Origin of the sequence: Clostridium sp. Marseille-P7770, from assembly GCF_902143525.1 — a bacterium.
In the GTDB taxonomy this organism is placed as follows: Bacteria; Bacillota; Clostridia; order Lachnospirales; family Lachnospiraceae; genus Pilosibacter.
The window spans coordinates 57672-109956 of sequence record NZ_CABFVC010000008.1 but is presented as its reverse complement, the minus strand read 5'-3'; the positions used below and the strand labels follow the sequence as shown (position 1 = coordinate 109956).

Genomic DNA, 52285 nt, shown 5'->3' with positions numbered 1-52285 from the left:
TCCGGGAAGCAAAGGCACATTGCTTCCGTGTCCTTGCCGATTATCTACACCTCTTACGGGTATGGAAAACCGACTATGCCCCGCACTCCCCGGAGGAAGCGTTTCATCCCCGGTTCGTGGAAGCCTTGCAGAAGCAAGCCCATGTGGAATATCTGCTGGATGTGCTGCTGTTCGGGGAGACAGAGGAAAAAGCGGTTTTGATTATGGACTACGGAAAGGATGTGATACAGCTTGAACAGCGAATGGCAGAGCTTGCAGCCGCAGACGCAGCAAGAACTAAAAAACACCATGAACGCCATGCAGCCGCCCCAGAGCGTTGAGGAAGTAAAGGCAACTCTGGAAACCACCGAGAAAGGCGGCGTCCGCCAGAGCATACGGAACTGCCTGACCGTATTCCAGCGTGACCCTGTGCTTGCCGGGGCAATCGCCTACAACATCCTGACCGACCGCAAGGACATCATAAAGCCCATCGGTTTTCACAGAGAAAGCACAGCCCTGACCGATACGGACATGAAGTATCTGCTTCTCTATCTGGAGGAAACCTACGGGCTTACCAGTGAGAAAAAGATTGAAACCGCCATCGGGATTGTGGCGAATGAGAATAAGTACCACCCCATCCGGGATTTTCTGAACAGCCTTGCATGGGACGGGACTGAGCGCATCCGCTTCTGTCTGCGGCACTTTCTGGGAGCTGATGTGGACGATTACACCTATGAAGCCTTGAAGCTGTTCATGCTGGGGGCGATTACAAGGGCATTTAAGCCCGGAAGCAAGTTTGAAATCATGCTGTGTCTGGTAGGCGGTCAGGGGGCTGGCAAATCCACCTTCTTCCGGCTGCTGGCAGTCCGGGACGAGTGGTTTTCCGATGATTTGCGGAAGCTGGACGATGATAACGTGTCCCGCAAGCGGCAAGGTCACTGGATAATTAAAATGTCGAAAATGATGGCAACCGCCAATGCCAAGAGCATTGAGGAAATCAAGTCCTTTCTAAGCCGCCAGAAAGAGGTTTACAAAATTCCCTATGAAACTCACCCGGCAGACCGCCCCCGTCAATGCGTGTTCGGCGGCACTTCCAACGCCCTTGACTTTCTCCCCCTTGACCGTTCCGGCAACCGCCGATTTATCCCGGTCATGGTGTACCCGGAGCAAGCCGAGGTTCACATTTTGGAGGACGAAGCCGCTTCCAGAGCCTATATCAGCCAGATGTGGGCGGAAGCAATGGAGATTTACCGAAGCGGCATGTTCAAGCTGTCATTCAGCCCAGCCATGCAGCGGTATCTCAAAGAACACCAGCGGGATTTTATGCCGGAGGACACCAAAGCCGGGATGATACAGGCTTACCTTGATAAGTACACCGGGGAAACGGTCTGCTCCAAGCAGCTCTACAAGGAAGCCTTAAACCACACCTTTGATGAGCCGAAGCAATGGGAAATCCGGGAAATCAACGAGATAATGAACCAGTGCATTACCGGGTGGAACTACTTTTCCAATCCGAGGATGTTTGCGGAATACGGCAGACAAAAGGGCTGGGAGCGTGAAATCCCGGCAACGGACACCGACAACCCGCCCGAAAAATCTATGGACGGTTTTGTGGAGGTCACAGAGCAGATGGAGCTTCCATTCTGAAAATGACAGCCCGTTGCCGACTTCGTTGCTATCCCGTTGCCGAGCCGGTTGCCGGGGAAAATCCCTTATTTCCGGGCTTTTTCCCTCTCTGACAACCAAAACAACAGAAAAATAAAAGAAAAGTATAAATAGTAATCAACGCCAGATTGAGATTGTTTGCAAGGTCTTTTGAAGCCCGTTGCCGGACTTCGTTGCCGACCGTTCTCTGTCTGGCTATTTTCATGTATGGAGGATAACTGCCTATGGCGAAAAATAAGACCAAGATTGAAGTGACAACCGTATTTGACGGGGAACTGGACGCCACCGATGTGTTCGTCAGCCTGATTTCCCAGAAATACGGCAAAACAAATACAAAAGAATATCTTGCTAAAAAGAAAGATTTGAAGTATAATGAAGATGAGGTTCAACAGAGCCAGATACCGTCTGGATTGTGTGGGTAAATGGCTATGATGAACGAAATGGAATACAGAACAATCGGTTCAGCACTTGCCGGGGGCTATCGTGCGGCGGTCTATTGCAGGCTGTCAAAGGACGATGACCTGCAAGGCGAAAGTGCCAGTATCGCAAACCAGCGTGATATGCTGGAAAAATACTGCGAAAAGCAGGGATGGGAGGTTGTGGCAGTCTATCAGGACGATGGCTTCACAGGTCTTAATATGGAGCGTCCTGATTTACAGAGAATGTTGAGAGCCATTGAGCGCAGGCAAATCAACCTTGTCATCACGAAAGACCTCAGCCGACTGGGGCGTAACTATTTGCAAACAGGGCATTTGATTGAGGACTTTTTCCCAAGAAACGGTGTCCGCTATATCGCCATGAATGACGGTATCGACACCCTGCGGGATAACAACGACATCGCCCCGTTCAAGAATATCCTGAACGAGATGTACAGCAAGGATATTTCCAAGAAAGTCCATTCCTCTTATCTTCTGAAAGCGCAGAAAGGACAGTTTACCGGGTGTCTTGCCCCGTTTGGGTATCGGAAAGACCCGGAGGACAAAAACCATCTGCTCATTGACGAGGAAACCGCCCCGATTGTGCGGCTGATTTTCGGATATGCCCTAAACGGTCATGGTCCGAACTATATCCGCAGACGGCTGGAGGAAGAAAAAATCCCCTGCCCCACATGGTGGAACCGGGAACGGGGGCTTCGCAATACCCGCACCAAATGGGAAAAGAAAGACCCGGAAAACGGGCGGTATATGTGGGACTTTTCCGTTATCAAAGACCTTTTGATGAATCCCGTTTACACTGGGGCGATTGCTTCCCAGAAAAAGGACTACCGTTTCAAAATCGGCACGATTGGGGAAAAGAAGCCGGAGGACTGGATTGTAGTGGAAGGACAGCATGAACCGCTGATTGACCGCATGAGCTTTGACATTGTGCAGAACAAGCTGAAATCCCGCCAGCGTCCGGGGCAGACCAATGAAATCAGCCTGTTTGCCGGACTGATAAAATGCGGCGAGTGTGGGAAGTCTCTGACGGTACGCTACACAAACGCAAAACATCCCCAGCAGATTTACTCCTGCAAGACCTACAATGCCTTTGGAAAGAACCACTGCACCCAGCACCGGATTGATTATGACACCCTTTACAGTCATGTGCTGCGGAAAATCCGGGAATGTGCCAGAGCTGCCCTGATGGACGGGAAAGCGGTTGCTGACCGCCTGACCAATACCTGTGAAGCCGAGCAGCGGGAACAGCGGGAAGCAATGGAACGCTCCCTTACAAGGGACGAGGAACGGATTGAGGTTCTGGACAAAATGGTAATGCGGCTTTATGAAGATATGATTGCAGGGCGTATCAGTGAGCAGAACTTCAACACCATGCTGGAAAAGACACAGACCGAGCAGACGGAACTTAAAACAAAAGTGTCCGAGGGCAGAAAGCGGCTGTCCGATGAAGTCCAGCTTTCCAATGACGCAAAACAATGGGTGGAAGCCATTCAGGAATATGCCAACATCACAGAGTTGGACGCAGCCACCCTCAACCGCTTAATCAAAGAAATCGTCGTGCATGAGCGCATTGACGAAGATAAAACAAGACACATTTCTATCGAAATTCATTTTAATCTCAAACCCATCCCGGAGGTGGAACAGGTCACTGCCTGACCTGTCCCGCCGGGACGGTTCTCTTAAAAACACCATATAGATTTTTTGTACGCCGCCGCCCGCCATCGAGCAGAGTTTTACACCTAATTGGGGATAAAACAGCTCATGGCTGGCGGCGGCATCATCGTCATTGGCACCACGTTGATTCCTCTGTTGTCCGGCCTGTTTTAAGGTAGGCGCTTATGGATTTTCTCACCGACTGGCTCACAAACTGGCTCAAAGAGCTTCTGATTGGCGGGATCATGGGGAACCTCGAAGGTCTTTTTGATACCGTCAATACCCAAGTCGGAGAGATTGCGGCACAGGTAGGGACTACCCCGGCGGCGTGGCACGCCGGGGTTTTCTCCCTGATCCGACAGCTTTCCGAAACGGTGATCCTGCCGATTGCCGGAATGGTGCTGACCTTTGTTGCCACTTATGAGCTCATACAGATGCTTTTGGAAAAGAACAATATGCACGAAGTTGACGTTGCGAACCTCTATAAATGGATGTTCAAAACGGCCTGTGCAATCTTAATCCTGTCAAATACATTCAATATCGTCATGGCCGTGTTCGATGTGTCACAGAGCGTTATCGCGCAGGCAGGCGGGCTGATTCAAGGCTCTACCGATGTTTCGGCGGATATGCTTGCCGAACTGGAAACCTCGCTGGAGGCGATGGACTTGGGGCCGCTTTTGGGGCTGTGGCTGCAGTCTGCGCTCATTGGCTTCACGATGAAGGCGTTGGGAATTATCATTTTCGTTTTGGTGTATGGCAGGATGCTGGAAATCTATCTGCTGACCAGTCTGGCCCCCATCCCCGTTGCTACGCTTTCCAACCGGGAGCTTGGCGGCACCGGGCAGAACTACATCAAGTCCCTGTTTGCCGTGGGCTTTCAAGGGCTGTTGATCCTTGTATGTGTTGCAATTTACGCAGTGCTCATTCAAGGCATCGCAACAAGCGGCGATCCCATCGGGGCGATTTGGGGAACTGTGGGCTACACGGTTTTGCTTTGCTTCATGCTCTTTAAGACCGGGAGCATTGCCCAGCGTATCTTTGGCGCTCATTAACAGGAGGTGGTGCTTATGCCGAGAAGATACGGGGCGGATGGAACGCGCTTATGGAATGGAAAAACGCCGGAGGAGTTTACCGAGGCGGACGCTTACCGCTTTATGGCGGAAACGGAGGCCGTCCTGCAAAGAAAAGAGCTGATGGACGATCCCGCCCAGCCTGCTCCGGCAAGCGGAAAGGAGAAATTTTATCTGAGTAAGAAGGACGATGTATTGCTGACCCCGGAGCAGATTGCTGCGGAGGAGCGGCGCTGGTTGTTTGATGCTCCCATCGCGGAGCTTGCAGAAGTCAAGGGCGTTAGCATTGATGAGGCAGTAAAAATGCGGACGGATGCTGTCTTGCAGGAGGCGGTTGTTCCGATCACGGTATCTGTTCGCCCGATTGAGCCGCAGGGAAAGCTGATCGGCTTCGCCAGCGTCAACTTTGGTGGTGTGGTCATCGACGATTTTAAGGTCGTGGACGGGAAAAACGGGATTTTCCTCGGTGCTCCCTCTAAACCCGATCCTGCCAGCCGGACGGGATACCGGGCTACGGTTCGGATTCCTGACCGCGCCACACAGGAACGGATCAATGCGGCTGGTGTGGAGGCGTATCATGCGGCGGTGGAACAGCTTGTTGCACGGGCCCAGGCGGTACGGCCTGCCCCGATCAAGGAGCAGATGGCCGAGGCCGCTAAACAGGCAGGAAAGGAAAACGCCGCCCGGCCTGCGCCTGCCAAGGCAAAGGAGGCCCGCAATGACCGATAGCCGCACTTTGGGACAAAGTGTCCCGAAGGAGGGCTTGTTTCTCATGGATGGCATTGAGGGCCTGCGCTCCCTGCCGAAGCATAGCGTGGATATGCTGCTGACCGATCCGCCCTACGGCACAACCCGGAATTATTGGGATGTGCCCCTGCCGCTCCCGGAACTGTGGGAGGCGGTGAAATGGGCGGTCAAGCCGAATGGCGCGGTGCTGTTTTTCGCGCAATGCCCCTTTGACAAGGTGCTGGGCGCATCCAACCTCGCCATGCTCCGCTATGAGTGGATTTGGTACAAGGAACGCGGAACAGGCTTTCTCAATGCAAATCGGGCTCCACTGAAAAAGTCCGAGAATATCTTGGTGTTTTACCAGAAGTCCCCGGTCTACAATCCACAGTTTACTTACGGCAAGCCATATACCCGCGTTCATTCCCGAAGCGGTACAAGCTCCAACTATGGGAAATTTGAACGGCAGGGCTCCGAGTCCAACGATGGCCGCCGCTATCCCGGAAATGTGCTATTTGTGCCTACGGTGTCCGGCGGTATCCATCCAACGCAGAAGCCCGTGGAGCTCTGCGAGTACCTGATCCGCACCTACACCCGCCCCGGAGAACTGGTCGCGGACATTTGCGCGGGCTCCGGCACAACCGCGATTGCAGTTATCAACACAGAACGCCGCTTTGTATGCTTTGAAACGGCCCCGGCCTTTTATGCCGCTGCCAGTGAGCGCATCCGTGTGGCGCAGGCAGTAAAAAGCTCTGGCGAGAAAGGAGTGTAATTATCGAGCAGTATTCTATCATTTACGCCGATCCCCCTTGGCGCTACTCGGCTAAGAACGTGCAGGGCGCGGCGGAAAATCATTATCCCACTATGAGCATTGAGGATTTATGTGCGTTGCCTGTGGCTGATCTTGCAGCCCCGGACAGCGCACTCTTTTTATGGGCCACTTTCCCGCAGCTCCCGGAGGCGCTCCGGCTGATCGAGGCTTGGGGCTTCACCTATAAATCCGTTGCTTTCGTTTGGCTGAAAAAGAACAAGAAGGCGGATAGCTGGTTTTACGGCCTTGGCTTCTGGACAAGGGGCAATGCAGAAATCTGCCTGCTGGCAACCAAGGGACACCCGAAGCGGCAGGCTGCCAACATCCATCAATTTATCATTTCCCCGATTGAGGCCCACAGCAAAAAGCCGGACGAGGCCCGCGACAAAATCATTTCCCTGATGGGAGATCTGCCCCGCGTGGAGCTCTTTGCCCGGCAGACCCCGCCCGGCTGGGCTGTATGGGGAAACGAAGTGACACCAACCATCCCGGACTTTGGGACACATTGTCCCGAAGTGCAGAAAGGAGTGTGATCTATGCCCTATGTAAACGTACCAAACGATTTATCCAAAATCAAAACAAAGATGGCTTTCAACCTCACCAAACGCCAGCTTGTCTGCTTCGGCAGCGCGGGCGTGGTGGGGGTTCCGGCCTATCTGCTGACCCGTGGCACCCTCGGCAATACCGGGGCGATGTTTCTCATGCTTGGAATTATGCTCCCGGCGTTCCTGTTGGCTATGTATGAAAAGGACGGCTTGCCCTTTGAAAAGGTGGTGCGGAATATCATCCGGGCCAAGTTTCTAAGGCCGGGGATCAGGGCCTACCGAACCGAAAACATTTATGCGCCCTTTGCCGGGCCGGGCGCTGGAAAGGAGGATGTGATTGAAAAACACAAAGAAGAAAAACGGAGCCGCCGCCAAGGGTAAAGGCCGGGCGGCCCTGTCCGCCCAGCAGACGATCCCGTATCTGTCCATGCACCCGGACGGTGTGTGCAAGCTCCCGGGCGGGCTCTATACAAAAACCGTGGAATATGAGGACATCAATTACTCTGTGGCATCCACCGAGGATCAGACCGCCATATTCAGCGGATGGAGCTCATTCCTCAACTATTTTGACAGTTCTCTGCCGTTCCAGCTTTCCTTTATCAACCGCCGTTCCCATTCCCGCAGCCGCTATCAGGTCAATATCCCGAAAGCGGATGACAACTATAACAGCGTCCGGGACGAGTTTACCGGGATGCTGAAAAATCAGATTGCCAAAAGCAACAACGGCATTGAACGCTCAAAATACATCACCTTTGGCATACCCGCTGAGGGGATTGCGGAGGCACGGCCCCGTCTGGAGCGTGTGGAGGCCGATGTCATGGGAAACTTTAAGCGGCTGGGCGTTCCCTCGGAGCCGATGGACGGGCGGGCCCGCCTTGCGCTGCTTCATAGCCAGATGCATCCGGGGAGCCGCGAGCCGTTCCGCTTTTCGTGGAAAGACATCCCGCAGACCGGGCTTGGCACAAAAGACTTTATTGCCCCGGACAGTCTCGACTTCCGCCAGTCCCGCACATTCCGTATCGGCCAGTATTTGGGCGCGGTGTCCTACTTGCAGATTATGGCATCGGAGCTTTCGGATAAGCTGCTGGCGGAAATCTTGGAGCTGGATGCGGAAATGACTGTGACCATGCACATTCAGACCGTGGATCAGCTCAAGGCAATCAAGACCATCAAGGGGAAAATCTCGGACATCGGAAAAATGAAAGTGGAGGAACAGAGAAAGGCTGTGCGCTCCGGCTATGACCCGGATATTCTTCCCCCTGACCTGATCACATTCAGCAAGGACGCAGCGGAGCTTTTGGCTGATTTGCAATCCCGCAATGAGCGAATGTTTCTGCTGACCTTTACGGTGGTAAACCTTGCCCCTACTCGCCAGCGGCTGGAAAACGATGTGTTTACCGTGGGCGGCATCGCGCAGAAATACAACTGCGCTCTGCGCCGTCTGGACTGGCAACAGGAACAGGGATTTGTTTCTTCGCTGGCCCTTGGTTACAACGAGGTAGAAATCCAGCGCGGTATGACAACCAGCTCCACAGCCATCTTTATCCCCTTTATGACAAGGGAACTCCGCATGGCGGGGCAGGCCCTCTACTATGGCATGAACGCACTTTCTCACAATGTCATCATGGCTGACCGCAAAAAGCTGAAGTCGGCAAACGGGATGTATTTGGGTTCTACGGGCTCCGGCAAGAGCTTTGCTGCAAAGCGCGAGCTCTTGAATGTGTTTCTTACCATTCCGCAGGATCGCATTATCGTGGTTGACCCGATGGGCGAATATGCGCCGCTGGTGCGAAGGCTGGGCGGCCAGGTGATCGAGATTGCCCCGGACAGCCCGCACCACCTCAATCCGATGGATGTGGAGCTTAATATGGCTGCCGGAGAAAGCCCGCTTTCCATGAAGGCGGATTTTCTTTTGTCCCTGTGCGAGCTGGTGGTCGGCGGCAAGGAAGGCTTGCAGCCCATTGAAAAGACGGTCATTGACCGCTGCGTGCGTTTGGTGTACCGGGAACAGGCGCTCGGACTGGAAACTGCAAAAACACCACTGTTGCAGGATTTGTACGAAGAGCTCTTACGCCAGCCGGAGCCCGAAGCCCGGCGCGCGGCAACTGCCTTAGAGCTTTATTGCACAGGCTCCCTCAATCTCTTTAACCATCCTACCAACGTCAAGACGGACAGCCGTGTGGTGTGCATCGTTCTGAAAAACATGGGCGAAAACCTTAGAAAGATTGCAATGCACATCACAAATGAGTTTGTTTCGCAGGCGGTGGATCAGAACTTCCACGAGGGCGCGGCGACTTGGTGCTACTTTGACGAGTTTCATATTCTGCTCCGCGATCCGCTGACGGCCAGCTACTTTGTAGCGGTCTGGAAAATGCTGCGTAAAAAAGGATGTGTGCCGTCTGCTTTAACGCAGAACGTCAAAGACCTTTTGGCCAGCCGGGAAATCGAGAACATTCTGGATAACACGGATTTTATGATCCTGCTTTCGCAGGCGCAGAGTGACCGTACCATTCTGGCAAAACAGCTCGGTATTTCCGAGCACCAGCTTTCCTATATCACACACAGCAATTCCGGCGAGGGCCTGTTGTTCTATGGAAATGTGACCATCCCGTTTGTGGATCGGTTCCCTCGCGGAGAAATCTATGACCTGCTGACTACCCGCCCGGAGGATATGAAGAATGAAACGAAAAACGAATAAGGCCAAGGAGGAGGCTTGGTCGCAGACCGCCCACGCCCCTAACGGGGAGCAGCCCGGGCCGGAGGCTTCCGGCACTTCGGGACAAAGTGTCCCGAAGTCCAAGTTCCGCAAAAAGAGCCAGCAGGAACAGGCTGCGGCGGCAAAGCTCCGCATGGAGTCCCAAGGCGAAAAGCTGGAACAGGCCCGGGAGAAGTTGGCGAAGCAAAAGCCGCCGAAAAAGCCCGGCCCGGTAAAACGCATAGGCCGTGTTGCCAGCGGTTCCGTTCACAGCTTCGTGCATGGCAAGATTTTTGAAGTGGAACAGGAAAATGTCGGCACGGAAGGCGCACACCGTTCTGAGCTTGTGGGAGAAACCGCGCTGCGGCATGGCTCCCGCTTTGTGCGCCGTAAAGTCCGGGAACATCCGGCAAAAGTGGTACGCAAGGCCGAGGCCCGCTATACCAAGTACACGGCGGACTACCATTTTCACACCGCCGCACAGGAGCACCCGGAGCTGACGAAAAATGCGCTTACCCGCTACTGGCAGAAGCAACGGCTCCGCAGGCAATACCGCAAGCAGGCAAAGGAGGCTGCAAAGCATGGCGCGGCTGCGGCTGGGAAAACTGCCACAGCCACAGAACGCCTGACCGCCCGGGCAGTGGAATTTGTCAAAAGTCATCCCGCAGGTGCCGTGGTCGCGGTGCTCTGTGTGTTGCTCCTGTTTGCTATGCAGTCCTGTTCCTCTACCATGCTTATGCTGGGAAACGCCGGGGCCGGTGTATTAGGGGCCAGCACCTATCCTTGTGAGGATCGGGATATGCTGGCCGCCGAAGCTGCCTACTGTGCGCTGGAAGATGATTTGCAGCATTATCTGGACACCTATGAAAGCACCCATGACTATGACGAATACCACTTCGATCTGGACGAAATCGAACATGACCCCTATGTGCTGCTTTCTCTTTTGTGTGCGCTCCATGAGGGACAATGGACAATAGACGAGGTACAGGGAACGCTGCAAATGTTGTTTGATCGCCAGTACATTCTCACGGAGGATGTGGTGGTGGAAACCCGGTATCGCACAGAAACCGACACATGGACTGACGAGGACGGCAACTCCCATACAGACACCTATCAGGTGCCTTACGACTATTACATCTGTACGGTCACGCTGGAGAACTTTGATTTATCCCATGTACCCGTGTATGTCATGGGCGAGGATCAGCTTTCCCGGTATGCCATCTATATGGCAACGCTGGGAAACCGCCCCGATCTGTTCCCGGATTCTCCCTATGTGAACAAGTACATTACCGGGAAACCCGGTGGCTACGAAGTGCCCGGAGAATATCTGGATGATGAAACCTTTGCCGCGATGCTTGCTGAAGCGCAGAAATACATCGGCTATCCCTATGTGTGGGGCGGCAGTTCTCCCGCCACTTCCTTTGATTGCTCGGGGTACGTTTCGTGGGTCATCAATCACTCCGGCTGGAATGTGGGCAGGCTGGGAGCCCAGGGGCTCTATAACATCTGTACGCCGATCAGCTCTCCCAAACCCGGTGATCTGGTGTTCTTCAAAGGCACCTATGACACGCCGGGCGTGAGCCATTGCGGGATTTATGTCGGTGACGGAAAAATGCTGCATTGCGGAGATCCCATCGGCTACGCAAATCTGAATACAAGCTACTGGCAATCTCATTTTTACGCCTACGGGCGTTTACCGTGACAGGAGGTTTTGAAATGGCAACTACCAAAAGCATGAAAATTCAGGCCGAGATTGATAAGGTCAAGGCCAAAATCAGTGAACAGCAGGCCCGGCTCAAGGAGCTGGAGCAGAAAAAGCTGGAGGCGGAAAACAGCGAGATCGTGGACATTGTGCGCGGCATGAGCATTTCCCTTACGGAGCTCCCGCTGCTGTTTGAAAAGCTGAAGGACGGTGGAACTTTGGGACAAAGTGTCCCGAAGTCCGAAGAAGAAAAGAAGGAGGAAAACTGAATATGAAACACTTTCGTATGTTGGCGGCGGGGCTTTGCTCCGCCGTTCTTTTATGCGGCTTTGCAATCCCGGCCTATGCCTATTCGGACAGTGGGAATGAGGAACCGCCTGTTGTGGAAGAAACTCCGGTCCCGGAGCCTGCACCTACCATTACCCCAGGCGAGGGCTTTTCGGAGGATGGAAACCTTGTGACCCGCGATCTACTCTATGATGCTGCAACCAACAAACAGTTCATCACGGTGGAAACCAGCGGCGGCAACACCTTTTACATTGTCATTGATTATGACAAGCCTGTGGACGAGGACGGCGAACAGTATCACACCTACTTTCTGAACATGGTGGATGAAGCCGATCTGCTGGCGGCACTGGAGGCCGCTGGCGGAGAGCTTCCGGCCTGCTCCTGCACAGAAAAATGTGCGCCCGGAGCCATCCATACGGATTGCGAGGTCTGCGCGGTCAACATGACCGAGTGTGCTGGCACAGCTCCCGAACCCGCCCCGGTGACGGAACCTGCGGAGGAGCCGGAACCCGAGCCCCAGCAGAAAAGCAATCCTGGGACGCTTCTGCTGATTTTGGCTGTGGCTGTTCTGGGTGGCGGTGCAGGCTGGTACTTCAAAATCTACCGCCCGAAGCATGAAAAAGCTGCTGTACCCGAAGAGGATTACAGCGAGGAACTGGCCGATTATGACGATCCCGAGGACGATGGGCCGCCTTGGGACGAGGACGATACCGAAAGCGAGGATAATGAATGAGATTTACAAATAACCCCTATGAGGGATTTATGAAAGAAAAAAGCTACTTCAAGGGTGTGCCGCCCAGCCTGCCGCCGAAGGGCTCCCGCTGTGACGGCTGCCCTTACTGGCGCGGGATTGGCTGCGTGTTCTGCTACCGGGAGCAGCTCAAACCACCGGGCAACGGGAGGTGATGCTGTGGGCCGAGAACTGACCCGGACAGAAAAAGCGGCAATCCGCAGGCTGGTGTCAAAATGGTGTGCCAACTATGACCGGGACTGCGGCTGCCTGCCGCTGGATTGCGAGTGCTATATGTTTGGGAAATGCTGGACGGGGGCTTATTGCCGCTACTTCCGCGAAGCAGTTTTGCCCCTTGATCCGGCGCTGGAGGCTGCGCTGCTGACAGAGGGGCTAAGGCCGGATTTCAAGGCTTGCCCGGTATGCGGCAGAGCCGTGGCTCCTGATGGACGGCAAACCTATTGTTCGGCGGCCTGTGCAAAGGCGGCACACCGCAGACAGCAGCGGGAATATATGCGAAAAAAACGGGGCTGATGTGTTGACAATTAGGCCCCAAAAAACCCGCTTGTAGCAAGGCTTTTTAAGGCCCCTTTTCTGCGGGTAGCGTATGTTTCTACGTCCGGCCCTGTTTCCGTGAGATGCTGTCAACATTTTAGCTGCCGGGGCTTTGGGACAATTTGTCCCAAAGTTCCGGCTTTTGTGGAAGGAGGTACTATGCCGAAATATTATCCGATCAATGAAGAAGCCGCAAAGCGGGCAAAAGATATGAACAGCTTTTCCGACTATCAGCCGGGCTCCGCTACGGCGGGCTACCGGGCAATGGTCGATGAAGCGTATGCAGCGGCGGAACGCCAGAAAGCCCGTGTCGATCCCATGTACCACGATAAGATTGACGCGCTGGTGGATCGTTATGCCCGGAAACTTGCGGAAAATCTGAATGAACGCAATGTGATTGATGCCCGGGCGCCCTCTATTCTGATCTCCGGGGGCGGCAATTTCCCTGTGACAAAAAAGCACAAGCAGAACGCCGCCCGGGATCGCAACTATGGAGAGTATGCGGAGATTTCAAAGCTGCTTGATAAAATCCGCTCTGTTGGAATGGGTGGGATCAGCGCGGATGACGATCTGGCCGTGGAAAAGCTGACAAAAAAGCTGGAGGGGCTGGAGTCCCTGCAGGCCACCATGAAGGCGGTCAATGCGTATTTTCGGAAACACAAAACGCTGGACGGCTGCCCGGAGCTTACGCCGGAGCAGGCCGAAAAGCTCAAAGCAGATATGGCGCAGTCATGGCACTTGGACAAAAGCAAGCCATACCCCGCCTATCTGCTTTCCAACAACAACGCCAACATCCGCCGTGTGCGCCAGCGCATTGAGGAACTGAGCAGCCGCTCCGAGTTTGCAGGCTGGACATTCCCCGGAGGCGAGGCAAAAATCAACGAGGCTGAAAACCGTTTGCAGCTCATTTTCGAGGAAAAGCCCGATGCCGATCAGCGGCAGGAACTGAAAAGCAACGGCTTCAAGTGGGCTCCCAGCCAAGGGGCATGGCAGCGTCAGCTCAACCAGAACGCTATCCGCACTGCGGCCCGGATAGACTTTCTGCGGCCCGAGGACGGTACAAGCCCCTATCAGCTCCAGCCGTTTGTGAAAAGAGAAAACAAAGAAATGTCTCGATGATGGGAGGTGTACTATGGACAAAAATCAAGGCTATTCGATTTTGAAAGCTGTTATGCTGGAAAATGGACGGGGATTTGCATTGGGCGAACATCCCACCGCGCCATCCCGCTATGTCACATGGGCCTGCTATGATGACAAGGACGGCCAGCGGCAGTACGAATGGGGTCACTATGGAAATGACCGCACCGCGATGGAACAGGATTTTGCAGACCGGGTGCAGGACTATCAGCGTATTTATAACGTGGGGATCAGGCAGACCGAGGCTCCCGGCCTTTACAAGTATTATTCTACCCAGCGGCCTGTGGACATCGGGACATTCCCGAAGCCGCCTTATAACAAGCCGGATGAAATCTTCAATTACGATCAGCGCATCCCGGTGGAAAATGGCTCGTTCTTGGCTTGGGGCTATCTTACCTACACCCGCCCGCTGACGGAAAAACAGGCATCCGACTATGAGCTGCGTCCTGCGCCTGATAATCCCGACAGGCCCCGTCCGATTGCCGAGCAGATGAAAAATGCGGCAAAGTTGGCGGAGGCAGATCGCGGCTCGGAGGCTCCGGCTCCCCAGCGGAGGCAGCCTGACCGTGGCGATAGATAAGGAGGTGCGTATATGGAAAAGAAACGTGAACAGGAATTGTCTGTACTGGAGGTGCTGCGCCTGCACCGTGAATTTCATTTGCCGCGCCCTGTTCCGGCAGACGAACAGGAAAAGCCGCTGGATAAGGTAAAGGAGCCGCCCCGCGCCTGCCGCAGCCGGGAGCGTGAGGAGCGATGACAAAGAAGCGCCGCCGTCCGATCCATCTTCATGTGATGGTGTCGGAGGCGGAGCAGGCCCTGATTCAAGAACGTATGGCGGAGGCTGGCATCCGTAATATGGGAGCCTATATGCGGAAAATGGCCCTGAGTGGGTATGTGCTCCATGTTGACCTTTCGCCTGTTCGTGAGCTGGTTTCGCTCCAGCGGCGCTGCTCCAACAATCTGAACCAAGTGGCAATTCAAGCCAACACCTACGGCGCGATTTATCCCGAAGAACTCGCGGCCTTGCAGCGGGACTATGCCGCTTTGTGGGGGCCGCTGTCTGATCTCTTGAAACAGCTCTCCGCGCTGGTAGAGCTCTGACCCATCCGGGGAGTGGTTGATACCGCTCCCCGGCTTTTTCTACTTCGGGACAAAGTGTCCCAAAGTAAAAATACTGTTTGCCGGAAGGAGGGATTTTTACGGCGACCACCTACATCCGCCCTTATAAAACAGCGGCGGGAAAAAGTGCAATTCAAACGATGGAGGATCGTTTCACCTATGGCCTGAACCCGGAAAAGCTGGGAGCCGTATCTTCCTATCTCTGCGATCCGAACACGGCTCCCGCCGAGTTTCTTCTGGTAAAAAGTCAATACCTTGCAGAGACAGGCCGGGCCGTATCTCGCGGGGCACTGTTCTTTCAGATCCGGCAGGCGTTTCTGCCCGGGGAGGTTACGGCGGAAGAAGCAAACCGTATCGGCTATGAAACGGCGATGCGCTGGACAAAGGGAAAGTATCAATTCTTCGTCTGTACGCATACCGATAAGGCACATATTCACAATCACATTTATTTCAATGCGACGGCCTTTGACCGCTCCCGGAAATTTCATAATTTCATTGGTTCGTCCTTTGCCCTACGGCGGCTCTCTGACCGCGTGTGCATCGAACATGAACTGTCTGTTATCCAAAATCCGCGCCAGCACAGCAAGGGCCGTTTTCTTCACTATGGACAGTGGATCGGAGAAAAGCCACCCTCTGCCAAGCAGCGGGTGCGGCTGGCTGTTCTCGCCGCTTTGGAGAAAAAGCCCACGGACTTTGCCGACTTTCTTCGTCTCATGGAGGAGTCCGGCTTTGCGGTGAAACATGGGCGGGGCGGTGTCATCTCATTCCTTGCACCCGGGCAGGAAAAACCGACCCGGCTCCGGGCTTCTACACTTGGAGTTGGATTTGACCCGGAGGACATCAAGGCGGTAATTGCCGGGGAACGTCCGCTCCCTGAGCTGCCCGAGGAGCCCACGGTTCCGCCACGGCGAGTTAATCTCATCATCGACATTCAAGAGCGTATGGCCCAGGGCAAAGGCCCGGCCTATGAACGATGGGCCAAGGTCTACAACTTAAAGCAGATGGCGGCTGCGCTCCAGTATTTGCAGGAGCATCATCTGACAGACTATGCGGCGCTGACGGCCCGCACCGAGGCGGCGGTGGATCACTTTCACAAGCTGTCTGACAAGCTCCGCACAACGGAGGAGGATCTTTCCAAAACCTCGGAGCTGATGGCTGCCACGGTGGACTATGCCAAGACCCGCCCGGTGTTCGACGGGTACAAGGCTGCGCGGTACAGCAAAAAGTATCTGGCCCAGCATGAAGTGGAGCTTGCCACTTACCGGGCGGCAAAGGATACCATGAACACCATACTGAACGGCGCAAAGCTCCCTAAGATTGAAGCACTAAAAAAATCCCGCCGTGAGCTGGCGGGACAAAAGAAAGAGCTTTATGCAGAATACCGGGATGCCCAGCGGCAAATGCGGGAGGCCGTGGCAATAAAAGCGAACATTGATCATCTGCTCGGCATAACGGACGAGCGTGAGAATAAGGCACAGGAACGATAGTGACGGGCCGCAGACTACGGTGCAGCGCACCGGGACTTTGGGACAATTTGTCCCGAAGTACAGCGGGTTTGGGGAACTCCCCAACAAGCATTTTTGCGGGCCCTGCGCCCCGCAAAAATTTCGGAGTGTGGCCACACCCGAATTGCTTGCCAAAACGCGAAACCCGCAACATGGCGCAAAAAACGGAGGTTACGCTTTCTTTTACGTTTCCTCCGTTTCTTTCGATGCTTTCATCGCTTGGATTGTAGCTTCAACGATTTTCAATTCTCTTTCGTCCAAGGCGTTCAACATGGCATCAATCCGCTTTCTGCACTCGCTCCCGCTGTTTTGGGACGGGTAAAAGTATTGATCCACCGATATATCAAACATTGTGACCATCTGATAAAAGGTGTTGAGACTTGGATGCTGGCCGTCATTTTCGTTATACATAATGGTACGCGGAGCGCGGTCAACAATATAGGCCAGTTGCTCCTGCGTCATGCCGCTGGCTTCTCTTGCCCGCTTGATGGCAAGCCCTATATCGTGAAAATCAAAGCGTCTTTCATCTCGTTCTATCTTCATAACATCACCTGATATGATTTTACATTTCATGTGATATTATTTGAACGACTGTGTATTTCATACTACTGACTATTTAATTTCACATTCGCATCATTGATGGATGCTGTAAACGGATATATAATGTACATCGAGGATAAAAAAATCTGTTCTAAGGAAAATCTTAATAATTTCTCATGCAATCCATTGTGAATATAGTGGTTATATTTGTTATACTTAATCGGATATGAGAAAAAGGAGTTGAAAATATGTCTGAAAAGATATTGATTATAGATGACGAGCAAGATATAGCGGATCTGTTGGAGGTCTACTTGAAAAACGAAAATTACGTCGTTCATAAATTTTACTGCGCAACGGATGCCATGTCGTGTATTGAAAGCGGCGACATTGATCTTGCCATTCTGGATATTATGCTCCCGGATATGAACGGCTTTTCACTTTGCCAGCTTATCCGAAAGAAATACACTTATCCAATCATAATGCTAACGGCTAAAATTGAGGAAACGGATAAAATAACGGGGCTGACATTGGGAGCGGATGATTATGTGACAAAACCTTTTCGCCCACTTGAAGTAGTTGCCAGAGTGAAAGCACAGTTAAGACGTTACAAGAAATATTCGCCCGGTATCATCACAGAGAAAGTTCCATCGGAACTTTCCTATAACAAGTTGTGCGTGAATGTTCAGACCCATGAATGTCTGTTAGACGGTGAGCCTGTTTCTCTGACACCGACAGAATTTTCTATCCTCCAGGTTCTTTTGGAAAGTGCCGGGAATGTTGTAAGTATTGAGGAACTGTTTCATGCGGTTTGGAAAGATGAATACTACTCTAAAAACAGCAGCACAATTACTGTGCATATCCGGCATCTGCGTGAGAAACTGAAAGACACTTCCGATACTCCACAGTATATTAAAACGATTTGGGGTGTTGGCTACAAAATTTAAGCGAAAGGAGTACGCTATGAAAAGAAAATCAAATTGCTTCGTAACTATTTTATTCTTAATTTATCTGGCACTTCTGGTTTGGATCATACTGTTCAAACTACAGTTTTCAATCAGTGATCTGGATAAAGTAAGGAGTATAAACCTTATTCCTTTTCACTATGACACAGAAGTTGGCGCAGCATTTCACTTAACAGAGGTACTTGAAAATTTCTTAATTTTTGTTCCTATGGGCATTTATCTTCAAATGCTTCTGCCAAGAACAAAATTATATGTAAAATTCATGCTGATTGCTGGAACAAGTTTTTTATTGGAAACTATGCAGTATATCTTAGCAGTCGGACGGTCTGATATTACCGATGTACTCACAAATACGGCAGGCGGTCTTTTGGGACTTGCTGTATATTCGATAGCAGCCCGGTTAATCGGAAATAGAATAAAAGCAAACAGACTGTTTTCCATTCTGGCAGGCATAGTAAGTGTTGTCGTGATTGGCCTGCTTGGCTTTCTTCTGTTTGCTAATCGGTAGGGGGTGTATTCATGTCGAATAAAGAAATGGCAACAGAAAAGCGCCTTAAAGTGCGCCTATACCTATCATTGCTGGTTTATACCGTTGTTGGATATGGTTTGACCCTTATCTTGGACTACATCTTTTCAAAATTTAACAACGGTATTTTTGCATGGCTCTACTGTCGGCTTGATCTGCTTTTTATTTTGTATCTGATGATCGGCTTTGTATGTATCTTCAATTACTATTGGAAAAAGCCGTGGGGCTATCTGGATGAAGTAATTGATGCGACCCAAACGGTCTATGAGCAGAACAATCATACCGTATCATTGTCTGACCCACTGAAAGAATTGGAGGCACAACTCAATCAAATCAAAATGTCTGTTCTGTTGAGCAAACAGGCTGCAAAGCAGGCAGAAGAAAAGAAAAATGAAATTGTCATGTACCTGGCACATGATATACGCACACCTTTAACAACAGTGATCGGCTATTTGAGCCTACTCCATGAAGCCCCTGACATGCCTGAACAGCAAAAGGAAAAGTATGTAAAAGTTGCGTTGAATAAGGCAGAGCGCCTTGAAAAGCTTATCAATGAACTTTTTGAAATTACTAAATACAATGCACATACGGTTATTATCAAAAAAGAAACTGTGGATTTACATTGTTTGATTGCGCAGGTAATAGATGAAATATACCCGACACTCTCCGCAAATGGCAATACAGCGGTATTTACTGCGGAGGATAACTTATCCGTGAACGCTGACCCTGAAAAACTGGCGAGAGTTTTCAGTAACCTTTTGCGGAACGCCGCGTCATACAGCTACCCACAGACAGAGATTACTATATCGGCCAAACGGTTAGAACATGATATTCAGATCACTTTTGAAAATCGTGGGGAAACAATCCCGGAGGAACAGCTTAACAGTATATTTGAGAAATTCAATCGGTTGGATGAAGCCCGGCTTTCCAATACAGGCGGCGCGGGACTTGGTCTTTCTATTTCGGAAGAAATTATACATTTACACGGTGGAACGATTACTGCATCCAGTCAAAACGAAACCATAGATTTTGTGATTACATTACCCATCTCTGCTTAGGAAAATAAGAGTGCGGTCTTAGGAATACCTTAGGAATTTAAGCGTTTGATTTTTGAGATTGAAAAGCCCTTGTTCGGTACAATGATTATCGAACAAGGGCTTTTCATTGTTCAGCCGAAGCAAAAGAAAGGAGTGTAGGCATGGAACTGAAAATAGAACATTTAAGCAAGCAGTTCAAAGACAAAACCGCAGTAAATGATGTCAGCCTGACATTGACTCCCGGTGTTTGGGGGCTTTTGGGTGCGAACGGTGCAGGAAAAACCACGCTAATGCGCATGATCGCTGATATTATGACACCAACCAACGGAGCGGTTTACTATGACGGAAAAGACATTCGAGAGTTAGGTGAAGTCTACCGAAGCAAGTTTGGCTTTCTACCGCAGGATTTTGGGTATCACCGGGATTTTACGGTCAAAGATTATTTGGAGTATATGGCTGCGCTGAAAGATATTCCTACAAGGGCAACTACCAAAAAGATCAATTATTTGTTGGACATTCTTTCGCTCTCCGATGTGAAAAAGAAAAAAATCTCCAATCTGTCAGGCGGCATGAAGCGTCGTGTTGGTATTGCGCAGGCTATGTTGAACGACCCGGAGATACTTGTCATGGACGAACCGACAGCAGGACTTGATCCCGGAGAGCGCGTGCGTCTGCGGAATTTCATTTCCGAGTTTTCGCATGATCGAATCGTGTTGATTTCCACCCATATCGTATCTGACATAGAATATATTTCTACGCGCAACGCAATTATGAAAGCCGGAGAAATTGTTGATGTCGGAACTACCGCAGAACTTGTCAAGCGGATTGAGGGAAAGGTTTGGAATTGCATAATTCCGACCTCAAAGCTGCCGGAATGTGAAATGCGGCTGCGCATTATCAATCAGCGAGGCGAAGATCACAATCAGGTTTCTATTCGTTATCTGTCCGAACATTCGGAAATTGATGGGTCTGTTACAACGGAGCCACGATTGGAAGATCTGTATCTGTGGTTGTTCCCGCAGACAGACTTGGAAAAGGAGGACAGATAATATGTGGCTCTTTAGACTTGAACTAAAACGTATTTTGAAGTCACGGCGCACCCTGATTTTACTTGCAATCGCACTTTTGCTTTCCGTAGCCATGGCATACCTGCCTATTTCATTTGAGGGCATTAACCGTCCAAACGAAGATGGCACGGTTACAGAATTAAACGGCTTGGCAGCGATCAAATACAAACAAGATTTATATAAAACATCCGCTGGTGAAGTGACCCCGGATAGGATCAAATCGGCTTTGGAAACTTATCAAAGCTGTGTTCGAGAATATGGGCCAGTCGAGGAAGAGGGCTTTCCTCTGGCTGTATATATTGAAAAAATCGTCCCGTTCCGTCACTTGCTGATGGGTCTGCCCGAAGCGTTTGCTGATCCATTAACAGGCATTGGTGCCGATTTAATGGATATTGACCCGAATGACATTGACGGAGCCTATTATGAAAAGTGCGCAGAACATTTACAGGATGTCATGCGGAATGAACAAAGAGAAAACGAAACCGCACAACAGAAAGCTCTTGAAAAATATTCAGAACTTGATACGCCATTTTATCTTCATTCTGGAATTTCTAAAGATGCATTTGATTATATTGAGCTTTATATTTTGTTCCTTGCTATTTTGTGCGTGGCAATCGCAGCTCCTACTTTTGCCGGAGAATATCAAACGGGCGGTGACAGCATCCTGCGAACCACCAAATACGGGCGTAAACAATTAGCAATTACCAAAATTCTGGCGGCATTTACACTTTTCGTTGTTACTTTCCTTGTCGGGATCACGGTACACATTCTGATTTTAGATGCAGCGTTCGGGACGGATTGCTTAAAAACATCGTTTCAGATGCGATACTCTATCATTAACCTGCCAAACATCAATCTGGGGCAGTTGCAGATAATTCTCGCAGCAGCGGGCTTGCTTTCTGTATTAGCAACGGTCAGCTGTACGTTGTTCCTGTCTGCAAAATGCAAAGACACATTGACAGTTTTGCTGATCTCTATTGTAGTTCTTCTCATGCCGCTTTTTGCTTATGCGGCGATGGGAGCAACATGGCTCTCTACCATACTTCCATCTGCCGGAATTGGTATGCAGAACAATTTCCTTTATCAGCTTGCAGATTTCAATTATCTGAATATCGGTGGAATGAGTTTCTGGACACCGCATGTTATTTTGATTTCGGCAGGAATTGAATTATTTGTGTTTACATTCTTAGCGATTCATTCCTATTGCAGACATCAGGTAGCATAAAAGAAGTTCAAAATAGAATGAATTGGTTATCTGCCGCGCGACGGCAAAAGAAAAAAGCCGCCGCAGAGCAGACACATTTTCACGCGCCTATGAAACGGCGGCTTTGATTTTCAGAGCCGCCGTTTCTTTGCGTCTACACAAACCAATGACGACTTGCAGGGACACGGTAGCCGATTGGAGGTTATTTTGCCGTGTCCTTTTCTCTTTTTCGCAGTATCCATGATCTGCACCAGCTAAAAAAAGCGTAGCCCCTCCATCGGAGCAGTCCGGCTTTGAATGTGAAATTAAACAGTACATAACCGATAATATATTTTCGTGCGCTTGTGCGGCCTTGTGTCGCGCAGGCGCATTTTGCTTTCCAGACTTCGAGACAAAGTGTCCTGAGGTGCGGTGCCGCTCTCCGCCGTTACTCCATTTCGTTTCCGACCAACCCCGAACAAACTGAAATGGAGGATTTTACGATGACTACTATCAATCTGAAAGATTTTTATTATTGGTACACGCAGGATCAGCTTATCGAAGTTTCTGACGAGGTGGCCGAGGTATTCAAGGCCGATGCCCGTTATGAAATGGCCTACCAGCGGCGGCTCTCCCGGCACAAGGCGCAGTATTCTCTGGACTGCAATGACGGGATTGAGTATTCCGCTTGCCTGCATGAGCCGACCCCGCAGGAGCTCCTTGAACGGATGGAAACCTTTCTTCGTCTGTGGAACGCTCTCAATTCTCTGCCGGAGATTCAGGGCCGCAGAATTGACGCACATATCATTCTTGGCAAGTCGATTAAGGAAATTGCCGAGGCCGAGGGCGTACATGAGGAGTCTATTCGCCAGTCGATCAAGCGTGGCCTTGAACGCATGAAAAAAACTTTTTGATTTTTTCATCTTAACCCACTTGGAATTGATGAAAAAATGTCTCGGTTTATGAGAGGAGTTTTTCTTCCTAACGCAAGGGAATAACGGCAACCCTGAGTAAGTACAGGGAGCCAGACGGTGGGTGCGCGGTGACATTTCCCAAAAGAGATTGAGCGAACAACACCAACATCGTAAATGGGCCTGGCCATCCCAAGGCCACGATCCGGCGCTGAACAGGTTGGCTGCCTGTTCCTCCGGGCTTGTCGCTTCACTTGCGTGGAGAGCGCCGCACAGAAAATAACGATTGTCTTTGGACAGGCCAAGTAAATATGTGCGGCGCTCTCTAATATTCAAAAGCTATAATAAGCCTCGAGACAAAGTGTCCCAAGGTGGAGTAAGGCAACAGGCCAGCATCCCGGTGGTGCTGGCCTGTTACGTTTCCCCATCAAACAGCGGGAGGCGTTCTATCAATCTGCGAAGGAGGTTTACCGTGAAATTAACTACACAGGAACTTGAACAAATGAGAAGCGTTGACATTGGCGCGGTGGCTGCCGAGTCCCTGCCTGATGTGAGCGGTATGACCTTTGACAATGCGCTTTCCCGAAAGGAGCGCATCACTCGATTTTTGCAGACTGTCAAAAATCCATACTGCTTTTGCATCGGTGGTGTTGGCGTGAAAATTGAATTTGCTGAAAGCGGGCCATCTCTCCAAGATAAGCTGACGGATTTCCTGCTGCGGCAAAGAAGCGGGCTGTAACTTCGGTTACAGCTCGTTTTGCTTCTTCGAGACAAAGTGTCCCGAAGCGGAGGCATCCTTGTTGTCCTCCCCGGACAGAGTTATAATATAAGTGTAATGTGATAGGGAAGGAGGAACAATGGCACGAGCAAAAAACAGAGGGTATCAGCAGAGTTTCTCTCCCTCTTACACAATCCGCCGCTGGCGGCTGGGCATCTATATCCGGCTTTCAAAGGAAGATTTGAAAAAAGGAAAAGACGATAGCAACAGCGTAAAAAACCAGCGTGACCTACTGAACGATTTTTACCGACGCAACATTGACGAGTTTGAAAGCATCACGGAATATGTGGATGATGGTCATACTGGAACGGACGCCAACCGTGAAGATTTTCAACGGCTCTTGGCGGATGTCATGAGTGGTAAAATCAACTGCGTTATAGTAAAAGACCTGTCCCGCTTCGCACGAAATTATAGCGATGCCGGAAGTTTGATCGATAACCTGTTTGTTCAAATGGGTGTTCGCTTTATCAGCCTTGCTGAGAATGTGGACAGCTACAAGAACCCCGACAGCGTTTCAAATATCATCGTTCCCATTACAAACGTGATGAACGATAATTACTGCTATCAGACTTCCAAAAAGATCCGGCAGGTATTTGATTACAAACGGCGCAACGGCCAGTATATCGGAGCATTTGCTCCTTACGGCTATGTAAAGCACCCAAAGGACAAGCACAGGCTGATTGTTGATCCCGATGCTGCTGAAAATGTCAAACTCATTTTCACAATGCTTATTCAAGGGTCATCAAAACGTGCTATCGCGTTGTACCTGAACGAACACGGCGTACCGAGCCCCTCGGCTTACAAGGTACAAAAGGGCTTGCCTGTTTCGACAAGAGGGTATGACGATCCTATGTGGGGAGCCCGCATGATCCACTCCATTCTTACCAATCCGACCTACACCGGGGATTTAGCCCAAGGCCGGAGCCGGGTGAAAAGCTACAAGGTACACCAGATTGAAGCTGTTCCCCGTGAGGAATGGGTGGAAGTGGCTGGAACGCATGAGGCCATTATCGACTATGAAACTTTCGACAAGGTACAGGCTCTCTTACAGCGTGATACCCGTACTTCCCCGAAAGGCCGTGAGGTACATTTATTCAGCGGCTTTCTGAAATGTGCCGATTGCGGGCGGGCCATTACCCGATGCGTTGGCAAGAACAACAATGTATATTATTCTTGCTCAACCTACAAGAACCGTTCCCGGACAGCCTGCACCATGCACTCAATCAAGCATGAACGGCTGGAGGCTGCTGTTTTGTTCGCTGTACAGCATCAGGTACATTTGGCTGTTTCCTACTCGGAAATCGTCACGCAGATCAATTCCGCTCCAATCAAAAAAAGCCAGTCTTACCGACTGGACGATCTGATAGCTGCAAAAGAGCGGGAACTGACAAAGATAACACGCTACAAGCAATCTCTTTATCAGGACTGGAAAGACGGTGAAATCACCCAGCAGGAATACCGGGATATGAAGGCTGACTATGAACGGCAGACTTCTGATATTTCCGCGGTGCTTACCCGGCTGAACGCTGAACGCGCAGAACTGGCAAACGGTGTGGACAATGAGCATCCCGCACTGGTAGCCTTTATGAAGTATCAAAACATTGAAGCCCTCAATCGGGAAATCTTGGTTGAGCTTGTGGACTATATCAAGGTCTATGAAAACGGCAATATCAGCGTGAAATTCAAATTTGCTGACGAGCTTCACAAGATTGCAGAGTACATTGAAATCAACACTACGGAAGATACCGCAGTAGCGGGCTAACCCCCGCTACAAACCCCTTTGACAGTGTGTTTTCCTAATAGGCGCTAATCATATGATAAGTACATCAAATAATTTAATGAGGAGGTAACAAGATGAAGAAAGGTTTAAAAATTTTATGCGCGGCGTTATCGCTTACAGCAATCATGTCCTTTTCTGCGTTTGCGGCTGAGACAAAAAAAGAATATAGGGCGGAAGCGGAACCGATCCGTGCGGAGATGAAAGTGATGGAGGAGCAGATGGATGCTCTCAGGGAATCCAATAAAAATTCCATGGAACATTTTAAGAATATTTATCTGAATAAAAAGGAGACAGGAGAGCTTCCGGTCGATAAGAGTGTGTGGAAAGAGGCAAAAACACTTCATGGAAAAATAAAAATGATCCGCGAGGAAAACGGGGATTCCCCGGTAAAGAATCTTCGCGCAGAAGCGAAGGCGGCTGCCGAGAACAAAGATTTTGACACAGCAATCCTAAAATTAAAAGAAGCAGAAAAAGAAAAGGTAAAACGTTTGGAAATGCAGAAAGAGATCAATAGCATTTGGAAACAGATTGATGATCTTCTTTCTTCCGGGCAATAAGTGGAGGAAACGAGATTGAAAAGAATTTATTTAGGCCTGGCAGCTTCTGTATTCCTGGCGGTCAGCAGTTTCCCCTCATATGCTGGACAGTGGAAGCAGGACACAACAGGATGGAAATATGAGAGCGATGATCATACATTTCTTCAGGATCAGTGGTTTCAGGACAATGACGGTAAATGGTACTACTTTGAATCGGATGGTTACATGAGCGCAAACTGCATGACGCCGGATGGATATGTCACGGGCGCAGATGGTGCCTGGATCGAAGGACTCGGGCAGAGCAAAGATCAGGCGGTACTTCCGTGGCAGTACCAGACTCTTTTGGGAAGTCAGATGGTCAGAATTTCAGAAGCAGACCGGGACATACAGCATTAAGCAGGTACAGGAATTTAAGAAAGCCGGAGTCAGCCATGTCAGAATCAGGGTAAAGGATGATATCAGCACCGAGCTTCTGGCATTGCTGGATATGCAGGTCACTGATTGCCTAAAAAACGGAATTATTCCTGTTATTGCATATCAGGCGCATGAGTTTAAAATAGATCCAACAAAGGAAAATATGGATCATGTGACGGAATGGTGGAGCCAGATCGCAGAGCATTTTAAAGATGCTTCACATCTATTGGCGTTTGATCTGATGATTGAATCTTCGGATGCGATCAATAAATTACCGGATACGTTGAATGAAATGTATGAACAGACGGTTGCGGCAATCAGAAAAACAAATCCAGACAGAATCATTATGATCTCTCCACGCCTGCGGTCAGATCCTAATTATTTGTCAGAGCTGAAAATTCCAAGTTCACACAATGGATATCTTATGGCAGAATGGCACTTTTACGTATCCGGGCCGGATAAGACAAATGAAAAGAAGCTGTGGACTACGGGAACGGATGCTGAGAAAAAGCTGATTACAGATAAGATCCAGACGGCGCTTGCATGGCAGCAGCAGACGGGGATTCCGACATGGGTTGGAGCCTGGATGCCGGGAAATTATAATAAAGGAAATACATACAGTGTAGAAGAGCAGACAGTATTTGCAGGATTTATGACGAAAGCATTGAGTGATGCAGAAATTCCGTTTGCGGTAAATGCAGATATAAAGTATTATAATGCGGCAGAGAATACATGGATCTCATCCATGCAGCCGGTTTTTAAAACAATATTCCAATAAAGGAAGCAACTGTTACGAGCAGCGGAATGCGATCCGCTGCTCGTAGTAAATTATCTGAACAAAACCGCCTTTTTTTAGCGGAATCTTAACCTCTCAAAACATACTTTTCTCACGATTCCCATGTTATACTAAACATAATTCGCCGGTTATAGGATCGTGGCACTGCAAGCCCACAGATCCTGTAACGGCATCCCCTGTTCGTGAAATACCTGGCGGAGAGAACACGAATGTGGAAAGAAACCAAGTAACAGGGCGGATTTTGAGAGAATGGGAATGTCCGCCTCAAAAAGACAGGAGAGTGGAATATTGGGAATGACAAAAAAACTGCGGGAGAAGTGGAATGAGGCGCTGCAGGCGGTACTGCCGATCATCGCGATCGTGCTGGTGCTCTGCTTTGTGATCGCGCCCATCTCCTCCAGCATCCTGCTCTGTTTCCTTTTGGGAGCAGTCCTTTTGCTTGCGGGAATGATGCTTTTTACACTTGGCGCAGAGCTTGCCATGTCACCGATGGGCGAGCGAGTGGGAACGTGCCTGACGAAGAGCCGGAAGCTTCCGGTGGTGATCGGGCTGTCCTTTCTCTTAGGCTTCATCATTACGATCTCGGAGCCGGATCTTCAGGTTCTGGCGAATCAGGTTCCGGCTGTGCCGAATATGACGCTGATCTTGTCCGTTGCATGCGGAGTCGGCGCATTTCTTGTCGTGGCACTGCTGCGAATGTTGTTCTCCGTGGCACTTCCGCCGTTGCTGCTTGCCTTTTACGGCGTGGTGTTTGCACTGGCGATGTTCGTGCCGAAGGATTTTTTAAGCGTGGCCTTTGACTCCGGCGGCGTTACGACGGGACCGATGACGGTGCCGTTTATCATGGCACTCGGTGTCGGAATCTCTGCAACGCGAAGCGACCGCCACGCGGCGGACGACAGCTTTGGTCTCGTGGCGCTCTGCTCCATCGGACCGATCCTCGCAGTCATGATCTTAAGTATGATCTTCAAGGCGGACAGCAGCGCCTACACACCGCCGGTGATCCCGGAGATCGGTGATTCAAAAGAACTGTTCCTGCTCTTTGCGAGGGAACTTCCAGCCTACATGAAGGAGATCGCGGTCTCCTTACTGCCTATTATCTTATTTTTCATGATTTTCCAGATTTTCATGTTAAAATTAACAACAAGAAAATTAAAGAAGATCGCGATCGGTCTCGCCTATACATACGCGGGGCTGGTACTTTTTCTTACGGGAGTGAACGTGGGCTTCATGCCGGCGGGAAATTATCTCGGACAGGTGCTTGCGAAGTCCGCCCACCCGCTGTTCCTTGTTCCCATCGCAATGATCATGGGATACTTCATCGTAAAGGCAGAGCCGGCCGTGTACGTTCTCAACAAACAGGTTGAGGAGATCACGGACGGAGCGATCTCCTCGAAGGCCATGGGAATGGGACTTTCCCTGGGGGTTGCGGTTTCTCTCGGACTTGCGATGGTGCGGGTACTCACAGGAATCTCGATCCTGTGGTTTCTCATTCCGGGATACGCGATCGCGTTGGGAATCTCGTTTTTTGTGCCGAAGATCTACACCGCGATTGCCTTCGACTCCGGCGGCGTGGCATCGGGACCGATGACGGCAGCATTTCTGCTTCCGATGGCACAGGGAGCCTGCTCCGCTCTTGGAGGAAACATCGTCACAGATGCCTTCGGTGTGGTCGCGATGGTTGCCATGACACCGCTTATCACGATCCAGGTCATGGGGCTGGCTTCGAGAATAAGAGCGAAGCGCGGAGTGCAGGAAGGAATGTCCGCAGCTCATGGACAGTCCGGGGCATACGCGGCGTTTGAGCTGCTGGATGATGACGCGATTATTGAATTGTAGGAGGTTTTATGAGCGAATTATACTTGATGGCGACGATCAGCGACCGGAACCAGAGCCGGAGATTCCTCGCCTTCTATAAAGAATATGGGATTTCCGTCACATTCCTGACGTTAGGCCGGGGAACCGCGGCATCGGAGGTGTTGGACGCCTTCGGGTTAGAGGCATCGGAAAAGGCCGTACAGTTTGCGGTAGTGACGGCGGCGGAATGGAAAAAGGTAAAAAAGGGCCTGGAACAGGAGATCAAGATCGACATTCCGGGAACGGGGATCGCCTTTGTGACTCCCCTGAGCAGCATCGGCGGAAAGCGGCAGCTTCGCTTTTTGACTGAGGACCGTGGATTTGAGAAAGAGGAGGAAAGCAGCTTGAAAGGAACAGACTACGAGCTTCTTGTAGTGATCGCAAATCAGGGCTATACGGATGTGATCATGGACGCGGCGCGAAAGGCCAACGCTACCGGCGGAACCGTGATCCATGCGAAGGGAACGGGAATGGAGAAGGCGGAAAAGTTTTTAGGCGTTTCCCTTGCTCAGGAGAAAGAGATGATCTTTATGGTCACGAAGACAAAGGATAAAAACGGCATCATGCAGAGCATCATGAAGGAAGCCGGGATCGGAAGCAAGGCGGGGGCGATCGTCTTCTCTCTGCCGGTGACAGAGACGGCGGGGATGCGTCTGATCGAGAAGAATGAGGATGATTAAGCTCTGTCGCACTGACCGCAAAGGAAAAAACACCGTGGAAACGCCCCGAAACCATTGACACTGCATATAGAGTATTGTACAATCATTCGTAAATCTTCGACCGGTCCGGACACAGAGCGGAGCGTGCGGGGAGACAAATCATGGACGAAGCCCCGGAAGAAACCGGGCGGCGTCAAATTTATAAAGATTTAGGAGTTGATTTTTTTGGATTCAGGGCAAGCCCTGCAGGGACTGATCGTAATTGGACTTCTGGCGTTATCCGCGTTTTTCTCATCGGCGGAGACGGCAATGATGACGGTAAATAAGATCCGTGTGCGGAATCTCGCGGAGGCGGGACTCAGCCATGCCGTTGTGCTGGAGAAGATCTTAAGCAATCAGCCCAAAATGCTCAGTGCAATTTTAATAGGAAACAATATTGTAAATATTTCAGCGTCTTCTCTGATGACTGTGCTGGTCACAGACGTGCTTGGAAATAAATATGTCGGTATCGGAACCGGCGTTTTGACGCTGTTAGTCCTGATCTTTGGTGAGATCACACCGAAGACTTCCGCGACGATCTATTCCGAGACCCTGTCACTCAAGTTCGCGAAACCGATCTATTTGATCATGCAGGTCCTGACCCCACTGATCGTGGTCGTTGATGCCCTCTCCAAGGGCGTTTTAAAGATGATCCATGTGGATCCGAACAAGAAACAGGACGCGATCACAGAGGATGAGCTCCGCACGATCGTGGAGGTCAGCCACGAAGAGGGTGTGATCGAGTCGGACGAAAAGAAGATGATCTACAACGTGTTCGATTTTGGGGATTCTGTCGCGAAGGATATTATGGTTCCGCGTATCGATATGACATTCCTCGATGTGAATGCCAGCTATCAGGAGATCATGGATATTTTCCGACAGGAGAAGTATACGAGATATCCGGTCTATGAGGAGACGACGGACAATGTCATTGGCATCGTGAATATCAAGGACCTGTTCCTGATCCCGAAAGACAAGGAATTTAAGCTGCGGGATTACCTGCGTGAGCCGTATTACACCTACGAGTTTAAAAAGACGACGGAGCTTATGGTGGAACTTCGAAAGACCATGAACAGTGTCGCCATCGTCCTTGATGAGTACGGCGCGACGGCCGGGCTTATCACATTGGAGGATATGCTTGAGGAGATCGTCGGAGAGATCCGCGACGAGTACGATGCGGATGAGGAAGACAGCATCAGGAAGATCAATCCGAAGGAATATGTGATCGAGGGCGCCATGAAACTTGATGATCTCGACGACCAGCTTGGCCTGGATCTCAAGTCAGAAGATTACGATTCTGTCGGCGGCTATATTATCGGCCTTTTAGACCATCTCCCGCAGGCGGGGGAGGAAGTCACAAGCGGAAATCTCCGGTTTGTGGTAGATACGGTGGAGAGAAACCGGATTGACAAGGTACATCTGTATATTCTGGATGCGCCGCAGAAGAGCGAAGAAAGTGAGCAGGAGAGCAAACCCGAACGGTGAAATTACTGAACCGCGACAAAATTAGCGAAAAATGTACAGCTTTCGGTCTTGACAATTTTTTTCAAACCAATTAATATGAAACTATCCAAAAGGGGAGTAGTTGAAATGCACTGTCAACAATCGCGGCGGAAACGTCTGGTGGTGCATACCGGTAAAATGGTAACGAGACTTTTTGCAGAGAGAAATTTCTGCAGAAAGTCTTTTTTTGTTGCTCTGAGGATCCGGGAGCGATCCGATATGGCGGCAAAAAAAGACGGTCTGTAAAATTTCATGGAATCCATTGGCAGGGAAAGAGAAAAACCTGCGCATACTATTTTCAAGGAGGAGTTTTTATGGACTTTTTATGGAGTGGATTACTATCGATCACCTGGCAGCAGGTCGTCATGTATGTGGTAGGGCTTTTACTGATCTACCTGGCAATTGAGAAAAATTATGAGCCGGCCCTTCTTCTGCCGATGGGCTTCGGTGCGATCCTTGTGAATCTCCCGGCCAGCGGTGTATTAAACCAGTTTATGGAGGGCGCCGGTGAGACTCATGGAATCATCCAGTGGCTCTTTGAATCCGGCATTGAGGCATCGGAGGCTTTCCCACTGCTGCTCTTTATCGGTATCGGAGCTATGATTGACTTTGGACCGCTGCTTTCGAACCCGAAGATGTTCCTCTTTGGTGCAGCGTCCCAGTTCGGCATCTTTTTTACGATCTTTATGGCATCACTTCTCGGCTTTGATATCAAGGACGCTGCCTCTATCGGAATCATCGGAGCGGCAGATGGTCCGACTTCGATTCTGGTATCCCAGGTGTTAAAGTCAAACTACATCGGAGCGATCGCGGTGGCGGCATATTCCTATATGGCACTTGTGCCGATCATCCAGCCGATGGCGATCAAAGCGGTTACGACAAAGAAAGAACGCATGATCCGCATGCCGTATGAGCCGGGAAAAGTAAGCCGGTTCACAAGAATCGCTTTTCCGATCATTGTAACATTTGTCGCAGGACTTGTCGCTCCGGCGTCTGTTGCTCTTGTAGGATTCCTGATGTTCGGAAATCTGATCCGTGAATGCGGCTGCTTAAACAGTCTTTCCGAAACAGCGCAGACGACACTCGCGAACCTGATCACACTTGTTCTCGGAATCACGATTTCTTTCTCCATGAAAGCGGATCAGTTCGTAAGCTTACAGACACTGATGATCATGGGACTTGGACTTTTCGCTTTTATTTTTGACTCCATCGGCGGCGTCGTGTTTGCGAAATTCTTAAATCTGTTCAGCAAGAACAAAGTGAACCCGATGGTCGGAGCAGCAGGAATCTCCGCATTCCCGATGTCTGCCCGTGTCATTGAGAAGATGGGAATTGCGGAGGACAAAACAAACCATCTTCTGATGCATGCTATCGGAGCGAACGTATCCGGTCAGGTCGCATCTGCAGTTGCCGGCGGAATCATCCTTGGATTCTTTATGTAGGAGGTCTGGACTATGAATGTAAATATAATGCTTGCTTTAGGGATCATGTGGAAGGGAATGCTTGGAATCTTCGTTGTGATGGGGATTCTGGCGCTTGTTGTTTATTTCCTCACGAAGGTGGGAGACCGTTAGCTCACCATCCCGCCCGCCATCCCGCTTACCGTGCACATGGCGAGGACAGAGAGAAGCCTTTTCGTGTCTTCCGTGACACCGTCCTTCTGGGCGAGGGACATGAGATATAAAAACAGAAAATATAAGCTTCCGAGGACCAGGCCCCAGAAAAAGCGCCTGGTCCTCATTGTTTTTCCGGCGATAATACCGCCGAAAAAGCAGGAGAGGATATAGACTGCGCAGACGGCGAGATTGACCTGATTTTCCGGGAGACGGAACTTAAAGAGGGCGAAGGAAAGCACCGCCAGAAGAATGCCGGAGAGGATATAAGTTGCGATCAGGGCGCGTACCATGCGCCATACCGGGTTTGTCTGCATGAGAAAACTCCTTTCTTGAAGGATGTACTCCGGGAGTCTTTCCGGAACTCATAAAATCGGGAACAGAAAGATTCTGAGAGGACATCATGGTGTGGGCGTTTGCTTTATACAGGATATGTGAGGAAAGGCCATGCATATGCATCGCGCGGCTGATCTTGTAACTGATGAGCCGATTTGGCTGAAAAAAGCCCCCGGATATTTTTCCTTTGTGGCTGCCGGACACGATCAGGAAGCTGCCTGCGGCATGTTATGCGGATAAAAAGTGGATATCCGTACCGGATTTTCCTGCATCACGGCAATAAAATCCGTTGCATAATAGAAAATCGTATGGTATAATTTCATTTAAATTCGGGGTATTATGCCCACGATAAGAGAACAGGAGGAAATGATACCATGAAGCATGTAAAAACTTTAAGTTCCAACACTTTAAAGAACAGCATGAAGAAGGGCGGCTGCGGCGAATGCCAGACATCCTGCCAGTCTGCATGCAAGACATCCTGCACAGTAGGAAACCAGAGCTGTGAAAACAGCAACCGCTAATGCGGGGCTTCGAATAAACGGAAGTTTTTAAAGAGACCCCTACGGTCGTATGATTGTAGGGGCTATTTCTTGTCTGATCAAAGAATCTGCCGGTGACGGGTTTCCCGGACAGCGATGCCGGGAAAGCCGCCACTGACAGACCGTAAAGGGCAGGTAAGAAAGAAGTCAGGAGACCACCAGATCGTGACTGTAACCGGGAAGAGACGGAACAGTCACCTGAAAATTAAGACAGTAGGAGAAAGTTAGCTTTGATACATCAGTATATAAATAATGGATACCATATTGTTTTGGACGTAAACAGTGGATCGGTTCATTCCGTGGATGCGCTGCTCTACGATGCCGTGGAGGTTCTCGCGAAGATCGTCCCGGATATGGAAAAACCGATGCCTCTCACGGATGACCAGAAAAAAGCAGTGAGAGAAGCATTGGTCTGTAAGTACTCTGCAGAAGATATTGAGGACGCGCTTTCCGATATTCAGGAGCTCATCGACGCGGAGGAGCTGTTCGCTGCGGATATTTACAAAGATTATGTGATCGATTTCAAGAAACGTCAGACGGTCGTGAAGGCACTCTGCCTTCATATTGCCCATGACTGCAACCTTGCCTGCAAGTACTGCTTCGCAGAGGAAGGCGAGTACCATGGACGCCGCGCCCTCATGAGCTTTGAGGTCGGAAAGAAGGCACTGGATTTCCTGATCGCAAACTCCGGAAACCGCATCAACCTTGAGGTTGATTTCTTCGGCGGCGAGCCGCTTATGAACTGGAACGTGGTAAAACAGCTTGTGGAATACGGACGTTCCCAGGAGAAGGAGCACAATAAGAAATTCCGTTTCACGCTGACAACAAACGGCGTACTCTTAAACGATGAGATCATGGAGTTCTGCAATAAAGAAATGAGCAACGTGGTCTTAAGCCTTGACGGACGTCCGGAGGTCAATGACCGGATGCGTCCGTTCAGAAACGGTAAGGGAAGCTATGAACTTATTGTTCCGAAATTCCAGAAATTCGCGAAATCACGCGGCGAGAAGGATTATTTCGTCCGCGGAACCTTCACAAGAAACAACCTGGATTTCGGAAACGATGTCCTCCACTATGCGGACCTCGGATTTGAGAAGCTTTCCATGGAGCCGGTAGTTGCAGCTCCGGAAGAGCCGTACTCCATCCGTGAGGAAGATCTTCCGCAGATTATGGATGAGTATGACAGACTCGCAAAAGAGTTTGTAAAGCGTCAGAAAGAGGGAAGAGGATTCAAATTCTTCCACTTCATGCTTGATTTAAGTCAGGGACCGTGTGTTGCGAAACGTCTGTCCGGCTGCGGTTCAGGAACCGAGTATCTTGCAGTGACTCCGTGGGGAGACTTATATCCGTGCCATCAGTTCGTTGGAAATGAAGAGTTCCTGCTTGGAAACGTGGATACCGGCGTGGTCAACACGAAGGTGCGTGATGAATTCAAACTCTGCAACGTATACGCGAAAGAGAAATGCAAAAACTGTTTTGCGAGATTCTACTGCAGCGGCGGATGCGCGGCAAATTCCTTCAACTTCCACGGCAGCATTACGGATGCCTACGATATCGGCTGCGAGATGCAGAAAAAACGTATCGAGTGCGCGATCATGATCCGCGCTGCTTTAGCAGAGGACGAGGAAAACAACTAAATCGATCATAGCGGTCAGGTGCAGAAAGCCCCGGACTGTTATTGTAAGGATGACGGAGGCGGTGATTACGGCAATTACGGCAGACTCCGGAATCAAGAGGGACAAAAAGCCTTTTGAACCTCGAAATCATATCAAAAAGGAGATTTTATCATGAAGAGCAACAAAGGAAAGGGACTGCTCGGCCTCCTGGGACTGCTCGTTGTGCTCGGTATCTTCGGATTTTTCGGCTATGATACTCTTCAGAAGAGTAAGCTGGTCACCGATGAGAACGGAGTAACTTCCCAGAATGGCGGAATCAAGCTCGGTCTGGATCTGGCAGGCGGCGTCAGCATTACCTACCAGGCGAAGGAAGAAAATCCGAGCGCCGAGGATATGTCCGATACCCAGTACAAGCTGCAGCAGAGAGTACAGAACTACAGCTCTGAGGCAGAGGTTTATCAGGAAGGCGGAAACCGTATCAATGTTGATATTCCGGGTGTCACAGACGCGAACAAGATCCTGGAAGAGCTCGGTAAGCCGGGATCCTTACAGTTCTATGATGAGAACTGGAATGTTGTACTGGAAGGAACCGATGTAGCTTCTGCGAAAGCTGTGATCTATAAAGACCAGCAGACAGGAAACAATAACTATGAAGTAGCGCTTACATTTACGGATGAAGGTACTAAGAAATTCGCAGATGTGACAGCAGCGAACGTCGGCAAGAAGATCGCGATCGTTTACGATAACGTGATGTACTCCAACCCGACCGTACAGCAGGCGATCACAGGCGGACAGGCCTCTATCTCCGGCATGACTTCCTATGAAGAGGCTGAGAATCTTGCGTCCACGATCCGTATCGGTTCCCTTTCCCTGGAACTGGAGGAACTCCGTTCCAACGTGGTAGGCGCGAAACTTGGTCAGGAAGCGATCACGACAAGCTTAAAGGCCGGCGCGATCGGTTTCGGAATCGTATGCGTATTCATGATCGTAGTTTACCTCATCCCGGGTCTTGCGGCATCCCTTGCACTCTGCCTCTATGTGACACTGATGCTGATCCTGCTCGCGGCCTTTGAGGTTACATTAACACTTCCGGGTATTGCCGGTATCATCCTTTCCATCGGTATGGCGGTTGATGCGAACGTCATCATCTTCACCCGTATCAAGGAGGAGATCGGTCTCGGAAAGACAGTTCATTCCGCGATCAAGACAGGTTTTGCGAAAGCGTTATCCGCCATCGTCGATGGTAACGTGACAACACTGATCGCAGCGGCTGTTCTTTACTGGAGAGGCTCCGGTACAGTTAAAGGATTCGCTACAACACTTGCCCTTGGTATCGTTCTTTCCATGTTCACAGCACTTTTCGTTACAAAGTTCACACTGAACACCCTGTATAACCTTGGCTTCCAGGATCAGAAGTTCTACGGCATCAGAAAAGAGAAGAAGGCGATCAACTTCCTCGGAAAGAGAAATATCTGCTTTATCATCTCAGCTGTCATGATCCTCGCAGGTGTTGCAGGAATGGTAATGAACAAGTCCTCCATCGGAAACGCGTTCAATTACTCCCTTGACTTCCAGGGCGGTACCTCCACAAGCGTGACCTTCAATGAGGACATGTCTCTGGAGAGAATCTCAAGCGAGGTCGTTCCGGTAGTCGAATCCATCACTAACAGTGCGGATACGCAGACACAGAAGGTTGCAGGAACAAACGAAGTGATCATCAAGACAAGAACCTTAAGCGTGGAAGAGCGTCAGGCATTAGACGAGGCACTTGTTGAGAACTTCGGCGTTGATGAGTCCAAGATCACTGCAGAGAGCATCTCCGGTGCGGTAAGTGCTGAGATGAAGCGCGACGCGGTTATGGCTACAGCGATCGCTACTGTATTTATGCTTCTCTATATCTGGGTACGATTCAAGGATATCCGCTTCGCTGCAAGCGCTGTTTTAGCTCTGGTCCATGACGTATTGGTTGTAGTTGCATGCTACGCCCTCGCAAAGTGGTCCGTTGGTTCCACAGCGATCGCCTGCCTGCTTACCATCGTCGGATACTCCATCAACGCGACGATCGTTATCTTCGACCGTATCCGTGAGAACATCAAGCTCATGGGACCGAAGGCATCCACCGTTGATATCGTAAATACAAGTATCACCCAGACCTTCACACGAAGCATCAATACATCCCTGACGACCTTTGTCATGGTATTTGTTCTGTTCATCATGGGCGTATCCTCCATCCGTGAGTTCGCACTCCCGTTAATGGCAGGTATCATCTGTGGTACCTACTCTTCCGTATGCCTGACAGGCGCTATGTGGTATGTAATGACCACAAAGAAGCAGAAGAAGGATGCGGTTGAAAAACAGGCAAAGAAGGATGCTGAGAAAGCAGCAAAGGAAGCGAAGAAATCCGGAAAATAATTTTCGGGACTAATTTATAAGGCAAGAAAAATATGAAATATAAGATTCTGGCAAAAGACGGACGTGCCAAACGGGCTGACGTAGAGACAGTCCACGGCACGATCCACACGCCGGTATTCATGAATGTAGGAACTGTCGCCGCGATCAAGGGCGCTGTGTCCACCGATGACCTTCGCGGGATCGGGACACAGGTGGAGCTTTCCAACACCTATCATCTTCATGTCCGGACCGGCGACAAGCTGATCAAAGAGCTCGGCGGGCTCCACAGGTTTATGAACTGGGATCGTCCGATCCTCACCGATTCCGGCGGATTCCAGGTATTTTCCCTCGCCGGACTCAGAAAGATCAAGGAAGAAGGCGTCTACTTCAACTCCCATATCGATGGTCATAAGATCTTCATGGGACCGGAGGAGAGCATGCAGATCCAGTCAAACCTTGGCTCCACCATCGCGATGGCATTCGATGAGTGCGCTCCGCATCCGTGTACCAGAGAATACATGGAGAATTCTGTCGCGAGAACGACAAGATGGCTGGCGAGATGCCAGGCGGAGATGGCGAGATTAAACTCCCTGCCGGATACCGTCAATAAGGAACAGCTTCTGTTCGGCATCAATCAGGGCGGAACCTTCGAGGATATCCGTATCGCGCATGCAGATACGATCTCGAAGATGAACTGCGACGGCTACGCGGTCGGCGGACTTGCGGTCGGTGAGAGCCACGAGGAGATGTACCGCATCCTCGATGCGGTGGTTCCGCATCTCCCGGAAGAGAAACCGACTTACCTGATGGGCGTCGGAACCCCGGCGAACATCCTTGAGGCGGTGGACCGCGGCGTCGATTTCTTCGACTGCGTTTACCCGACAAGAAATGGCCGTCATGGTCATGTATATACAAACCACGGAAAGATCAACCTGTTTAATGAGCAGTTTTCAAAGGATATGCGCCCCATCGAAGAGGGATGCCAGTGTCCGGCCTGCCGCTCATACAGCAGGGCCTATATCCGCCATCTTCTGAAGGCAAAAGAGATGCTCGGAATGCGCTTATGCGTGCTCCACAATCTTTACTTCTATAACACGATGATGACGGAGATCAGGGAAGCTATTGAGAACCACTGCTACGCCGAGTACAAAGAGAAAAAGTTGGAGGGCGTGACAGGGAACTATAAAGACAAGGTATAAGAAAAGGAGGTGCAACGGATATGACTAACAGCCCGGCATTTTGGATTGGATATATTGTTTTAATCTTTGCTTTCATGTACTTCATTGCGATCAGACCGCAGCAGAAGGAAAAGAAAAAAATGCAGGAATTGATGGCAAGCATCGCAGTCGGTGACAGCGTGCTGACATCCAGCGGATTCTACGGAGTGATCATTGATATGACAGACGATACTGTTATCGTTGAGTTTGGCAACAATAAGAACTGCCGTATCCCGATGCAGAAACAGGCGATCGTTCAGGTTGAAAAACCGGAGGCGTAAGACCTGAAAAACAGAAAAAAGAGGTTCATTTCCGATTATCTGGAGATGAACCTCTTTTTTATGCGCGGAAGAAATTTCCGTTTTCTACTGTGGCGTTGCGTTTCTTCCTTCGGCCTCAAAGTATTTCTTTAATTCTTCAAATTCCCGTGCATATTTCGTGGAAACAGCGGTTGGGTTGGAACGGATTCTTTCTTTGCGGAAACGGCGGCGTTCCTTTCGGAGTGCAGCGAGGCGGGACTCACGTTCCTTTAACATTTCGGCAAGCTGTTCCGCAGATTTCCCGCGGAGCGCTTCCAGATGGATTCCGGTAAGGTCCTTCAGACTGTCGAGCTTTCCTCCGGCCTTTGCCTTTAATTCCTCAAGGCTGACATTGGAGAGATCGCGGATGGAATCTGCGGCAGCTCCGGCTTTTTCCTGGATCAGGGACATACCGGCAGCCGGTTTTTCCTTGATGGATTTGAACTTTGTACCGGCTTTTTCCCGGAATTCTTCCATACTCATTCCGGTGAGAGCGGCAGCCTGAACTCTCTTTGCCTCGATCTGATCCAGCAGTTCTTCTTTGGCGGCCTGCAAGCGGTCTTCGGTATTCATCCTGAGAAGTGCGCGCTGTACCTGAAGATTGTCAAGCTCCGCACGGAGCTTCTGCATAGCTTCCAGGGACTTTCCAAAGGCAAGAGCTTCCTTTGTGCAGATGATGGAATCGTAAACAAAGAGCACCGTCACAAAAAACACAAAAAACAGATCCCAGTAGAGCGGCATCGCGAGGACAGCCCGCTCGATGGGCTTGTGGATCAGGTGCGTCATAAAAATCGTCAGGAATCCCCAGGCGATGGAGGAGCTGAGGCAGATATATCCGTGGACATTAAAGGGCTGGTTGCTGTAATCCCAGTAGCGGATCTTGAAGAGCCGTTCCATCACATATCCAGTCACGTACTCCAGAGCCGTGGCACCGATAACGCCGGAGATATAGGTGAGGATCAGGCTGTCCTGAAACGGGAGAGATACCCATAACATCATGACTGCGCCGCTTCCGTATAACGGCAGCATCGGCAGCCGCAGAAAGCCGCGGTTCACGAAGCGCTTCTGTTTTAAGGAAACATAGGTGGACTCGAAGATCCATCCAAAGAAACAGTACAGATAAAAAAATGTAAACCATTGATACCAGGTGTAAGTGTACATAGATCTCCTCTCGGTTGTAAATTCAGATTATCCATATCATACGACAGAAACGGGGAAATAACAAGGTGCAACGGGAGAACGGATATGGAAAAAGCAAACAGATGTGAAAACAGCCGCCCTGGATATGACCGGGACGGCTGTTTTGTCAATTGATTTATTGTAAAAGTATCTGGCTGTCTGCTGTATCTTTAATACGGACGGTTGAGCAATGGGGAAATTACTGAAGATTTTTATATACCTCAAAACTTGGCTTCTTATTTCCGTTCACATCGATGAGGCCGAACGCATAATGGGCACCCAGAAGTCCCTGCTCATCCTTCATACGGTTCAACAGGAAGGCTTCCACATACGGATTTGCCTTTGCGGTCTCATAAGCTTCCTTAATGCACTGGACCTGGAGATCGAGGCACTGACCGCCGTGGACCGGGGAATCGGAAGTGAACCCCTGCTCGGAGAGGATCAGGTGGCGGACCTTTCCGGACGGGGAAAGCATGTCGGCCTGCTGCATATAATCGGTCAGAATATGAAGATTCTTCAGGTTGATGATATAAGTATCTGCTTTTTCCAGTGTATATTTGTCATCGGAGAAGACCGGATCCTCGAAGGTCTCTGGATATGCGTGCCATGCGATACCGTAGTCGGTATCTTTCAGGCGGCTGTTTAACCGCGGGATCATGTCCATAGCGCCGTACTTGAAGCCCTCGACCTGTCCGCAGTTCCAGCGGAAGTCAAACGGAATATAGACGTTTGCCAGCTTGTTGGAACCTTTGATGGTGTCGTACCAGGTGCGGAATCCGGTCGCGTAGTTGGAACAGTAGGTGTCAATATCCATCTGTCCGATATAGTTCCACGCCTGTCCATCATTGACTTCGTTGCCGATGACCCAGTTGGAGACACAATCCCTGAATGCCTCTGTGACGCGCTTCGCGGCCTCTCTTGTGGCCTGGACGCCGGCATCGTTTAAGGTGTTGAACGCGTAGTAGCTTGCGCCGGTTGGCTGGGATACCGGAAGAAGAGACGGGCTGTAGCTCGCTGCTGCCCAGTCGTTTAAGACGATCAGCGTCACAGTGACGCCTGCCTGGTCAAGCTTTGTGTAGAGATCCTGGCAGACAGACAACTGGCTGCTGAATGCCCAGGACATCGGAAAGTTTAAAACGACCTGAGAAGCACCGACTTCGAGAACGTCCGGGATCTGGGCGTGTTCATTGATCAGAACGCCCTTGATGGACTTTGGAGTCTGGTAGTGGTCGGCGTAGGCCGGAACAGTCATGGAAAAACAGAGTGCAGCAGATAATGCGGCTGCAGCGATACGTTTAAGCGATTTCATAATAATTCCCCCCTCGTGTAATGAACCGCAGTGCAGAGACAACACCGGTGAACAGCGTCCTGCATCCGGGTAATGTTATTACATTTACTATACCGTGAGATGGAATGCAAGTCAATGGAATGGGAGGCGTCGATAGAAGCGTGAAAAAATGCGGAGATCATGGGCAAAAAAAATAGGAACCGCAGCCGTTCCTGCAGTCCCTAAGGGGAGTATGGAAAGTATCAATTTTTTTAGGGGGACCTGCCGAAGTCGCCTCCGACAGGTATGAGTATGAAAAAGCTTTGTGTGTTCAAGTGTAACACTTGAAACAAAGGCAGGTTATCCTTTCGGATAACGTAATTGTATTATAGAGGCAAAATGTGTCTAAAATGTGAGTAAAAAATTAAAAGAAAGTAAATTTACTTAACGATTTAGAAAGAATTATGTCGAAAACAGTCGATAGATTCCGTGACGCGGATTTACCAGAGATGTGCCGCAATTTTGCCGAAGTTTAACAGGAAATTTGAACATAAATCATTCTTAAATTTCTGGTATAATATGGAATAATATAAGGGACGAAGGTTGAAGATCCGATGCAGTTTTCAGCAGGAGGATTTTTAAGCTACTGACCTGATAAATCTGAATATCTATGACAGGAAAACGGGAGGTTCACAATGAAGAAAGAAAAAATAGTTGCAATACCGGCAGCACTTCTTATGACTGCCCTGCTGGCATTCCAGGCAATGGCATCGGAAAAGATCGAGGAGGTCACGATCGATATCAATGCAGTCCTGACGGATTCGGACAACCTGGAAGTGGAGGCAGATGTGTCAGATGACGGCTGCTATGTAGATGAGATCTCCATTACCAACGAGCCGAGCGGAGACTGGAATGATGATACGAAGCCGAAGGTTAAGATTACGATCGGTGCCGAGAGTGACTACGCGTTTTCGTCCGGACTGAGCAAATCAGATGTATATCTTGGAAATGATGAACAGAAGGTGACATCGGTGACAAGAAGTACATCAAAATTGTATGTATATGTGACACTTCAGCAGATCTCGGATATTGATTCGGAGTATGATGATGAAGATTATGATCTGGATGTCTATGATCTCTCCTGGGACGACAGCTATGGCGGAGTTGCATATTGGGAAGGAACAGAATATGCAAAGAAATATCAGGTCCGTTTATACCGCGACGGGGACAGCGTAGGTTCCGCATACACGACGACAAACAACTATTATAATTTCTGCGGATCATTCACAAAAGAAGGCAGTTATACATTTAAAGTCAAGGCAATCCGCGGAAGTGATGAGAGCAGCTGGAAAGAGTCTGAGCCGAAGGATGTAGACCGGGGCGGAGCCGCTGCGATCTATGCGAACCGGAACGCGGCGTCTGCGTACTATGGAAACGGTACTTCCGGTTCGGGGAGCCAGCCAAGCGGAAGTACGACCGGTTCAGCGAATGGCGCATGGCTCCGCGACAGCAATGGCTGGTGGTGGTGCAATCCGGATAAGACATATCCGGTCGCAAACTGGAAGCAGATCAACAATGTCTGGTACTATTTTAACCAGTCCGGATATATGGCGGAGAACCAGTGGATCCTGAATAATAACCAGTGGTATTACTGCGGAGCCGGTGGCGCGATGGTGAAGAACCAGTGGGTACAGACGAACGGGACATGGTACTATTGCGGAACTGACGGCGCGATGCTTACGAGCCGGATGATCGACGGAAAGTATTATGTTGATAAGAACGGCGTGTGGGTACAGTAAAAAATTTCAAAAACCCCTTTAAAAACAAATGCCTTTCGTATATAATAAAAACTGATATTTCGCGCCCTGTATGTGCGGTCACTTTCGTGACCGGAAATACTGCGAGATCATGAAAGCTGCAGAAATATGCAGTACAATGCAGGATATATTTTGCGGGGACAGGGTTTTCTGATAGAGAGAAGCGAGGCGCGTCCTGTATCGGACGCGGAAATAGATTCAGGAGATTTTCAGTTAGAAAGACAGGAGGAAGACGACAATGATGATGTCAAACGACATTGGAATTGACTTGGGTACCGCCAGCATCCTTGTTTATATTAAAGGAAAAGGCGTTGTTTTAAAGGAACCGTCCGTAGTAGCACTGGACAGGGAAACAAATAAAGTAATTACTTTCGGTGAGGAGGCGCGTCTGATGATCGGACGTACTCCGGGTAATATCGTAGCGGTAAGACCGTTGAGAAAAGGTGTTATTTCCGATTATACCGTAACCGAGAAGATGTTAAAGTATTTCATCAACAAAGCGGTGGGAAAGAGAACCTTGAGAAAACCGCGTATCGCAGTCTGCATCCCGAGCGGTGCAACGGAAGTTGAGAGAAAGGCCGTAGAGGATGCGACTTACCAGGCAGGTGCCCGTGAGGTCTGCATTATCGAAGAGCCGGTTGCAGCAGCAATCGGTGCCGGAATTGATATCTCCAAGGCATGCGGAAATATGATCGTAGATATCGGAGGCGGTACTGCGGATATCGCAGTCATCTCTCTCGGCGGTACTGTAGTCAGCACCTCGATCAAGACGGCCGGAGATGACTTCGATGAAGCCCTTGTCCGCTATATGAGAAAGAAACACAATCTTCTGATCGGTGAGAGAACCGCTGAGGAGATCAAGATCAATATCGGCGCAGCTTACCGCCGTCCGGAGCTTGTGACGATGGAAGTCCGCGGAAGAAACCTTGTGACGGGTCTTCCGAAGACGATCGTTGTTACATCTGACGAGACACTTGAGGCATTAAGAGAGCCGGCAATGCAGATCGTTGACGCCGTACACAACGTACTGGAGCGCACACCGCCGGAACTTGCGGCAGATATCTTTGACCGCGGAATCGTTCTCACCGGCGGCGGATCCCTGATCTCAGGACTTGACGCCCTGATCGAGGAGAAGACAGGAATCACGACGATGATCGCTGAGGAGCCGCTCACCGCGGTTGCGATCGGAACCGGTAAGTTCATCGAGTTCGCACACGGCGGAAAAGGCGCAGAAAAATAAAAAATGGCAACTGTAACAGGCTATGTGGAAAGAATCAAATACCGCAACGAAGATAACGGTTACTCGGTCTTAAGCGTGGCAGACGGCGGGGAGGAATATGTCCTCGTCGGCACATTCCCTTATATCAGCGAGGGAGAGCGGATCGAGGCAACCGGCCGGATGGTGGAACACTCCATCTACGGAGAACAGCTTGCGGTGGAGAGCTATGAGATAAAAGCTCCCGAGGACACACTGGCAATTGAACGGTATCTCGGCTCCGGTGCTATCAAAGGCATCGGAGCTGCTTTAGCTAAAAGGATCGTAAAGAAGTTCAAGGCGGACACCTTCCGGATCATGGAAGAAGAGCCGGAGCGCCTCGCAGAGGTCAAAGGCGTCAGCGAGCGCATGGCGATGGAGATCTGCAGCCAGGTGGAGGAAAAACGGGATATGCGCCAGGCGATGGTCTTCCTCCAGCAGTACGGGATTTCCATGAACCTTGCGGTGAAGATCTACCAGCATTACGGTCCGAAGATGTACTCGGTCATCCAGGAAAATCCTTATCAGCTCGCGGATGATATCCAGGGCGTAGGCTTTAAGATCGCGGATGAGATCGCGGCGAAAGTCGGTATCTTTACGGATTCCGATTACCGGATCCGCAGCGGACTCTTCTATGCACTGCTCCAGGCGACGGGAAACGGCCATACATATCTGCCGGAGGAGGAGCTGTTTGCCAACGCATCAGCGCTCTTAAATGTGGAACCGGAGCACATGGAAAAACACCTGGTGGATCTCCAGATGGAGAAGAAGCTGGTGGTGAAGGAGAAGGACGGAAAGCGGATCATCTATCCGGCACAGTTCTACTATATGGAACTCAATACGGCGAGAATGCTGCATGATCTGAATATCCACTCGAAGATCAATGAGGAGGACGTGAAAAAACGGCTCAAAAAGATCACGGAGGCGGAGAAGATCGAGCTGGATGAGCTCCAGGAGCAGGCGGTGATGGAGGCGGTGAGCAATGGTCTCCTTATTATCACCGGAGGACCTGGAACTGGTAAAACAACGACGATCAACACGATCATCCACTATTTTGACCAGGAAGATATGGAGATCCTTCTGGCGGCCCCGACGGGGCGTGCGGCAAAGCGCATGACGGAGGCGACCGGATATGAGGCAAAGACGATCCATCGCCTTCTGGAGCTGACCGGGGCGCCTGTCGCGGATCCGAAAAATAACGGGAATTCCGGAGAGAACCGGCTGGAGGGCATGCATTTTGAGCGGAACGAGGAAAATCCTCTGGACGCGGATGTGATCATCATCGATGAAATGTCCATGGTGGATATCAGCCTGATCCACTCGCTCTTAAAGGCAGTGAATGTAGGAACGAGGCTGATCCTTGTGGGCGATGTAAACCAGCTTCCGAGCGTGGGACCGGGAAATGTTCTGCGGGATATGATCGCGTCGGAGGCGTTTCCTGTGGTGAAACTCACAAAGATCTTCCGTCAGGCGGCTCAGAGTGACATTATCGTCAATGCCCATAAGATCAACGATGGGGAAACAGTTCCTTTAAATAAGAAAAGCCGTGACTTTCTGTTTATCCGGCGCGATTATCCGGCGGACATCGTGAAGGATATGATGGTCCTTGTACAGGATAAGCTGCCGAACTACGTCCATGCGGAGATGTCGGATATCCAGATCATGACGCCGATGCGGAAGGGCGCTCTCGGAGTCGAGGCATTAAATAAGCAGCTTCAGGAGAAGTTTAACCCGCCTGCGCCGAATAAGCAGGAGAAAGAGTCCGGCGGGACGATTTTCCGCGTGGGCGATAAGGTCATGCAGATCAAGAACAATTACCAGATCGAGTGGGAGATCCGCAACCGCTACGGAATCCCGGTGGATAAGGGCGAAGGCGTTTTCAACGGGGATACGGGGATCATCCGGTCCATCAACAGCTTCGCAGAGACGATGGAGGTGGAGTTTGATGAGCGGAAGATGGTGGAGTACAGCTTTAAGCAGCTGGAGGAGCTGGAACTCGCCTACGCGATCACGATCCACAAATCCCAGGGAAGCGAATATCCGGCAGTGGTGATCCCGGTCCATTCGGGACCGCGGATGCTGATGACGAGAAATCTGATCTACACGGCGGTTACGAGGGCGAAAGCCTGCGTCTGCCTCGTGGGAATCCCGGAGGTGTTCCAGGCGATGGTGGATAATGAGGTGGAACAGAAACGGTATTCGGGGCTGAAGGATCGGATTCTGGAGATAACATGAAATTCAATGAAATTCTTGATGTTCTATATCCCCGCCGTTGTCCGGTATGCGGGGATATCACAGGCGGCTTCGGGCGGATGATCTGCCCGGACTGCCTTCATAAACTATCGTTTGTAAGATCACCGGTATGTAAAAAATGCGGAAAAGAGATTGAAGACGGGAGTCTGGAGTTCTGTCCGGACTGCATGCGCCATCCGCGCGCGTTTGAGTACGGGATCGCCTTATTAAATTATGATGAGGCGGCGAGGCATTCCATGGCGCAGATCAAGTACAATAATAAGAGAGAGTACCTGGATTTTTACGGAACAGCTCTGGCGGCACGGTACGGACGGACGATCCGCCGGATGCAGGCGGATGTCCTGGTTCCGGTACCGGTCCATGCCACGAGGAAAAAGACCCGGGGATTCAATCAGGCAGAGATTCTGGCTCGGGTCATCGGAAAGAAGCTGGGGATTCCGGTAATGCCGGAAATGCTGGTGAGAAATAAGAAGACGCTGCCGCAGAAGGATCTCTCAGTATCGGAGCGGCTTAAAAACCTTTCCGGTGCCTTTGCGGCGGGGGAGATCCCGGAGGGGATCAGGAGCGTGATCCTTGTGGACGACATTTATACAACGGGCAGTACCATCGAGGCGTGCGCGAGGGCCCTGCGGGCATCGGGGATCAGCCGGATCTATTTCGTTGTGATCTGCATGACCGGGGGCCGATAGGACAGGGAAAAGTGATATGCATACAGGTTATAGAATGAGAGGGGCTGCATAAATATACAAAAACATATGCATAAACGCTTGCTTTTTGTATAGGCCTGTGGTATAGTGGGTTCCATCGAAAAAGTTGCAAATTCGTATTGGGTTAGAGGAGGAAAATATTATGAAAAAGGCGATTGCATTATGTTTGACCGCTGCAATGGCGGCATCACTTCTTACAGGCTGCGGCAGCAAGACTACAGAGACAACGGCAGCGGCAGAGAACAAGACAGAGACAACAGCAGGTGAGGCTGCGGCAGAAAAGAAAGATGAGGCAGCGGGGGTTGTTAAGGTGATCGAATATGATCTTACAGATGAGCAGTATGCATTCGGCGTGGATAAAGACCAGCCGGAGCTGCTTGAGCAGGTAAATGCATTTATCGCAAAGATCCAGGAGGACGGAACCTTCAATGAGATCTGCGATAAATATTTCAGTGACGGCGAGCCGGCTGCAGTAGAGTCTGCAGAGTATGATGCTTCCAAGGATCAGCTTGTTGTTGCGACAAACGCGTCCTTTGAGCCGTTTGAGTATGTTGACGGTGACAGCTACAAGGGAATCGATATGGAAATCGCAGCTTTGTTCGCACAGGAGCTTGGCAAGGAGCTTGTAATTGAAAACATGGACTTTGATGCTGTATGCTTATCTGTTGGTCAGCACAAATGCGATATCGCAATGGCAGGCTTAACGATCAACGAGGAGAGAGAAGAATATGTAACCTTCTCCGATCCGTATTATAAAGCATCCCAGAGACTGGTTACACTGGCAGATGATACGGCTTTTGATGACTGTAAGGATGCAGCTTCCGTAGAAGAGGTTCTTAAGGGCTTAAGCGCGAGCGACAAGATTGGCGGACAGCAGGGAACCACAGCACAGTACTTTGTTGAGGGCAGTGATGACTGGGGCTTTGAAGGATTTCCGGCCGAGTGGGTACCGTATAAGAGTGCATCTCTTGCAGTTCAGGATATGATCAACGGCAACGTGAAGTACGTGATCATTGATGCGGCTCCGGCAGAAAGCATCACAAAGGCGATCAACGCAATGCAGTAAAAATATTGGAAACACCGGTCAGAAAAGCGGGGGCAGGATACGGTTCGCTCCCGCTTTTTGACTGTATTGGAACATGGCAGGAAACGCTGTGTTTTTGCTATCTGGAGGTATTATGGGAAACTTCGGGAACAAATGGAACAAGTTTGTACAGATATTTATTGAGAAAAACGGTTACGTCAAAGTTGTGCAGGGTCTGCAGAATACGCTTCTGATCGCGGTAGTCGGCATGATTATCGGTGTTTTGATCGGTACCATCATCGCGACGGTCCGCGTCCTGCCGAAATATAAGACACTTCCGCGGGCGTTGAACGCGGTTTGCAGCTTCTACGTAGGTCTCTTCCGCGGAACCCCGATGGTCGTGCAGCTTCTGATCTTCTACTACGTTATGCTGCCCCTTATGGGGATCAAGCTGCCAGGTGTCCGTGTTGCCATGGTGGTCTTTGGATTGAACAGCGGCGCGTATATTTCCGAGATCATGCGAAGCGGTATCCAGTCCGTTGATCCGGGACAGCTTGAGGCGGGACGTGCAGTCGGTCTTGGCTTTGGCCCTGCGATGATCCGGATCGTGATCCCGCAGGCAGTAAAAAATATTCTTCCGACTCTGGGCAATGAGTTTATTGCCCTGATCAAGGAAACCTCCGTTGTCAGCTTTGTCGGCGCGGCGGATCTTTACGTTGCCTTCAACTATATCGGAAGCAACAGCTACGAGTTCATGGTCCCGTATCTTGTCATGGCGGCGATCTACATCGTTCTCGTGCTGGTGATCTCAATTCTTGTTAAACTGATGGAAAGGAGCCTGAAGAAGAGTGATAGACGTCATTGATCTGAAAAAAACATTTGGTGATCTGGAAGTCCTGAAGGGAATCAATGTGACCATCAATAAAGGTGACATCGTTGTAGTCATTGGTCCGTCCGGCTCCGGAAAAAGTACATTTTTAAGATGCTTAAACTGTATGGAGGATCCGACCTCCGGCAGCATCATTTTTAACGGCGTAGATATCGCCGATATGCGCGTGGACATCAATATCCACCGCCGCCATATGGGTATGGTATTCCAGCACTTCAACCTGTTCAACAATATGACTGTGATCGAGAATATCATGATGGCACCGGTCTATGTGCGCTGTAAAGAGTTAAAGAAGGCAAAGAGAAAAGGAACGTTGGCACCTGACGCGCCGAAAACGAAGGCAGAGATCAAGGCACAGGCGAGAGAGGAAGCCCTTGAGCTGTTACGCCGCATCGGCCTTGAGGATAAAGCAGACGTTTATCCGTCCACGCTTTCCGGCGGACAGAAGCAGCGTGTGGCCATCGTCCGCGCTCTGGCGATGAAGCCGGATGTGATCCTCTTCGATGAACCGACGAGTGCTCTCGATCCGGAGATGGTAGGTGAGGTACTGGATCTCATGAAGGAGCTTGCAAACGAAGGAATGACCATGGTCGTTGTCACCCACGAGATGGGCTTTGCGAGAGAGGTTGCAAACCGCGTGCTGTTTATGGATCAGGGAAAAATTCTCGAAGAAGCTCCACCGGAAGAGTTCTTCGCGCATCCGAAGAATGAGAGAACAAAGGAATTCTTATCGAAGGTCCTGTAAATATTAGATAATGAAAAGCTTCTTGTTGCCTGAAAGATGGAAACGAGAGGCTTTTTTTATTTACGAGACAACTGACCAAAGTCCGCTCTTGCGCAAAATCTTGTTCCCAATAGTGCCCCTTCTCCTTGGCGTGCCAACTACACAGCAGCAGGGAACTTTCAGAAAGCAGTGCCTGGATACAGGGATCTGGTTCCTCTTGGCTCGCAGGTGAATGCGTTGGAAAAAAGATGATGCTTGTCTGAGCGAAGCGAGTTGCATCATCTTTTTTTCGTCCCTAGCAGTCGCCTGCAAGCCTAGAGGAACCTTCCCTGAATCCCACAAGCACTGCTTTCTGAAAGTTCCCTGCCCCGCCAATCAACTAAAACTCCACGAAAACTCTTATTTCTCAAGGAAATGCTTGACGCGCCGCAATTCTTATGTTACAATATTCGGGCGAATGGAAGATATAGGTCTTTTTTTTATGCTCAAAAAACGATAGCAATGAATAGAGAAAAGGCCGCCTTACAAAGAAATTAAACGGAGGTGGAAGTCGTGCGCACTAAGATTACACTGGCATGCACAGAATGCAAGCAGCGCAACTACAACATGACGAAGGATAAGAAGACTCATCCGGACCGCATGGAGACAAAGAAGTACTGCAGATTCTGCAAGAGACATACGATGCACAAAGAAACTAAGTAATCCGGTTTGCAAGAAGGACGTGAATTTATGGGAGAAACGGCAAGTAATGAGAAAGCCCCTAAAACGGACTTTATCAAAGGCTTAAAAGCTGAATTCAATAAGATCATCTGGCCGGATAAGGATACGCTTACGAAAGAGACCGTTGTAGTAGTCGTATCAACAGTAATTCTGGGGATTGTTATCGCAGCCCTTGACCTGATCATCAAATTTGGTCTCAATATTGTACTTGGTTAAGGATGAGGTGAAGATATGTCAGAAGCACAATGGTATGTTGTACACACTTATTCCGGATATGAGAATAAGGTAAAGGTTGACATTGAGAAAACAATCGAAAACAGAGGTCTTCAGGATCAGATCTTAGAGGTCTCCGTCCCGCTGGAAGAAGTCATCGAGCTTAAAAACGGTGCTCAGAAGCAGGTCGAGCGTAAGATGTTCCCGGGCTATGTGCTGATTCATATGATCATGAATGATGACACATGGTACGTTGTACGGAACACCAGAGGTGTGACCGGATTCGTAGGACCGGGATCCAAGCCGGTGCCGCTTTCAGAAGAAGAGATGATGAGCCTTGGCTTTAAGGCACCGGATGTCGTTGTAGATTTCGCCGTCGGAGATACCGTCGTTGTTACGGCCGGCGCATGGAAGGATACCGTCGGTGTCATTAGAACCGTCAATGAGTCCAAGCAGTCCATTACAATCAACGTCGAGATGTTCGGCCGTGAAACACCGGTGGAACTGAGCTTTTCTGAAATCAAGAAGATGTGACCGTAAACGGACTAAGATCCGGACCGGTCGTCCGTACCTTTTTTAGGAAAACGGACTTTGTGCCCGCGTGGGAGGGAAATCCCCGACATTACCACATTATTTAGGAGGTGCCTAATTATGGCAAAGAAAGTTACAGGTTATATTAAATTACAGATTCCTGCCGGCAAGGCAACACCGGCTCCGCCAGTTGGACCGGCTCTTGGACAGCACGGTGTTAACATCGTACAGTTCACAAAGGAGTTCAACGCTAAAACTGCTGATCAGGGCGATATGATCATCCCGGTTGTTATCACAGTTTACGCTGACAGAAGCTTCAGCTTCATCACAAAGACTCCGCCGGCTGCTGTATTATTAAAGAAGGCTGCAAAGATCAAATCCGGTTCCGCAACACCGAACAAAACAAAGGTAGCTACTCTTACAAGAGCAGAAGTACAGAAGATCGCTGAGCTCAAGATGCCAGACTTAAACGCTGCAAGCATCGAGGCTG

56 protein-coding genes and 2 pseudogenes (1 of these 58 running past the window's edge) are annotated in these 52285 nt (G+C 50.2%); 54 read left to right on the top strand and 4 right to left on the bottom strand.

The genetic code is table 11. The features are described from left to right. The 21 genes and pseudogenes from FN001_RS16340 to FN001_RS16245 form a co-directional block, all read left to right on the top strand. Positions 1-320 (top strand): annotated as a pseudogene (locus FN001_RS16340) (CHC2 zinc finger domain-containing protein); the annotation flags it as partial. Next, positions 289-1626 (top strand): virulence-associated E family protein, encoded by a 1338-nt coding sequence (locus tag FN001_RS16335; RefSeq protein WP_142412544.1) that lies wholly within the window; start codon positions 289-291, stop codon positions 1624-1626. The pseudogene FN001_RS16340 and the gene FN001_RS16335, both read left to right, overlap by 32 nt. Before the next feature lie 242 nt (positions 1627-1868). Further along, positions 1869-2066 carry a hypothetical protein gene (locus FN001_RS16325; protein ID WP_002595176.1) on the top strand — a complete coding sequence of 66 codons (198 nt, stop codon included), beginning with the start codon at positions 1869-1871 and terminating at the stop codon, positions 2064-2066. Continuing rightward, a complete protein-coding gene (locus FN001_RS16320; protein WP_142412543.1) occupies positions 2067-3737 on the top strand; it encodes a recombinase family protein in 1671 nt (556 codons plus the stop codon). 90 nt (positions 3738-3827) lie between these two features. Then, positions 3828-3908, top strand: a pseudogene (locus FN001_RS16315) (Maff2 family mobile element protein); the annotation flags it as partial. Between the two features lie 11 nt (positions 3909-3919). After that, entirely contained in the window at positions 3920-4786 is an 867-nt protein-coding gene (locus FN001_RS16310; protein WP_142412542.1) for a VirB6/TrbL-like conjugal transfer protein, CD1112 family, read from the top strand. A gap of 15 nt (positions 4787-4801) precedes the next feature. Next, positions 4802-5533, top strand: a complete 732-nt coding sequence (locus FN001_RS16305) for a septation protein SpoVG family protein (protein WP_142412541.1) — start codon at positions 4802-4804, stop codon at positions 5531-5533. After that, entirely contained in the window at positions 5523-6302 is a 780-nt protein-coding gene (locus FN001_RS16300; RefSeq protein ID WP_142412540.1) for a DNA methyltransferase, read from the top strand. Before FN001_RS16305 ends, FN001_RS16300 begins: the two co-directional genes overlap by 11 nt. 17 nt (positions 6303-6319) lie before the next feature. Then, positions 6320-6874: an MT-A70 family methyltransferase gene (locus FN001_RS16295; protein WP_142412539.1), complete on the top strand. Its 555-nt coding sequence runs from the start codon at positions 6320-6322 to the stop codon at positions 6872-6874. A 3-nt stretch (positions 6875-6877) separates the two neighbouring features. Continuing rightward, positions 6878-7267 (top strand): PrgI family protein, encoded by a 390-nt coding sequence (locus FN001_RS16290; RefSeq protein ID WP_142412538.1) that lies wholly within the window; start codon positions 6878-6880, stop codon positions 7265-7267. Next, on the top strand, positions 7224-9584 hold the full coding sequence (locus FN001_RS16285) for a VirB4-like conjugal transfer ATPase, CD1110 family (protein ID WP_185911971.1): 2361 nt from the start codon (positions 7224-7226) through the stop codon (positions 9582-9584). Before FN001_RS16290 ends, FN001_RS16285 begins: the two co-directional genes overlap by 44 nt. After that, complete coding sequence (locus tag FN001_RS16280; protein ID WP_142412537.1) at positions 9565-11283, top strand: C40 family peptidase; 1719 nt, start codon at positions 9565-9567, stop codon at positions 11281-11283. The genes FN001_RS16285 and FN001_RS16280 overlap by 20 nt, the downstream gene beginning before the upstream one ends. Positions 11284-11297: 14 nt before the next feature. Then, positions 11298-11552 carry a DUF4315 family protein gene (locus FN001_RS16275; protein WP_014080213.1) on the top strand — a complete coding sequence of 85 codons (255 nt, stop codon included), beginning with the start codon at positions 11298-11300 and terminating at the stop codon, positions 11550-11552. Positions 11553-11554: 2 nt separating this feature from the next. Continuing rightward, positions 11555-12304, top strand: a complete 750-nt coding sequence (locus FN001_RS16270) for a DUF4366 domain-containing protein (RefSeq protein WP_142412536.1) — start codon at positions 11555-11557, stop codon at positions 12302-12304. Then, positions 12301-12477 carry a hypothetical protein gene (locus FN001_RS18235; RefSeq protein ID WP_014080211.1) on the top strand — a complete coding sequence of 59 codons (177 nt, stop codon included), beginning with the start codon at positions 12301-12303 and terminating at the stop codon, positions 12475-12477. Before FN001_RS16270 ends, FN001_RS18235 begins: the two co-directional genes overlap by 4 nt. A gap of 4 nt (positions 12478-12481) precedes the next feature. Next, positions 12482-12835, top strand: a complete 354-nt coding sequence (locus FN001_RS16265; RefSeq protein ID WP_142412535.1) for a cysteine-rich VLP domain-containing protein — start codon at positions 12482-12484, stop codon at positions 12833-12835. A 180-nt stretch (positions 12836-13015) separates the two neighbouring features. Next, positions 13016-13975, top strand: coding sequence for a hypothetical protein (locus tag FN001_RS16260; protein WP_142412534.1), 960 nt, complete (start codon positions 13016-13018; stop codon positions 13973-13975). Positions 13976-13988: 13 nt separating this feature from the next. After that, positions 13989-14573 (top strand): defense against restriction DarA-related protein, encoded by a 585-nt coding sequence (locus tag FN001_RS16255; RefSeq protein ID WP_142412533.1) that lies wholly within the window; start codon positions 13989-13991, stop codon positions 14571-14573. Between the two features lie 12 nt (positions 14574-14585). After that, a complete protein-coding gene (locus FN001_RS18230) occupies positions 14586-14750 on the top strand; it encodes a hypothetical protein (RefSeq protein WP_185911970.1) in 165 nt (54 codons plus the stop codon). Then, on the top strand, positions 14747-15094 hold the full coding sequence (locus FN001_RS16250; protein WP_003020363.1) for a plasmid mobilization protein: 348 nt from the start codon (positions 14747-14749) through the stop codon (positions 15092-15094). Before FN001_RS18230 ends, FN001_RS16250 begins: the two co-directional genes overlap by 4 nt. 158 nt (positions 15095-15252) lie before the next feature. Next, on the top strand, positions 15253-16599 hold the full coding sequence (locus tag FN001_RS16245; protein ID WP_185911972.1) for a relaxase/mobilization nuclease domain-containing protein: 1347 nt from the start codon (positions 15253-15255) through the stop codon (positions 16597-16599). A gap of 201 nt (positions 16600-16800) precedes the next feature. Here the strand turns inward: FN001_RS16245 and FN001_RS16240 are convergent, their stop codons facing one another. After that, entirely contained in the window at positions 16801-17160 is a 360-nt protein-coding gene (locus tag FN001_RS16240; protein ID WP_014080204.1) for a helix-turn-helix domain-containing protein, read from the bottom strand. Between the two features lie 245 nt (positions 17161-17405). Here FN001_RS16240 and FN001_RS16235 point away from each other — a divergent pair, with 245 nt between their 5' ends. The 17 genes from FN001_RS16235 to FN001_RS16155 all read left to right on the top strand — a co-directional run bounded on the left by FN001_RS16235 (position 17406) and on the right by FN001_RS16155 (position 32779). Beyond that, complete coding sequence (locus FN001_RS16235; RefSeq protein ID WP_142412531.1) at positions 17406-18101, top strand: response regulator transcription factor; 696 nt, start codon at positions 17406-17408, stop codon at positions 18099-18101. Between the two features lie 16 nt (positions 18102-18117). Beyond that, positions 18118-18627, top strand: coding sequence for a VanZ family protein (locus FN001_RS16230; RefSeq protein ID WP_142412530.1), 510 nt, complete (start codon positions 18118-18120; stop codon positions 18625-18627). 11 nt (positions 18628-18638) lie between these two features. Further along, positions 18639-19703, top strand: a complete 1065-nt coding sequence (locus FN001_RS16225; RefSeq protein ID WP_142412529.1) for a sensor histidine kinase — start codon at positions 18639-18641, stop codon at positions 19701-19703. A 140-nt stretch (positions 19704-19843) separates the two neighbouring features. After that, positions 19844-20731 (top strand): ABC transporter ATP-binding protein, encoded by an 888-nt coding sequence (locus FN001_RS16220; protein ID WP_142412528.1) that lies wholly within the window; start codon positions 19844-19846, stop codon positions 20729-20731. Position 20732: 1 nt separating this feature from the next. Next, complete coding sequence (locus tag FN001_RS16215; protein WP_142412527.1) at positions 20733-21974, top strand: ABC transporter permease; 1242 nt, start codon at positions 20733-20735, stop codon at positions 21972-21974. 461 nt (positions 21975-22435) lie between these two features. Further along, positions 22436-22846 (top strand): sigma-70 family RNA polymerase sigma factor, encoded by a 411-nt coding sequence (locus FN001_RS16205; RefSeq protein ID WP_142412525.1) that lies wholly within the window; start codon positions 22436-22438, stop codon positions 22844-22846. A 469-nt stretch (positions 22847-23315) separates the two neighbouring features. Further along, positions 23316-23582: a DUF6870 family protein gene (locus FN001_RS16200; protein ID WP_014080197.1), complete on the top strand. Its 267-nt coding sequence runs from the start codon at positions 23316-23318 to the stop codon at positions 23580-23582. A gap of 118 nt (positions 23583-23700) precedes the next feature. Then, positions 23701-25383: a recombinase family protein gene (locus FN001_RS16195; protein ID WP_142412524.1), complete on the top strand. Its 1683-nt coding sequence runs from the start codon at positions 23701-23703 to the stop codon at positions 25381-25383. Positions 25384-25475: 92 nt separating this feature from the next. Further along, positions 25476-25958: a hypothetical protein gene (locus tag FN001_RS16190; RefSeq protein WP_142412523.1), complete on the top strand. Its 483-nt coding sequence runs from the start codon at positions 25476-25478 to the stop codon at positions 25956-25958. Positions 25959-25973: 15 nt separating this feature from the next. Beyond that, positions 25974-26333 carry a hypothetical protein gene (locus FN001_RS18550; protein ID WP_243122058.1) on the top strand — a complete coding sequence of 120 codons (360 nt, stop codon included), beginning with the start codon at positions 25974-25976 and terminating at the stop codon, positions 26331-26333. Continuing rightward, positions 26245-27129: a glycoside hydrolase family 5 protein gene (locus FN001_RS16180; protein WP_243122060.1), complete on the top strand. Its 885-nt coding sequence runs from the start codon at positions 26245-26247 to the stop codon at positions 27127-27129. Before FN001_RS18550 ends, FN001_RS16180 begins: the two co-directional genes overlap by 89 nt. Positions 27130-27441: 312 nt before the next feature. After that, complete coding sequence (locus tag FN001_RS16175; protein WP_142412520.1) at positions 27442-28986, top strand: DUF1538 domain-containing protein; 1545 nt, start codon at positions 27442-27444, stop codon at positions 28984-28986. Between the two features lie 8 nt (positions 28987-28994). After that, positions 28995-29684 carry a P-II family nitrogen regulator gene (locus FN001_RS16170; RefSeq protein ID WP_015553074.1) on the top strand — a complete coding sequence of 230 codons (690 nt, stop codon included), beginning with the start codon at positions 28995-28997 and terminating at the stop codon, positions 29682-29684. 140 nt (positions 29685-29824) lie between these two features. Next, positions 29825-29989 (top strand): hypothetical protein, encoded by a 165-nt coding sequence (locus tag FN001_RS18545; protein WP_015553075.1) that lies wholly within the window; start codon positions 29825-29827, stop codon positions 29987-29989. Continuing rightward, positions 29973-31187, top strand: coding sequence for an HlyC/CorC family transporter (locus FN001_RS16165; RefSeq protein ID WP_486463531.1), 1215 nt, complete (start codon positions 29973-29975; stop codon positions 31185-31187). Before FN001_RS18545 ends, FN001_RS16165 begins: the two co-directional genes overlap by 17 nt. Positions 31188-31519: 332 nt before the next feature. Further along, positions 31520-32647 carry a sodium ion-translocating decarboxylase subunit beta gene (locus FN001_RS16160; RefSeq protein ID WP_015553077.1) on the top strand — a complete coding sequence of 376 codons (1128 nt, stop codon included), beginning with the start codon at positions 31520-31522 and terminating at the stop codon, positions 32645-32647. A 12-nt stretch (positions 32648-32659) separates the two neighbouring features. Next, complete coding sequence (locus tag FN001_RS16155; protein ID WP_118321990.1) at positions 32660-32779, top strand: sodium pump decarboxylase gamma subunit; 120 nt, start codon at positions 32660-32662, stop codon at positions 32777-32779. Here the strand turns inward: FN001_RS16155 and FN001_RS16150 are convergent. Then, entirely contained in the window at positions 32776-33135 is a 360-nt protein-coding gene (locus FN001_RS16150; protein ID WP_142412518.1) for a TIGR04086 family membrane protein, read from the bottom strand. The genes FN001_RS16155 and FN001_RS16150 overlap by 4 nt on opposite strands. 393 nt (positions 33136-33528) lie before the next feature. Between FN001_RS16150 and scfA the strand changes: the two genes are divergently transcribed. The 5 genes from scfA to yajC all read left to right on the top strand — a co-directional run bounded on the left by scfA (position 33529) and on the right by yajC (position 39198). Then, positions 33529-33675 carry a six-cysteine ranthipeptide SCIFF gene (scfA, locus tag FN001_RS16145; protein WP_015553081.1) on the top strand — a complete coding sequence of 49 codons (147 nt, stop codon included), beginning with the start codon at positions 33529-33531 and terminating at the stop codon, positions 33673-33675. A 248-nt stretch (positions 33676-33923) separates the two neighbouring features. Next, complete coding sequence (gene scfB, locus FN001_RS16140) at positions 33924-35330, top strand: thioether cross-link-forming SCIFF peptide maturase (RefSeq protein ID WP_142412517.1); 1407 nt, start codon at positions 33924-33926, stop codon at positions 35328-35330. A 150-nt stretch (positions 35331-35480) separates the two neighbouring features. Then, positions 35481-37721: a protein translocase subunit SecD gene (secD, locus tag FN001_RS16135; RefSeq protein ID WP_142412516.1), complete on the top strand. Its 2241-nt coding sequence runs from the start codon at positions 35481-35483 to the stop codon at positions 37719-37721. Positions 37722-37753: 32 nt separating this feature from the next. Next, positions 37754-38899, top strand: a complete 1146-nt coding sequence (tgt, locus tag FN001_RS16130; RefSeq protein ID WP_015553084.1) for a tRNA guanosine(34) transglycosylase Tgt — start codon at positions 37754-37756, stop codon at positions 38897-38899. Between the two features lie 20 nt (positions 38900-38919). Beyond that, positions 38920-39198 (top strand): preprotein translocase subunit YajC, encoded by a 279-nt coding sequence (gene yajC, locus FN001_RS16125; RefSeq protein ID WP_015553085.1) that lies wholly within the window; start codon positions 38920-38922, stop codon positions 39196-39198. An 84-nt stretch (positions 39199-39282) separates the two neighbouring features. Here yajC and FN001_RS16120 read toward each other — a convergent pair whose 3' ends face one another. Beyond that, positions 39283-40377, bottom strand: a complete 1095-nt coding sequence (locus FN001_RS16120; protein ID WP_142412515.1) for a putative ABC transporter permease — start codon at positions 40375-40377, stop codon at positions 39283-39285. A 217-nt stretch (positions 40378-40594) separates the two neighbouring features. Further along, the gene (locus tag FN001_RS16115) at positions 40595-41704 is read right to left on the bottom strand and encodes a DUF5722 domain-containing protein (protein ID WP_142412514.1); all 1110 of its coding nucleotides are present in this window, start codon (positions 41702-41704) and stop codon (positions 40595-40597) included. A gap of 653 nt (positions 41705-42357) precedes the next feature. On the opposite strand from FN001_RS16115, the gene FN001_RS16110 reads away from it, so the two are divergent. The 11 genes from FN001_RS16110 to rplK form a co-directional block, all read left to right on the top strand. After that, the gene (locus FN001_RS16110; protein WP_142412513.1) at positions 42358-43461 is read left to right on the top strand and encodes a hypothetical protein; all 1104 of its coding nucleotides are present in this window, start codon (positions 42358-42360) and stop codon (positions 43459-43461) included. 256 nt (positions 43462-43717) lie between these two features. Next, complete coding sequence (gene mreB / locus FN001_RS16105; RefSeq protein WP_015553090.1) at positions 43718-44719, top strand: rod shape-determining protein; 1002 nt, start codon at positions 43718-43720, stop codon at positions 44717-44719. Between the two features lie 3 nt (positions 44720-44722). After that, positions 44723-46969 carry an SF1B family DNA helicase RecD2 gene (recD2, locus tag FN001_RS16100; protein ID WP_142412512.1) on the top strand — a complete coding sequence of 749 codons (2247 nt, stop codon included), beginning with the start codon at positions 44723-44725 and terminating at the stop codon, positions 46967-46969. Further along, positions 46966-47676 (top strand): ComF family protein, encoded by a 711-nt coding sequence (locus tag FN001_RS16095; protein ID WP_142412511.1) that lies wholly within the window; start codon positions 46966-46968, stop codon positions 47674-47676. The genes recD2 and FN001_RS16095 overlap by 4 nt, the downstream gene beginning before the upstream one ends. Positions 47677-47836: 160 nt before the next feature. Further along, a complete protein-coding gene (locus FN001_RS16090; RefSeq protein WP_142412510.1) occupies positions 47837-48760 on the top strand; it encodes a transporter substrate-binding domain-containing protein in 924 nt (307 codons plus the stop codon). A gap of 112 nt (positions 48761-48872) precedes the next feature. Further along, positions 48873-49583 carry an amino acid ABC transporter permease gene (locus tag FN001_RS16085; protein ID WP_021904616.1) on the top strand — a complete coding sequence of 237 codons (711 nt, stop codon included), beginning with the start codon at positions 48873-48875 and terminating at the stop codon, positions 49581-49583. Continuing rightward, positions 49567-50352: an amino acid ABC transporter ATP-binding protein gene (locus FN001_RS16080; protein ID WP_117469075.1), complete on the top strand. Its 786-nt coding sequence runs from the start codon at positions 49567-49569 to the stop codon at positions 50350-50352. The genes FN001_RS16085 and FN001_RS16080 overlap by 17 nt, the downstream gene beginning before the upstream one ends. A 531-nt stretch (positions 50353-50883) precedes the next feature. Then, positions 50884-51033, top strand: coding sequence for a 50S ribosomal protein L33 (gene rpmG / locus FN001_RS16075; protein WP_008726232.1), 150 nt, complete (start codon positions 50884-50886; stop codon positions 51031-51033). Between the two features lie 27 nt (positions 51034-51060). Further along, entirely contained in the window at positions 51061-51267 is a 207-nt protein-coding gene (gene secE / locus FN001_RS16070; protein WP_015553095.1) for a preprotein translocase subunit SecE, read from the top strand. Between the two features lie 15 nt (positions 51268-51282). Further along, positions 51283-51798, top strand: coding sequence for a transcription termination/antitermination protein NusG (gene nusG / locus FN001_RS16065; protein WP_015553096.1), 516 nt, complete (start codon positions 51283-51285; stop codon positions 51796-51798). Between the two features lie 117 nt (positions 51799-51915). After that, positions 51916-52285 carry the 5' portion of a 50S ribosomal protein L11 gene (gene rplK, locus FN001_RS16060; RefSeq protein ID WP_015553097.1) on the top strand. 56 nt of this gene lie beyond the right edge of the window, so only the first 370 of its 426 coding nucleotides appear in the window; it begins with the start codon at positions 51916-51918; its stop codon lies beyond the right edge, outside the window.

Excerpts from the sequence above, each read along its gene's own strand:
- FN001_RS16325 (WP_002595176.1), top strand. The coding sequence starts at position 1,869 with ATGGCGAAAAATAAGACCAAGATTGAAGTGACAACCGTATTTGACGGG.
- FN001_RS16320 (WP_142412543.1), top strand. The coding sequence starts at position 2,067 with ATGGCTATGATGAACGAAATGGAATACAGAACAATCGGTTCAGCACTT.
- mreB (WP_015553090.1), top strand. The coding sequence starts at position 43,718 with ATGATGATGTCAAACGACATTGGAATTGACTTGGGTACCGCCAGCATC.
- FN001_RS16305 (WP_142412541.1), top strand. The coding sequence starts at position 4,802 with ATGCCGAGAAGATACGGGGCGGATGGAACGCGCTTATGGAATGGAAAA.
- FN001_RS16220 (WP_142412528.1), top strand. The coding sequence starts at position 19,844 with ATGGAACTGAAAATAGAACATTTAAGCAAGCAGTTCAAAGACAAAACC.
- FN001_RS16160 (WP_015553077.1), top strand. The coding sequence starts at position 31,520 with ATGGACTTTTTATGGAGTGGATTACTATCGATCACCTGGCAGCAGGTC.
- FN001_RS16245 (WP_185911972.1), top strand. The coding sequence starts at position 15,253 with ATGGAGGATCGTTTCACCTATGGCCTGAACCCGGAAAAGCTGGGAGCC.
- FN001_RS18235 (WP_014080211.1), top strand. The coding sequence starts at position 12,301 with ATGAGATTTACAAATAACCCCTATGAGGGATTTATGAAAGAAAAAAGC.
- recD2 (WP_142412512.1), top strand. The coding sequence starts at position 44,723 with ATGGCAACTGTAACAGGCTATGTGGAAAGAATCAAATACCGCAACGAA.
- FN001_RS16290 (WP_142412538.1), top strand. The coding sequence starts at position 6,878 with ATGCCCTATGTAAACGTACCAAACGATTTATCCAAAATCAAAACAAAG.
- FN001_RS16095 (WP_142412511.1), top strand. The coding sequence starts at position 46,966 with ATGAAATTCAATGAAATTCTTGATGTTCTATATCCCCGCCGTTGTCCG.
- secE (WP_015553095.1), top strand. The coding sequence starts at position 51,061 with ATGGGAGAAACGGCAAGTAATGAGAAAGCCCCTAAAACGGACTTTATC.
- scfA (WP_015553081.1), top strand. The coding sequence starts at position 33,529 with ATGAAGCATGTAAAAACTTTAAGTTCCAACACTTTAAAGAACAGCATG.
- FN001_RS16335 (WP_142412544.1), top strand. The coding sequence starts at position 289 with ATGAACGCCATGCAGCCGCCCCAGAGCGTTGAGGAAGTAAAGGCAACT.
- FN001_RS16300 (WP_142412540.1), top strand. The coding sequence starts at position 5,523 with ATGACCGATAGCCGCACTTTGGGACAAAGTGTCCCGAAGGAGGGCTTG.
- tgt (WP_015553084.1), top strand. The coding sequence starts at position 37,754 with ATGAAATATAAGATTCTGGCAAAAGACGGACGTGCCAAACGGGCTGAC.
- FN001_RS18545 (WP_015553075.1), top strand. The coding sequence starts at position 29,825 with ATGGACGAAGCCCCGGAAGAAACCGGGCGGCGTCAAATTTATAAAGAT.
- yajC (WP_015553085.1), top strand. The coding sequence starts at position 38,920 with ATGACTAACAGCCCGGCATTTTGGATTGGATATATTGTTTTAATCTTT.
- FN001_RS16205 (WP_142412525.1), top strand. The coding sequence starts at position 22,436 with ATGACTACTATCAATCTGAAAGATTTTTATTATTGGTACACGCAGGAT.
- FN001_RS16310 (WP_142412542.1), top strand. The coding sequence starts at position 3,920 with ATGGATTTTCTCACCGACTGGCTCACAAACTGGCTCAAAGAGCTTCTG.
- FN001_RS16150 (WP_142412518.1), bottom strand. The coding sequence starts at position 33,135 with ATGCAGACAAACCCGGTATGGCGCATGGTACGCGCCCTGATCGCAACT.
- FN001_RS16115 (WP_142412514.1), bottom strand. The coding sequence starts at position 41,704 with ATGAAATCGCTTAAACGTATCGCTGCAGCCGCATTATCTGCTGCACTC.
- FN001_RS16085 (WP_021904616.1), top strand. The coding sequence starts at position 48,873 with ATGGGAAACTTCGGGAACAAATGGAACAAGTTTGTACAGATATTTATT.
- FN001_RS16170 (WP_015553074.1), top strand. The coding sequence starts at position 28,995 with ATGAGCGAATTATACTTGATGGCGACGATCAGCGACCGGAACCAGAGC.
- FN001_RS16175 (WP_142412520.1), top strand. The coding sequence starts at position 27,442 with ATGACAAAAAAACTGCGGGAGAAGTGGAATGAGGCGCTGCAGGCGGTA.
- FN001_RS16225 (WP_142412529.1), top strand. The coding sequence starts at position 18,639 with ATGTCGAATAAAGAAATGGCAACAGAAAAGCGCCTTAAAGTGCGCCTA.
- FN001_RS16240 (WP_014080204.1), bottom strand. The coding sequence starts at position 17,160 with ATGAAGATAGAACGAGATGAAAGACGCTTTGATTTTCACGATATAGGG.
- FN001_RS16280 (WP_142412537.1), top strand. The coding sequence starts at position 9,565 with ATGAAACGAAAAACGAATAAGGCCAAGGAGGAGGCTTGGTCGCAGACC.
- FN001_RS16195 (WP_142412524.1), top strand. The coding sequence starts at position 23,701 with ATGGCACGAGCAAAAAACAGAGGGTATCAGCAGAGTTTCTCTCCCTCT.
- FN001_RS16215 (WP_142412527.1), top strand. The coding sequence starts at position 20,733 with ATGTGGCTCTTTAGACTTGAACTAAAACGTATTTTGAAGTCACGGCGC.
- FN001_RS16250 (WP_003020363.1), top strand. The coding sequence starts at position 14,747 with ATGACAAAGAAGCGCCGCCGTCCGATCCATCTTCATGTGATGGTGTCG.
- FN001_RS16235 (WP_142412531.1), top strand. The coding sequence starts at position 17,406 with ATGTCTGAAAAGATATTGATTATAGATGACGAGCAAGATATAGCGGAT.
- secD (WP_142412516.1), top strand. The coding sequence starts at position 35,481 with ATGAAGAGCAACAAAGGAAAGGGACTGCTCGGCCTCCTGGGACTGCTC.
- FN001_RS16260 (WP_142412534.1), top strand. The coding sequence starts at position 13,016 with ATGCCGAAATATTATCCGATCAATGAAGAAGCCGCAAAGCGGGCAAAA.
- FN001_RS16120 (WP_142412515.1), bottom strand. The coding sequence starts at position 40,377 with ATGTACACTTACACCTGGTATCAATGGTTTACATTTTTTTATCTGTAC.
- FN001_RS16110 (WP_142412513.1), top strand. The coding sequence starts at position 42,358 with ATGAAGAAAGAAAAAATAGTTGCAATACCGGCAGCACTTCTTATGACT.
- FN001_RS16230 (WP_142412530.1), top strand. The coding sequence starts at position 18,118 with ATGAAAAGAAAATCAAATTGCTTCGTAACTATTTTATTCTTAATTTAT.
- FN001_RS16165 (WP_486463531.1), top strand. The coding sequence starts at position 29,973 with ATGATGACGGTAAATAAGATCCGTGTGCGGAATCTCGCGGAGGCGGGA.
- FN001_RS16270 (WP_142412536.1), top strand. The coding sequence starts at position 11,555 with ATGAAACACTTTCGTATGTTGGCGGCGGGGCTTTGCTCCGCCGTTCTT.
- FN001_RS16090 (WP_142412510.1), top strand. The coding sequence starts at position 47,837 with ATGAAAAAGGCGATTGCATTATGTTTGACCGCTGCAATGGCGGCATCA.
- nusG (WP_015553096.1), top strand. The coding sequence starts at position 51,283 with ATGTCAGAAGCACAATGGTATGTTGTACACACTTATTCCGGATATGAG.
- FN001_RS16155 (WP_118321990.1), top strand. The coding sequence starts at position 32,660 with ATGAATGTAAATATAATGCTTGCTTTAGGGATCATGTGGAAGGGAATG.
- FN001_RS16275 (WP_014080213.1), top strand. The coding sequence starts at position 11,298 with ATGGCAACTACCAAAAGCATGAAAATTCAGGCCGAGATTGATAAGGTC.
- FN001_RS16190 (WP_142412523.1), top strand. The coding sequence starts at position 25,476 with ATGAAGAAAGGTTTAAAAATTTTATGCGCGGCGTTATCGCTTACAGCA.
- FN001_RS18230 (WP_185911970.1), top strand. The coding sequence starts at position 14,586 with ATGGAAAAGAAACGTGAACAGGAATTGTCTGTACTGGAGGTGCTGCGC.
- FN001_RS16255 (WP_142412533.1), top strand. The coding sequence starts at position 13,989 with ATGGACAAAAATCAAGGCTATTCGATTTTGAAAGCTGTTATGCTGGAA.